This is a genomic window from Moorena sp. SIO3E8 (assembly GCF_010692445.1).
Classification (GTDB): domain Bacteria; phylum Cyanobacteriota; class Cyanobacteriia; order Cyanobacteriales; family Coleofasciculaceae; genus Moorena; species Moorena bouillonii.
On sequence record NZ_JAAHHM010000032.1, the window covers coordinates 1 to 56,440 of the forward strand.

Consider the following 56,440-nt stretch of genomic DNA (forward strand, 5'->3'; position numbering starts at 1 on the left):
CTTTGTATCTTGATGGTATTCCTTTAATGAAACGACTCTTTCAAGCTTGTTGCTCTACTAATGCTCCTCCTACTCTTGCTATACCTGTCTAAACCTTATTCTTTGTCTTTTTAAAAGAGCCGCACCCATATTAAATTATGGACAACAAAGGGCAAATTGCTCGACACCTTGAGTGGCCATCAGTATCATGTCTATCATCTCACCTTCAGCCCAGATGGGAAATACCTCGCTTCTGCTAGTGGTGACCAGACCGTGAAATTGTGGACAGCACAGGGCAAATTGCTCGACACCTTAACTGACCATCACTCTGATGTCTATCATGTCACCTTCAGCCCAGATGGGAAATACCTTGCTTCTGCTAGTGGTGACCAGACCGTGAAATTGTGGACAGCACAGGGCAAATTGCTCGACACCTTAACTGACCATCACTTTGATGTCTATCATCTCACCTTCAGCCCAGATGGGAAATACCTCGCTTCTGCTAGTTACCATACCGTGAAATTGTGGACAGCACAGGGCAAATTGCTCGACACCTTGAGTGGCCATCAGAAACAGCTCAATCATTTCACCTTCAGCCGAGATGGTAAATATCTCGCTTCCGCAAGTTTGGACCATACCGTGAAATTGTGGACAACAGAGGGCAAATTGCTCGACACCTTGACTGACCATCAGAGTTGGGTCTATCATGTCACTTTCAGCCCGGATGGTAAATACCTCGCTTCTGCTAGTCGTGACCAGACCGTGAAATTGTGGACAGCACAGGGCAAATTGCTCGACACCTTGACTGGCCATCAGGATGATGTCAATCATGTCACCTTCAGCCCAGATGGGAAATACCTCGCTTCCGCTAGTCATGACAATACAGTGAAATTGTGGACAACACAAGGGAAATTGGTGGACACCTTAACTGGTCATCAGAGTGGGGTCTATCATGTTACCTTCAGCCGAGATGGTAAATACCTTGCTACTGCTAGTGGTGACCAGACCGTGAAATTGTGGACAGCACAAGGGAAATTACTGGATACCTTGACTGGCCATCAGAATTCGGTGATGCATGTCACCTTCAGCCCGGATGGTAAATACCTCGCTTCCGCAAGTTTGGACCATACCGTGAAATTGTGGACCTTTAACCGAGATGAACTCCTCAAACAGGCTTGCCATGAGCTGAGTGACTACCTAAAAAATAACCCCAATGTCAGTGATAAGGAGCGTTCTCTTTGTGGGGTGGAATCTTCTGCAACAGCTCTTATTGTAGAAGGGAATAGATTAGCAAATAATGGTAAGATAGATCAGGCGATTACTAAGTTTAAAAAAGCCTTAGAACTTGACCCCACTTTAGACTTTGACCCTCAAACTAAAGCCAGCAAAATTTCAACACCATTTTTTCTTAGTCAAGGGAATAAATTAGCAAATAATGGTAAGATAGATCAGGCGATTGCTAAATTTAAAAAAGCCTTAGAACTTGACCCCACTTTAGACTTTGACCCTCAAGCCACAGCCAGCAGAATTGCAGCACTTACTTTTGTTAGTGAAGGGAATAAATTAGCAAATAATGGTAAGATAGATCAGGCGATTGCTAAATTTAAAAAAGCTCAAGAACTATATCCTAATTTAGAAATTGATGCTTATGATTGGGATATACTCTGTCGGTATAGTAGCCTGTATAACCAAGCTGAAAAAGTAATGTTTGCCTGTGAAAAAGCAGTTGAACTCGCACCTGATGATGAAGATTATATCGATAGTCGGGGTTTAGCTAGGGCGTTAACGGGTAATATTAAAGGTGCGATTGAAGACTTTGAGGTGTTTATCGCCTGGACAGATAATGAGAAGAAGAAAGCACAACGACAGGGTTGGGTTGACGCTCTCAAGAAAGGTGAAAATCCTTTTACAAAAGAGGTGTTAGAAAGTCTGCGATAATAGGAAGCTTTCAGCGGTCAGTGGTCAGTTGTTAGCGGTCAGCCGTCAGCTATCAGCGGTCAGCTTATGGGCTACAGATGGTGCTACTGTTCGGGCATCTTGGTGGAATGGGCATCTTGGTGGAATGGGCATCTTGGTGGAATGGGCATCTTGGTGGAATGGGCATCTTGGTGGAACTGGCATCTTGGTGGAACTGGCATCTTGGTGGAATGGGCATCTTGCGTGGAACTGGCATCTTGCCAGTTTCAATCTATTTTCGGGCGGGCAGGATGCCCACTCTACTGGTATTGATCCGGCGGGCAGGATGCCCACTCTACTGCTATTCATTCTTTTCCCGATTCCCGACTCCCGACTCCCGACTCCCAAAAATCACAAAACCCTGCAAAGACATAACCTTGCAGGGATTCATGATATTCTATTAAGTGGCGGGAGGCGGATTTGAACCACCGACCTTCGGGTTATGCGTACCAACTACAACTTTCGTTGCCTGGATCTTCCAGTTTGTGGTCTGGACTGTCCCTTCACCCTCGCCTTAAACGTTAGGGTGCCTGCCTAACCAGTCTCTACACCTTCTCCCTTTGGGAGCTTGGCTCGGGATTACCTCGCTACAGGCTTCCCCGAATTTGACAGGTAAACACACGGAGATTTATCTTCGTGCCGCCCATGCTCAAGCTCGCTATTAAGCGTCTAGCTAACTTGATTGTTGAGCCCGACGAGCTACCAGGCTGCTCTATCCCGCGTCGTCTTTTTCACTATAACACCTAATTTCCAAAAGTGGCAAGGGGAAATGGGAAATTTCTCAAATTAATTCTATCAGCGCTCTGGGAATAGGGTGTGGGGTGTGGGGTGTGGGGTGTAGGGAGTCGGGAGTCGGGAATCGGGAATCGGGAATCGGGAATTGGGAATCGGGAATCGGGAGTAGGGTGTGGGGTGTAGGGTGTGGAGTGATTGGAAAACTTTTTTGGAACTAAGGCAATCATTTCTGGATGTATGTATATAGCTACTCCATACTCCCAGTGCCCGAGCTCCACACTCCCTGACAGGGGAATGATAATTTTTAACAAGAAATTAGGTACATGTTCTAATACCCCAAACCCTATACCCCACACCCCACACCCTATTCCCATACCCCACACCCTACACCCTATTCCCATACCCCACACCCCACACCCTACACCCTATTTCCAACTAAGGCATAGATAACTCACCAACCACTTCTAAACGCTTGTATTTACTGAGGTTAATAAACATCGACTCCAAGGTATCTGCCACCGAAGGAGTAATCCAAGCCATTTGCTTAAGTAGGGCAATGGCTGCAGCATACTTAGCAGATTTTGCGCCATCGAGGACTTTAATGGCTAGACCCATATTCTGCCCAACGCGACCGATACATTGAACCCCTTGTGCTCCCGATTTACTGACCAGTTCCCCTTCGGATAATCGCATCAGTTCTGTATCAAATCCCCCATCCCCGGACACCATCTGGGGATGACTGATCATGGCGCGCACAATACGCTCCATGGCCAGATTATTACCAGAAGAGAGCAGAGCGTACAATAATGCCATTTGCCGTAGCTGTAAAAAATAAGTCGGAGCGCCACAGTCGTCGTGAGCCAGAATTAACTCTTGCTCCGGCATCTGTAGCAGCTCCGCTACTTGGCTTAAGATTAACATTTGCACGGGATGATTATACTCCAAATAGCTCTTGATTAGCCACTGCCTTTGTTGACAAACAGCCAACATTCCAGCATGTTTACCGGAACAGGTATGTTGCAGTGAACTTTCCTGGCCTGGGGGAATGGGACACTGTAGTGCTGAGGGGTCAACATCACAGCGCCAAAGAATATTAAAGACCTGCCTTACCTGCTCCATCGTGCTGTGATGGGAACTACAGATAATTGCCAAATCTCGGTCAGTGAGATTGTAACGCTCAAGGGTACCTGTGGTAGTGACCGCTAAGGCTTGGAAAGGTTTGAGTGCAGAGCGAACGAATGTCGAGGTTTCTGGGTTACCCGCAACATATAACATCCGTCCCCGGTTATCACACACAACCGCTTGAGCTGAATGAACTGATTCGATAATGCCTTCCCGTAGTAAACGGACTTCTAAGGCTCGTGTTTGAGTACGTTTTCCCCTGGTCATGGATTAGACTTAAAGCTACCCTATAGCTTAGTTGGAGCAATCGAGCTAGGTGGCTGATAACACACGCCAAATGATGTTGCCACCAATCACGACTATAATCAAAAATCCGAACGTCCAGTGTAAACGTCGCAAAATTGGTTGGAGTTCATAAGAAACAATTAAGCGATCGCGAGCCAAAATTTCTGGAGTTTTTGTCCAGGTTTGACCGTCATACCAGCCTGACTCCTCGTAGACTATGGTTTCTCTGATCAAGCGATCGCGTACATAGAACCAACCTAGGTATAGCCGCAGCAAACTTAAAATCAAGAAGATACTTGCTCCTGCCCCGCCACAGAGCAGAAACTTGATTATCGCTTTTTGCGGTGGAAAACTGACTGCTGCTATCGGCCCTGAAACCAGCCAGCTCAACCCCCAAACCCAAGTCAGCTTGATCACATAATTTGGTAGTTTCAGCCTTACCCAGTTAAAAAACCAAGATTCTTTTAGTTCTTGGTATTCATTTATGGGTTGCTGCTCTTCTGGAACAGGACATACATAAACGGGAGATTTCATGATTATTCTTTTGTGAGTGCTGCAATTAGGATGCCTGAAACTCAATCTGCTCCGCATGGCCCCAGAATGCTTCGAGATTATAGAATTTCCGTTCTTCAGGCAGCAAGATATGGACAATCACGTCACCGTAATCTTGAAGTATCCAGATTCCCTCTGCTTTTCCTGCTGTTCGCACAGGTAAACGGTTCCATGCCTCTTCTACTTGCTGTTCAATCGACTGAGAGATTGCCCTGACCTGTACCCTAGAAAACCCGGTCACAATTACAAAGTAATCTGTGATGTACGATACCTCTGACACCGACAGAATCACAATATCTGCACCCTTGCGGTCATCTGCTGCTTGAGCAACGGTTAGTGCTAACCCATAGCTAGCATCCTGGTGTTCGGTATCAGGGGTTACTAAGGTGGAGGGCTTATTATTTTGATCTCTCATTAAGCGTTTAATTCCTCGCTTTACAAAACAATCTGTTCTAATAGTAATTAAGTTTTCTTGTGCTTAATCACTTGCTGTACAATTCTTTTCATTTCTTTTCTTTGCTTCTTCATTTGACACTCACACTGCTATTGACGAAACGTTCCTGAAAGCTAGGCACATGGGACTTTAGGCATTTACACAATCTGTCTTACAGTCTCTTTTAGCTGTTGTCTTCCTGGACATCTGTTGCGCCCAGTTTCGAGTCAATATCATACGTTTGTGAATGGGACGAGGACTCTCTAGCAGGAATTTTAACGAGTAGTCACAGGCTAACCAAACAGTTTTGTATAGATCTTGCTTAGAGAGATTTCGTAAGGCTTGTAAATCCGGTGTATCACCACGACCTGGCTCAATAGTATCAGCAATAAACACCACACAACTGAGGGGGGTCATACCCTCACGCCCTAACGTATGGAGAGCGATCGCTTCCAATACTGCTTCATCTTTGACTCCAAACTGCTCTTGGGCAACAATAGCACTGACATCTGCATGCAATAAGTGAGGCGCGGCTTCACAGACTGGATCGACTTCTATGCCGTTATCTCTAGCCATTTGCAACAAGCGCTCAGGCTTAAAGCATTTGGCTAGGTCGTGCAACAACCCTGCTTGACCTGCCTGCTGAGCATTGAGATGATGAAGCTCAGCGAGTTCAACAGACATCTGTTCAACCCGCAATATATGCTGTAGCCGAGAAGACGGTACATTATCTGCTAACCAGGTCAACACCTGATCACGCATCACCTTAAAAAGCTCCTAAGACATGTAATTGGTAACACTCGCTAATTCTTTTTTTAAGAAAATCTTAACATTTTTTCTTGATATAGCGGATAATACCTGATAGGTCTATTAAAACATTTTCTCAAGACTTTAGCAAGAAAAAGTTATGGCAAAGGGAGTCGGGAGTCGGGAGTCGGGAGCGGTGCGACCCGTGGCGAATTTAATTCGCCTACGGAAAGCGCACCGAGGGAGTCGGGAATCGGGAGTCGGGAACTTTAGAAGAAAAATTCTCACAATTCCTGCAGGTATTACTATATAGGGGAATGAGTTACACAGGATTTTTTCCCTGTTTCCTGTTATCCGTTATCCGTTATCTGTTATCCGTTATCCGTTATCTGTTATCTGTTATCTGTTCCCTATTCCCTGTTCCCTATTCCCTGTTCCCTAAACCCCAATTTGTAGGTTACTTAATTGAAAATTGCTATAGCAATCATTTAGGATTGCTATAGAAAAAAAACCTTAGCCATCAGCTAAATCGGGAAACACTTCTCGGACTGCTGGATGAACCAACTGGTGATTCTGGACATTAACGCCCTTGGCTAGAGCGGGATTATTTTCCAGAGTGCTCAACCCCTGATTGGCCAGACTGAGTACGTAGGGGAAAGTACTATTGTTTAGAGCCACAGCTGATGTACAGGGAACAGCTCCAGGCATATTAGGCACCCCATAGTGAACCACACCCTCCTCGATATAAATGGGATTGGTATGGGATGTGGGTCGTAATGTCTCAATACAGCCTCCCTGATCCACAGCAACATCTACAATCACTGAGCCAGTAACCATTTGTTTGACCAGAGAGCGCGGGACTAAAATGGGAGCACGACGACCAGGGACTAACACTGCCCCAATCAACAGGTCAGCATCAGTAACAGCCGCTTCAATTTCTGCTGAATTGCTGTAGAGGAGTTCAATTCTTGAGCCAAAGATAGTTTCTAAATAACTCAACCGTTGAACATTAATATCAAAAATCTGTACTCTCGCTCCCATCCCCACAGCGATTTTGGCGGCTTCTGTACCGACAACTCCCCCACCAAGAATTACCACCTTACCTGGTTTAACTCCGGGAATACCGCCTAACAGCACCCCTCTTCCCCCCTGCTGACGCTCCAGAAATCTGGCTCCAAATTGTACGGAAAGACGACCAGCAATAATGCTCATCGGGGTTAGCAGCGGTAGGGTGTGGTCTGGGAGTTCTACGGTTTCATATGCGATCGCAATCACCCCCGATTGCAGCAACTGCTCAGTTAAAGCACGGTCAGCGGCTAAGTGTAGATAAGTAAACAACAGCTGTCCTTTTTGAAGCAAGGGATACTCTGGCGCTATGGTTTCTTTGACTTTGACTACTAGTTCCCGATTCCAAGCCTCAGCCGCGTCTAAGACAATTTTGGCTCCCTGACGCTGATAGTCTTCATCGGTAAAGCCAGCACCAGTGCCAGCATTAGTTTCAACGAAAACTGTATGACCCGCTTCTTGTAAAACCCTGACACTACTGGGGGTTAATCCCACACGAAATTCCTGATCTTTCGTTTCTTTGGGAACACCTATTTCCATGCTTTTACCTCTTTGGCTGACTGGTGCTGTATCTAAATGTGATCTAAATGTTAAAATTAGTGAAGTTAAGTAACTCTACTATAGCTTGGCAACTTTTATCACTATGACGCAACCCCAACCCTCTAAAGTCCCTCAAGTCCAGTCACCTAAGTTTGGGTTTAATGATTACGCAGAACGCTTGAATGGTAGAGCTGCCATGATTGGTTTTATTTTGACTCTGGCAATTGAATACTTTACTGGTCAAGACTTATTAACCTGGTTAGGCTTACATTAAAACTACTCCCAGAGTCGGTCAGTGGGACAGTCGGTCAGTAGGAGAGTCGCTGAAGCTACTGGCCTGCTCCTGTAAGCGCTTTCAAGAATAACTGCTGCCATAGTTCCCAGGATTGGCAAAAGTGATCTTAAACTTCCCGGTTGCTCTGGGCATCTCGAAGAATGATAACTATCAGTAATATCTCAGTAACAGTAAAGTACCCCAAGTAAGTTAGTGCTCTAGTTGGGCACTTCTGGCCTATTCTGTTACAAAAGAAGTACATCTGTGAAATAGAGTAATTAGTAAGCCGTGATAAATGCTTTATGGCATCGAGTGTTGAAGTCAGCTTACCGTAAAGAGCCAATCTCAGGCTTCATCGTGATTATCGGAGCGGTGGATGCTGTGATTGGTGGTGTGGGCGGACGCTGGTCATTATTCAGTTTTGGACTGATGATGGTGGGAATAGCAGTGGTAGTCCGTTGGTGGCAAAGCCAAAGTCAGCAAACTGAACTGGCTGAGCAACCTGTGGAGCGGTATCTTCCCCCCAGTTCTTCCCGTCCACCATTACCGATGTTGAGTGCTGTCAAGGGTCAATCACATCGACGTCAACCACCTCGATAGGTCAAGCTGTTTTAAGATCACACTGTTCATCCCTAAGGGAATAGGGGCAACAGAGGGGAGAGGATAGTCAACAGTGGTCAGTTACCAATTACCAATTACCAATGATCTTGTCACCAATTCATCAGAGGACTGGCTCAAAATTGGTCAGGTAGCTAGTCATAGCGGGTTGCCCGTGAAGACCATTCGCTATTACGAAGAAATTGGTCTGCTTACGCCAGTCACAACCCGCTCCCCTTCTGGCTATCGCCTGTTTACGAGGCAGGTGTTGAATCGACTGGCTTTTATCAAACGCGCCCAATCCCTAGGACTTAGTCTTAGCGAGATTCAAGACATCCTCAAAATTCATGACTTTGGTGAGTTACCTTGTGGAGCGGTTAAGCAGCATCTACTGCTCAAGATTGAGGCAATCACCGAACAAATAGAAGCATTGGAACTACTAAAGTCCGAGTTGTTGGGTATAATTTCCGGTTGGCAAGAACATCCCCCTGACGCGGTGAAAAGTAAGACGATTTGCCCTAACCTTGGCCAAAAGGCCACGCTACGCGAACAACCAGAATGAAAAAAACACCGTTGGCGATTTTGGGAACTGTGCTCGGGATCATGGCAGTGGTCACCAGTACCACCTACGCTAAGGAATCAAGACTGGGGCTAATGGTTGCAGCTATACCGGAAATAGCTTCATCCCAGGCTCAATCTTGGAGAACTCCTCAATTGGTGCGTACCATTGAAGCCCATTCTACCGCTGTGGATGCTCTGTCATTTAGTCCTAGTGGGCGAGTGCTACTCAGTGGGGGTAGCAGGAGTGATGCCCATCTAAAATTATGGTGGCTGAAAAACGGTCGTGAAATTGATAGCCTGCGAGTACACCAAACCTCCGTGGCTGACATGGCTTTTAGTGCTGATGGAACAATTCTGGCTAGTGTCGGGGAGGATGGTCGAATCAATTTGTGGCAATGGAATCAGGAAGAATACACAGGAGACTATACCCGTACTTTTCTAGGGCATACTAGCAATTTACTTTCCCTAGCTATCACCTCAGATAGTAAGGTATTAGTGACTGGGGGATTGGATGGTATTCGGGTGTGGGACATCAGAAACCAACGTCCCCTTTACACTCTGGCAGATTTTGATCATCCAACCTATTCCCTAGCGCTTCATCCCAAGGCCGAAACCCTAGTCAGTGGACTCAAAAATGGCACGATTAAAATTTGGAATCTGAACACAGGACAACCCCTTTACATTATTCGAGCTCATCAAGGTATCACTAGTGCTCTAGCCTTTACCCCTAATGGTAGAACCCTAGTCAGCAGTGGTTATGACGGTAAGATTAGGGTCTGGGATACAAAGACTTGGCAGCTTAAGTATACCTTGAGCAAACATACTGGAAAGATTCGTGCGATCGCAATTAATCCAGTTAATGGCACAATTCTCGCTAGTGCTAGTCGTGATGGGGTTCGGTTGTGGAATTTGAACACTGGTAAGCAGATTGCTTGGTTGACTGGACATCAAGATTGGGTACAATCCGTTGCCTTTAGTCGGGATGGACGTTTTCTGGCTACTGGGGGATTTGATCGGACGATCAACATTTGGCAGGCCAATACAACAGAGGTAGCTCGACAGTAAAAAAATACCAATTAAAGTAGGGTTGGAACAGGTAAGCGATCAGCTATCAGCGATCAGCTATCAGCTATAACAAAGGGAACAGGGAACAGGGAACAGGGAACAGGGAGTAGAGAGTAGGGAAAAGGGAACAGGGAACAAAAATTCTCACAAGTCATTTAGGATTGCTATATCAGCTATCAGCTATCAGCTATCAGCTATCAGCTATGAGTTATCAGCTAAAGGCTGACCACTGACCGCTGACCGCTGACCACTGACCACTGACCACTGACCGCTGACCACTGACCGCTGACCGCTGACCGCTGACCGCTAAATGCTTACAACCAAACTCCCTACAAGCTAAAGAATATTATGACAGATAAATCGAATAATCTTGCTATTATTCATTTCGATGGTGTCAGCAAAAGACGAACTAATCAATCCGCCTGTGGTGCTATAATTCAGTACCAAGGTGAGGTTTATCCAGTCTCTCAATACTTAGGATTTACTACTCAGAATCAAACTGAGTATATGGGGCTAATCCTTGGACTACAGAAGAGTCTAAAGCTTGGAGCAAAAGAAGCCAAAATCTATGGGGATTGCGAACTAGTAATTAACCAGCTCCATGGGGATTATATGCTTAAAAACAACAATTTGGTTAGCTTTCACACCCGAGCCAAAACCCTTCTTGATAAACTGGATTTCTACGAATTAATCTGGATTAACAAAACCCAAAACCTTGAAGCTGACCAGTTAGCAAATGACTGTATTGATTTGGAAAAGTCCCAGAAGTAAAGAATGCGTGGGCTTTGCAGTAATATCAATAGGAAAGGGAATAGGGAACAGGGAATAGGGAGTAGGGACTAGGGACTAGGGACTAGGCAAGAGGCAAAAGGTAAAAGGCAAAAGGCAAAAGGCAAAAGGCAAAAGGCAAAAGGCAAAAGGCAAAAGGCAAGAGGCAAGAGGAATCCCCCCGGGAGCAGGTCTTGCAATGCTTAAACATTAGTACTACGTACCATTAGAGCAAGCAATTACCCATGAGGGGGCTATAGATAATGTACAAATATTCATCCAGGACTAGCTCCCCTTCAGACCTATTACCTATTACCTTCCCCTCCTGGGAGGGGTTAGGGGTGGGTTCCTATTACCTATTACCTATTACCTATTACCTTAGTACAAATGTTCTGCATAAGTGACATGCTCCCAATCCCCCCTCTCCCCACACTCTTGGCTCTTGCCAATCCCAATGGAAATGGAAGATCAGTTCTCTTTTGATGCCTGCTCCTCTTGCAACAGTTGCTCTTTGGAATCTCCCCAGTAGGCTGCGTAAGTCCAAACTTCGTGCTTATCATTTTCTTTGCTTTCTACTGACCATCGATAAATAGCTGATTTCGGCTCAACCCCAATTTCGATAAGCTTGGCACCCATATAGTACTCCATCTGGTTTTTGGTCATGTACTTGACCCCAGTAGGCTCATTCTTTTTTACGCTTCGGGACATGAAAGCCTTAGTATGTTTTGCCATTTTGTTTCTGTTTTGGATTTGAATATATAGAATTGCTGATGTCTTGCATGGGTTCGTGACTAAGTATCTAGAAACACTTAGACACAATTCTTAATATTCTAATGCTTGAAGGGAGAACAGAGTTAGCTAAACTACCCCTCTTCCGGTATTTTCGGGCTGAGCAACGGCTGAGCATCTAGTGATGGGTAGCGAATGATCATTGCCAGACTTTGCTGCTGCTGCACCATGGGAACGCGCCCCGCGTGACCATTCGCGTAGCGTGGCCGTTCGCGTAGCGTGGCCAAAAGGCCAAAAGGCCAAGGTCAATCACAAATGCGATCGCATTAGTATGAAAAAAAGGATGAAGGTCAGCAGTTGCATCTAGACCAGTCTACCAAAGGCACTGCCAACAGCAATTGTGGCTTATCATCCACTGGCGAGATCCCTCAGTGTTGAGGAACTAATCAAGCCCAATTATCATCACGAGTGAGGTGCACAGGATTTTTTTCTACTCCCCCCTCCTCGTGCGGTAAAACCACTATTACTAAAACTCTTCCCCCTACTCCCTACTCCCTACTCCCTACTCCCTAAAACCAATGTATCTGGGAAAATTGAACCTTAAGCCGGTCTACTGGCTCTTAGGGCTAATCTTGGCAGTCATCCTCCTCTGGGCACTACCCAAGCCCTGGCACGCAGCCAGTTTATCCACTGATCCGAAAGTATTACATGTCCTCAATCGCGTTAGTTTTGGTCCTCGCCCAGGGGACATCGAACGGGTGAAATCCATGGGAGTTGATGCTTATATTCAGTCCCAGCTTTCCCCAGAATCTATTCCTGAACCGCCACAACTGAGGAAACAACTCAAGAATTTGGATACCCTGGAACTGAATCCAGTGGAGCTATGGAAAGGGTATGCACCACCACAAGGTAAAAAGAAACGGCAGCTGAGTCAGCAACAGCGCAAGCAGGCTCAAAAGCGATCGCAAATACCTAGGCAGCAGGGATTGGAAGCCCGTTTAATCAGAGCGATCGCTAGTCCTCAACAGCTTCAGGAAGTAATGGTAGACTTCTGGTTCAACCACTTCAATGTTTTTGATAGCAAGGGATTGAATCGGATCTGGGTTAGTTCCTTTGAACAAGATGCCATTAGACCCCATGCCCTTGGTCGTTTTCGGGATTTGTTAGGTGCTACAGCTCACCATCCCGCCATGCTCTTCTATTTAGACAACCACCAAAACACCGCACCAGGAAGTCCAGGAGCTCGTGGTCGATACAAAGGGCTGAATGAAAACTATGCTCGGGAACTGATGGAACTCCACACCCTAGGAGTAGATGGTGGATACACCCAAGAGGATGTAATTACTTTAGCGCGGATCTTGACTGGCTGGACTACTGACCGTGAGGGTAAGCACGGTGACAGTAGAGGATTTTATTTCCACCCTAAGCGCCATGATTACAGTGATAAAGTTTTCCTGGGTAGACCGATTCCAGGTAGCGGCAGCCTAGAGGGAGAGCAAGCCCTAGATCTGCTGGCTCGTCATCCCTCCACCGCCCATTACATTAGCTACAAATTAGCCCAGTACTTTGTAGCTGATCAGCCACCAGCAAAGCTAGTAGACACTCTAGCCCAACGCTTTTTGAAGACCGATGGGGATATTCGTAAGGTTCTAGAAACCCTATTTCAAAGCCCTGAATTTTGGGACACTCAGTATTACAACAGTAAATTTAAATCCCCCTATCACTACATCATCTCAGCAGTGCGAGCTACAGGCAGTAAAAAGCCCAAATGGAAAACCCTCTCTGGTATTATCCGTCAGCTAGGAATGCCCATCTACGGCTGCCCAACTCCCAATGGTTACAAAAACACTGAGAAGGCTTGGCTCAGTCCAGATGGGATGATTCGCCGGGTCAGCTTTGCCACCGCATTAGCCAATGGTAATTTCGAGCAGCGTCAACCTAAACAAAAGCGTAAACCTGTGGATGCTGTCCAACTCAGGAAAACCCTAGCCAATCACTTTTCTGACCAAACTAAAGAAGTCATCCACACTAGTCCAGCTAAGCTACGAGCCGCCCTGATTCTGGGCAGTCCAGAAATGATGTATCGATAATACATTAGGGAGTAGGGAGTAGGGAGTAGGGAGTCGGGAGTAGGGAGTCGGGAGTTGGGGGAATAAAATTGATTGCACCATACTTTTTGAAGTATGAAGTATGACTGATTAATTATAATTTTTGATGTTTAAATAGCCATTTAAAAAATATGCTTTTAAATCAACTTTTAATAAATTTGCTATTTTTATAAAAGCAAATTATATAATATTAATTTATTATAATCCCAAAAACTCCTCGAAGCTCTTTCCTACGATTCCCGATTCCCGATTCCCGATTCCCGATTCCCGATTCCCGATTCCCGATTCCCGATTCCCGATTCCCGATTCCCTGTTCCCGATTCCCGATTCCCGATTCCCGATTCCCGATTCCCTGTTCCCTATGCTATAAAAACCAACCATGAAAAGACGCAAATTATTACAACAAGCTAGCCTTCTAACTGCTGGGGGAATTATCTCTATGGGAAGTTGGGTAGCGAGAGGATTAGCAAATACGGCAAATACTAATCACCGTAAGCGACTGATTGTTATTTTCCTTCGGGGTGGGATAGATGGACTGAATGTAGTTGTGCCATACCAAGAGGCTGATTACTACCAAGCGCGACCCAGAATTGCGATTCCTCGCACCGGGGAAAAAGGGGGAGTCTTGGATTTAGATGGTTACTTTGGCTTACATCCAGCTCTAGCTGATCTGATGCCTCTTTGGAAACAGAAAAGTTTAGCCTTTGTTCACGCCAGTGGTTCACCAGACTCCACTCGCTCCCATTTCGATGCTCAGGATTACATGGAAAGTGGCACCCCAGGCATTAAGAGTACAGATGATGGCTGGATGAATCGACTATTAGGGACGATTCCCAAAGAAATACCAACTCAAGCGGTGAATATGGGCACAACAACCCCACGGATTCTATCCGGTCAGATGCCAGTGGCTAATTTACCGATGGGCAGAAATTATAATCACAAGCTGCCTGTAGACCGTCCCCAAATTGATGCTGCTTTTGATCAGCTCTATCGTGGTAATAATGCGATTAATCTGGCTTATCAGGAAGGAAGTGAAGCACGGAAGATACTCCTGGCTGAGCTAAAGGAAGAAATGATGGCAGCTAACCGGGGAGCACCACCTTCCTCTAAATTTGTTGGTGATAGCCGCAAATTAGCCAAGCTGATGGTGGGGGATGCTAAGACCCAACTGGCATTTTTGGCCTTAGGTGGCTGGGATACCCATGTTAACCAGGGCGGTAGTCAAGGACAGCTGGCTCGAAAACTTAAGCCTATTGGACAAGGCTTGGCTACTCTAGTCAAAGCGTTAGAACCGATTTATGCCAATACTGTAATTGTGGTCATGTCAGAATTTGGTCGTACCCTGGCAGAGAATGGTAATAAGGGTACTGACCATGGACACGGGAATGTGATGTGGGTCTTGGGTGGAGGAGTTCGCGGTGGTAAGGTCTATGGAGAGTGGCCCGGTTTGGCGGAATCCCAGTTGTATGAAAAACGTGATTTAGCAGTAACTACGGATTTTCGTGAGGTGCTGATGCCTGTGCTAAGGGAACATATGGAGATTGGAGACTCGAATTTAGCCCAAATCTTTCCTGGTTTTACGTCTAATCAGAGTTTGGGGCTTTTGTAGGGAAAGAGAAGTGTCGGGGGAGGGGAGTGCGATCGCGTTTGGCCGTAGGCCACGCTTCGCGAACGCGCAGCGTCGGCAAAGCCTAAAGCGTGACATGCAGGTCAATCGCTGTTCTTGAAATCCGCGATCGCACTCAACAAGCAAATTCTTAAAAGCCATAATTAGCAAGGTATTCGCTATCTATTTGGCTCAGGCTTGTTGATCAAACGAGGTGGAGTAGAAAAAAAGTAATATAATACACACGATTATCCCTTGTTGTCTGTATGGTTTGACTTGGCAAAATTATTTTAGGCTTGGTATGATTTGTTCAGCTTCTTTGAAGTCCATAACTTAAGACCGTCTATTCCTGTAAAAATGTCTAAAATTCTTATCTCTCATCCCATTGACCCAGAGACAGCTGACGATTTAGGATTGCGTGAGGTATATTACCCACTGAATAAAGAACTTGCAGGTGTAGACGAGCCTATATTCTATGCACCAAATTCTGGCGAAGAGTGCCTGTATATTCCTACCATTGCTACCAAACAACAGCCTGATGAAGAACACGATCCTAGCCTTGAAGTTTTACGTCAGGTACTGGTCACGTTTCAACCCGATGTCCTGATTGCAGGGAACAACGCCGTGCCCGGCACCGCACTCTATGCCTGGCGACAAGCTGTTGGTCATACTCGTAGTTTGCGAGTCATTCGACGGGGGGTGGATACGCGAGCGATCGATCGGCAAGCAGCAAATGAGCAATCTGTCAGTGTTGGTAACTTACCTGGGATCAATTCACCTTATGTGGCCAGGCACCAAGTTCAACAGCTTAAGTTAAATGAGGCTCAACCCAATAGTAAAATAGCGGTGATTGGGGTTGGAAACATTGGGAAAAATATCGCCCTTAACGCATTAATATTGGGTCTAGATGTTCATCTTTTCAGTCCTTCTTTGCAAAATCCTGCGCGACGAAACATAACGTTGCTGGAACGATCGATACCCCCTGAAAGGGTCACCTGTGCTCCTTCTCTGGAGGCCGCTTTTCAAGACGCTGCCTATGTCTCAGTTGCTGTACCTTGGGTCAACAGTCAGGGCAAGCCGAATATCGACATGTTTAGTCAACAACATCTTGAAAGTGTTCGGAAGAATGCGAGGATTAGTTCCGCGTCCCCACCCCGAATGTTTTCAAGCCAAGCTCTAGCCTGGATGAATGACCAAGTAATGCGGGGAGAACTTTACGTTCGCATTGATACAGCCAAGCGTTTGGCTGAGGAAATTAAGCAAGATTATCCCTATCTAGATCTAGCTCACGATGTAGCGTTTGCCGCTAGTGATTGCCAACAGGCATTGGATCAAGCTATGCTCAAGCAAGCTAGAAATTTTATCGCTCAAAGCCAAAACCGCTACGCTTCTGTAGGGGCCTAAGCCAATATTTTTGGGTTGTTCTAGAAATATTCTGGTGGAGAGGCAATTCAGTTAGTCGAGTAAGTTAGTCGAGTAACCCATATTCATAAGCTAGTCGCTTCGGAGCTGTAATTTAAATATAGTAGGTTATAGAGTAGATTAAGTAGGTTTACATCAGGTGATCGTTGTTGAGAATTATAAGTTTGGTTCAGGGTCTTTTATTATAGCTGTTTTGGAATTGGTTACGGATGGAAAAACAGTTCAACACTTGCTTGTAAACCTACCTACTGACTCGAAAACTTAAACTTAACCATTAGAGAACATAATGCTTCTATTGCTTTTAGCGTTAACTAGCGTTCTGGGCTGGTTTGTCAGTATCATTGTTGGGGGAGGAAGTTCCTTAATTCTTATGCCCATAGTGGGTATTTTTTTGGGGGCGCAGGCTATTCCACCAATAATTACGATTGGGGGAATCTTTGGTAACGCTGAGCGAATTTATGTTTACTGGAGTAACGTCAATTGGAAAATCTTAAAGTGGGAGATTCCAGCTGCAGTGGTGGGAGCATTATTAGGCGCTTTTACCCTGAGCAAGCTAGATCTAGAATGGCTGACTATTATTGTGGCAGCATTCTTAATTATTTCAGCTATTAGTTCTTTCTTGAAAAAGAATGAGCAATCTTTCACCGTAAAGATGTGGTACTTTATTCCCGGTGGATTTATCCATGCTTTTCTATCAGGTTTAATTGGCAGTATGGGGCCTATACTTGCCCCTTTTTATATCAATTACGGTCTTAAGAAGGAGGAGCTTTTAGCAACTCAAGCAATTGATAGATTAGTTGTTCACTGCATTAAGCTGATAGCTTACGGAGTGTTTGGAATGTTACAACTTCCTTACATCGGTTATGGGCTTGTGATCGGCCTGGCATCTTTTCCAGGGAATTGGTTGGGAGGATTGGTTCTGGAAAAGATTAGTGAAAGATTATTCCGTCAATTAGTTTTTTCTTTCGTTATGTTCAGTGGTTTCTTCATCTTTTGGGAACATCGACAAGTAGTAGGCTTTTAGGTAGAGTTACGGAGTAGGATGGGCAAAAAGCGTTTGGTTCTTTTGAGTAATCTAATCTAGATTACTTTGCCCACCCTACTTTAATTGGTATTTTTTTTCACTGAAGTCCCTGGCTGAAGGTATTGGGATCCTGTTGGTTGATCAGGCTCAGAGGCTCAACGGTGAGGTTCAGAGGCTCAACGGTGAGGTTCAGAGGTTCAACGTTGAGGTTCAGAGGTTCAACGGTGAGGTTCAGAGGTTCAACGGTGAGGTTCAGAGGTTCAACGGTGAGTTTCACAGACTCAACGGAGAGGTTCAGAGGTTCAACGGTGAGTTTCACAGACTCAACGGAGAGGTTCAGAGGTTCAACGGTGAGTTTCAGATATTCAACGGTGAGTTTCACAGACTCAACGGAGAGGTTCAGAGTCTCAACCGCGAGGCTCAGAGGTTCATGCGTTCGCGTTCGCGCAGCGTCGGCTTTGCCGAAAGCGTGACCAAAGGTCAATCGCCTTTTAGTTGATACCTCGACAAAGACTGCGATCGCTTTTTAGTTGATGTCTTCACAAAGAGTGCGATCGCGTTCACTGACATTCCGGTTATTCCTTAGATAATCCCCAGCCCAATCGCAACCACGTCGCAGTAGCTCATCTAGATTATTTAGAGCTAGATCGATATTCCACAAGATTACAGTTTTATCCTGACTAGCCGTAGCAAGAGTCTTGCCGTCAGGGCTGAAGCTAACACTATTGATGGCAGCACCACTACTCTGGAGGGTTTGGAGTAGTTTACCGTCTCTATACCAGAGTTTAACTGTTCCGTCACTACTACCACTGGCAAGTATGGTGATACTGTTGGGTTTGAAACTGACGCTATTGACTGGACCACTATGTCCCTTGAGAGTTGCCAGTTCATGACCTTGCAAATTCCAGAGTTTAATAGTTTTGTCCAGACTGGCAGTGGCAAGGGTCTGACCGTCAGAGCTAAAGCTGAGGCTAATCACCGCAGCACTATGCCCCTTGATAGTTTTAGGTTTTTCACCTCTCAAATTCCAGAGTTGTACGGTTCCATCCTTACTAGCAGTAGCGAGGATTTTGCCATTAGGGCTGAACTTGACACTGTAAACATCATCTTCATGCCCCTGGAGAGTGCGCATTTCTTCTCCCGTCTCTAAATTCCAGAGTTTTACGGTTCCATCCTTACTAGCAGCAGCAAGAGTTTTTCCATCAGGGCTAAAACTAAAACTATTAAACCACTCCTTACCACTTCGCAAGCTTACTATTAGTTGACCCGTTACCAAATCCCAGAGCCGAACATTTCCATCCAAACCAGCACTGGCAAGTGATTTCCGATTAGGGCTGAAACTAAGACTTGTGACTGCACCTTGATGTCCTACCAAGGTCATGAGTAGTCTACCGTCTCGTCTCCAAAGCTTAACAGTTCCATCGAAGCTAGCAGTGGCAATTGTGCGACCATCGGGACTAAAGCTGACGCTATCAACCGCAGCCTTATGCCCAAATAGGGTTTGGGTTTTGAGATCATAGTCCTCAACGCTCCAGAGTCTGACGGTCAAGTCTCTGCTGGCGGTGGCTAAAATTTTGCCATCGGGACTAAAGCTCATAATTGCAATCCCTCTCTTATGACCCCGCAAGATTTGGAGTTCCTGACCGTCCCGACTCCATATTTCAACAGTTCCGTCTAAACTGCCAGTGGCAATTGTCTGACCATCAAGACTGAAGCTAACGCTGTTGATTGTGGCACCAGAACTCTGGAAAGTAAGAATTTCCTTTCCTTGAAGATTCCAAAGTCTAACAGCTCCATCCAGACTAGCAGTGGCAAGGGTCTGACCATCAGGGCTAAAACTGATACTTGTAACATCAGCTTTATGCCCCTTAAAGGTTTGCCCAATTCGGTTGCCTTGTTTGTCCCACAATCTTACTATTCCGTTGCTACTACCACTGGCAATCACCTTACCGTCAGGACTGAAACTGAGACTCGTAATACTAGCGTTCTGTATTGCAAAGGGTTGCCCAATTCGGTTGCCTTGTTTGTCCCACAATCTTACTATTCCGCCGCGACTACCACTGACAATCACCTGACCGTCCCGGCTGAAACCGATACTTGTAACCTCAGTTTCATGCCCCTGGAGGGTGTGTCGTAATTGACCGTCTATACTCCAGAGTTTGACGGTGCCATCAGCACTGCCAGTGGCAAGGATTTCACCATCAGGACTAACACTGACGCTATTGACTGTATCTGTATGCCCTGGGAGAACGGTTAGTATTTCATCATCTCCCCTCCAAAGTTTGACCGTACTATCAGCAATGCTAGTGGCAAGGATTTCACCATCAGGACTGAAAGTGATGCTATTAACCCAACTGTCATAACCTTCCAAACGATTGCGCTCTCTGACTCCATAAAGGGCTTGCTGTAATGCAGCTAAAGTCTGAGTGCGGGTATTGGTTCCTACTGCGATTGCTGACTTAAGTTGTGTTCCTGCCTTTAAAGCTAATATGAGTGGATCAAGTGACTCCCTATGTCTGTTAAATAGGGCTTCTGAGGATTGAGCAAGAGCAAGAGTCTTTAGTATTTTAACTTGTCTCGCAAATAGTAGTCCGGTCAATAGTATTAATACTACCATAATAATCATTTTTTTGACAACTGATGCTCTAAATCGGCTTTTGAAAAACGCCTCTTCTAGTCTTAATTTACTTCGTTCCGCCTCTTTTCTTGCTAGTCTCTCCTGTTCCAATTCAGTGATTATTAAAGCTCCTGTCGATTGACGAATAATAGGAACAAGATAGTCGTGTACTAATTGATAGTGCGCAGTCGAAAATTCTGGCAAAAGTAAAACCAATCCTGAGTTTACGAAGATCTCTAATATTAAATCTAGGTTTTCTGTCTCTCCTACTCCTAGATCCAATAAACCCGATCCTAACTCTGCCCTAGACTTGAGTGGTCGAGTGTTATTTTTATCTGTTAGGAGGTATAAAACTAGTCTGGCGTCACTTTCATTCCAATAACCACAGTCTTTAACAACTCCAGCTAAAAATCGCTCCAATAGCTTCTGTTTAGAACCGATTTTTTCATACTCAACCAGTTTATAAATTTTATCTTCTTGCAATTGTAATCCCACAATCTGTAACTCAATGGGACGAACTTCACCCAGCTCTACCGCTAAATCATTAACAAGTTTATTAATCAAAGCAGTTTCTAAATAAAACTGAGGTTTATTTGTTAGTTTTTTTATAAAGTTAACACTATCTTTTCTAGAAAAATTTTCTAAATAATAAAGAATATCTTGGCTTAATATGTAATTGATAGTATCTATTTTGTGTGAACGTTGAAATTTTAATAGATAGTGTAGATAGTCTTCCCTTAATGACAGAATAACTTGAGTATAAGGAATAGAGTCAATTGCTGTTTTTAAAAATTCCAATAAAAGATTACGCTCGACTAGATCTGGGACAGCAAAAAATAATTCTTCAAACTGATCAAAAATTAAAACTGTTAGTAAGTTTCGGTCACCATTTTCTTGCAACTGTTCCAAGATGGTAGTTACTGAATCTGCTTCAACAGAAAGACTAAGCCCTCTTGTTTTTAGTGAATTAACCAATAACTTGCCCAACTGCCTAACCCAGTCAGTATAGACTCGTATGGGAATTGGCAGCACATCTCGTTGACCAATGGCTCGTTGCTTGAGAATTGGAACTAATCCTGCATAGATTAAGGAACTTTTACCAACCCCAGATGCTCCATGAATAACAGTTAATTTACAACTAGTATTGCCAATTCTTTCGACCAAATTATTGATATCTTTTTGTCGGCCAGAAGCGATGATTTCGTCTGCAACCATTTCAGGCTGCTCAAGGGCTGGAAGTTGAGACTTAGTTCTCCTTCGTTTTGGCTGTAATCTCCCTGTACCGATAAAGGCTCGCAAGCCAAACTGTTGCTCAATGGATATTCGTTCTTGTTTAACTCCAAAAGCAGCTAGATAGTCACCCTTTTCAAGATATAATTCTCGCCAGCTTGCCAAAATCCTAATATAAAGCTCTGGAGCATAATGGGCTTGAGTTTCTGCTTTAGCTTTTTCCAGATAATTGATACTGTATTGATACTTACAAAGACCTTTTTCTGCTCTTGCTAATAATAATAAATACCAAGCTTTATCAACAGATGGCATCCCATCTAATTTTGCCTTATGCTCCGATGAAATTGCTGTTGATTCATCCGACAAACTAGTTTTCAGGATTGAGAGTGCTTGCTCTGCTAATTCCTTAGCTTCATTCCAAGCTAATTTATCTAAAGCCACCTCGGCCAGAAAACCATAATCTTTAGCTAACTCAATCGAATTATCACTGGCTCTATGGAGTTTTAGAGACCTTTGGGCTAAGGTTTCTAAGTCTTCCCATCGTTGCAAGCGTTGCAATACTCTGGCAACTTGAGTAATCAATCGGTTAGCTAAATCCTGATCAGATATCTGAGCTAAACTATCAACACATTGCTCAAATATTTTTTTTCCTTCAGGTTTTACATAAGGACATAAACCGATATGAAATAAAACCATCCCTTGCCAATCGCAGCGGGTTAGCCTTTGCCATATATCTAAGCTTTTTTGAAAGTAAAGTAATGATTGTTCAAACTGTTGTTTAACATAGTAATTTCGACCTGCCATAAAGTAAAAAAAAGCGTCTAAATCTGGTTCTATTTCCTGGTTGTGATGGTGTAAATCTTGCCAAGCTAAACCAAATTCCGATAGATCATCTATCCCCCGATTCAGCTCATACAAAAATTTGTCGGGATCAGAGTCTGGAAAGGTAGCCAATATCTCCTTAGCTTGTTGAGAGAGAGTATAGATTAATTCATAAGATAAGGAATCAGGAGGGGTTTGAAACTCCCTAGTTGTGCCCCAACTCTCGAAATCAGGAGCAACCCGAACCAATTTGGTTTGAACGTCATCATTAATCCACAGCACTAGGGGGAAATGGAAATTTTTCCGAAACTCTTCCCGCACTTGGTTAGTGGCAGTCAGCAAGCTATCAATATCATCAACGGCCTCTAAGCCAAAGACCATCATAGCCCCTGGTTGCTGATCTCCTAAATCCTGCCGAATATTGCTATAAAGTTTGCGATCAGACTTTTTCAGCACAACCTCGCGGATTGGAACAGGACAGCTTTCTCGGAGCCGCTCAGTCATTTGCTGCTGTACATAGGTATAGTTACAGTGTGCAAAAATCAGTGAAAATTGCCCCTGAGAAGCTTCCATTGCCCAAGCCAATCTTTGCAACGCACGCTCGTTGTAGGCAGTAACCTCTTTGGTTTTATCGGAGGCACTCATAGCTGTAGTTCCTTAGCTTCTGCCAAAATCGGATTAACATCAAACCAAGGTTCTTCTTGATCATAATACTCATAAACAAAGCGACTGCGGATTAAGATTTGATATCCATCATCTCCAGTCACTTTCTTATCCTTAGCTACTTTACGCAGTAAATCCCACTCATCATCAGTGATCGCTAACACAAGTTTATGATGCTGAGCCTTAATCATACGTTCTAGACCATTACGGGACAGGGGTAGTTTTCCTTCTTCCATGATCCAATCATTGAGAAACCGAAGCAAATTCCGCACATGACCGCCACTAGCACTACATAAACGGTCTAAGGTTTCAGCACTGTCAAAAATTGCTGTAATTTTAGTCAGACGCTGGTTTGGCTCTAAATCTGGGAATGCTCTTGCTAGTACCATCTGTCGCAGCAGTGCCATTCCCTGTTCATGTTTACTACCGTCCCGTAACTGTACAGGTACCATTGGCAGGACTTTGGGGTCGGTCATAAACCGTTCAGTCACCATCCCAAAGTCATTGGAAAACCGCAGTGACAATGGAATCGTGTAAACCACGTGACAGCCCAGTCCCCGCAACTGTGCCCCTCGATCCGCAAACAAATATTCTGGCTGAAGACGACCAAAGGGCTTTTGTATAGAGTCCACGCGGTCAAGGTTATCGACAATTACTACTAGTCCCTTTTTCCCCGTCTGTTTCAATTTCTTGATAGCAGGCTCCAGCACCTCCTGATTAATTGCCTCAATAAGTCCATTGGTTCGAGGCTCTAGATATCCTCTCAACTTATCCCGCTGCTTAGGGCTAGCTTTGGCTTGACTGGTAATGGTGGCAATTCCTACAGAGAATTCTACATCCGATAGCTCCATCGGTGTTTTTAAGATATCTGTGACTTCACCAAATAACCTCTGGAAGTACCCTGGTTGAAGGCTAATGCCAGCGCCTTTGAGACTTTCACTGACTCGACGGGCGATCGCCAGTAAAATATCGCTAATATCAACATCGCTCATTTCCAAGTCTCGGTCGGACTCAAAGTAAACCACATGAAATCCTGACCGTTCTAAATCCAGCTTTAACCTGAGCAACTCCGTAGACTTGCCGCAGCCAATATGCCCAGTAAACAGTTCACAGGTAGGTTGATTTGGTGAAAATATAGCAATCTTTTTTCTAAGTTTTTCAATAATCTGACCGCCCCGTACTGAAGAGAAATCAATGTAATACTTGCGATCCTCCTCATTGTCCACCGCTAAGGTTTTACTGGGGTTGGTAGCTCGGTAAAACGTTTGTAAATCGGTCATCTTACTTTTCTATTAGTAGTTTTTACCCTATTCTGTACCAAGCTGCGGTTGGAACATAGAACGGTTCATCCGAGCTGGCATTATGCACCCACTCTATTTTATCTCATTTTCGGTTGAATACTTATAAATAGTAGGTCATAGGGAACAGGGAGCAGGGAACAGGAAGGAAGAGTAGGAAATAAATCCGATAACTTTTTGGGGTGATGCTAAAGAAGCCTTGATTTTTATGGTCAGTTTTTAAAAACTGACCACCGTTTTTTTGATTAATTTTTTTATTAAAAAAAATGACTAATTATCAGCTATAATAATTATGAGTTATAGATAATTTTATCCTACTCCCTACTCCCTACTCCCTACTCCCTACTCCCTACTCCCTTTCCTATAGTTTTTAGGCTGTTCCATGACCAGAAACGTCCATGACCAATTTGCCAAACAATGTCTGAAAGAACTCCTCGACCCCCTGGGGAAGGTAGAAACGAGCTGGAAAGTGCCTGGGGAAGTTCAAGAAATTGATGTTTACTTTTTGCCATCCCAGCCACTAACCACCAATGGACAAAGCCTAGGATTACTCGGACAACTGGCCACAACTCCTGCTATTTTTGAACCGTTCCGCAACCCAGTTACTAAATTTGAGGTGCTAAGTTGTATCGGTAAACTTATTCAGGTTCATGGTCAAGTTTTCCGTCAGGCTAAGCGCACTAATGCCCAAGTTAGGGTGACAGAACTGCCTCGTTTATGGATTCTTTCCCCAACCGCTTCGGAAGAGTTTTTAGAAAGCTTTAATTTTCAACCAGATCTAGTTAATTATCCCAAGGGGATGTACTTTCTGGGGAAATCCTTGTATACGGCGATTGTGGCGATTCACCAACTACCAGTGACCCCGGAAACCTTATGGTTGAGAATTCTCGGTAGAGGTAGAGTGCAACAGCAAGCAATTGAGGAGTTGAAATCCCTACCGAACGGGAGTCAGCACAAAGACAATATCCTAGAATTAGTATATGACATGCTGGCGATATTAGACGCACGTATCAAACAAAATCAAAACCTTGAGGAAGATGACCGGGAGTTAATCATGCAATTATCTCAGATATATCAACAACGACTGGAATTGGCTACCGAGCTTGGCAAACAAGAGGGACTAGTCCAGGGACTAGTCCAGGGCAAAGAAGAGGGACTAGTGCAGGGCAAACAAGAAGGACTAGTCCAAGGTAGGCAAAACGAACGCCGTAGTATGGTCACCTACTTATTGCGTAGCCGTTTTGGTGAACTAGACCAGGAACTGCTCGACATTATTGAGCCATTGATGGCACTCTCTCCAGAAGAATTTATCCCCCTACTCTTACAATTGTCTCGACTAGAATTATTGACTCGATTTGGAGAGCAAACATAGTCGCGCTTGGGTCTTGGCAAGAGGCAAGAGGCAAGAGGCAAGAGGCAAGAAAATAGATAGGAATTTTGGCTAATGGCAAGAACGGTCATGCTTGTCTTGAGTCAGCGCGGCACTGCATCGCTTTTTCTAATTCATTCGGAAATGCTATTTTAATTTTAAAACGTCATGTCAACAAAGTATCGCAGCGTAGTTTATGCTTGGAAGGGAAGAGGCTGGACTCAAGAAATTAAATGGCTTCGTATAGAAGGTGAAGAACGTCCTGAATGGAAGGACCAACTGTGGGTAAATTTCTTAACCCACATGGCTCAAGAGAAATGGGAACTTGTTTCAACAGCACCCCTAGGAGGTGGTGAAGGTTCAGTTTATGGAATTGTTGCCTACTTTCGGCAGTAAAATTGGGTTGAACAGACTAAAAAATCCCAGTTTAACTAAAAACTATAGCCGTTTAAGTTGAGAGTTAATCTAGAAGCGCTATAGCTTTAATAACTTGTAGTAATTTAATCGATGACTCCGATTCCATCAGGTTTAATACTGGCATCAACTGATAAATCGGAGGATTGCCAGCTTGGATATAAATAAACTGATAAATGTATCCGTTAGTCGATAGTCCCCAAACTGAGTCTTGATGGTCTAAACTCTTATAGGCATAGGTCAGTAATTGAGGTAACCCAACGGATACGTCAGCACTACTGTTTTTGGTTTCGATAACTAAGACCCAAAACGATACTTTATCTACTGTCTGTTGAGCTTTGTTAATTGCTAGAATATCTAGTCTGCCAGTAATTTTGGTATCCTGGTCTTGAATATCAATATCAGAAATCCCTTCTTCCAAGGAAATCTTTATTGGAGAGCGATAGAAGCCAGCTAATCGCAGTAAGGGAAAAACAGTTAGGGCTTTTACCAGTCCTTCAGATACTTTACCGGCGATTAAGTAATTATCAAAATCAGTCCGAATTTGTTCCAACTCCCGTTGCTCAAATTCAGTGATAGTGTCTAGGGATAACCGGGAAGTTAATGAACTATTGTATTGCCGTTGAAAGCCAAAGGTATGATGCACATCTTCTAGAGATAGGTGACTAGCTTGTATAATTGTCATAAGTTTATAGGATTATGATAGGTTGATAGGGATCCGTGTAGGAATTGTAAAAATTATTGATCCCATATTCCCTACTCCCTACTCCCTACTCCCTATTCCCTGTTCCCTGTTCCCTACTCCCTTTCCTATAGTTATATCAGTTATCAATACTAACGGCGTTGCCACCATACCAACCCAGCTGTGGTAAACCCGACTAAGGGCATAAGTAACAGGGCAGTCCAACCCAGTAACTCAGCCTGGATTGCTGTTAGGTTAATCCGTCGATTGTTTTGTTCTTTAGGGCGGATAGATAGGACTTGATCATCTTGCTTGCTTAACCAGCTAATGGTGTTGAGAAAAACATCACCATTTAATTGCTGATCAAACCAACCATTGGTGGCAAAAGTAGAGTTACCATAGACTACTAGACGAGATGAAGAGGTCTTTTTGTTACCATCCTCTTGAGGAGTAGCTTGATCAATCCCTTCCGCTTGGCGGCTTAAGGCTACACCTAGGATTAACGGACCAGGGCGATCGCTTTCTGGATTCAATTCCAGTGGCTGCTGTTTAGGATTGCTCTCAGCCCAAGTTCTGTCATTGGTAATTAGCAGAGGAGTCTCCTGGATACCATCTACTGGGGTAATTAAGAGCGATCGCGCCCAGGGATAAAAGGAAAATCCGTCGGCAAATTCCGTGGTAATGGGATGATTCCCATAGCTGGTGACCATGGGAGTTGCTGCACCAAGCACTAAGGAACGTTCTGGAGCAGACGGGTCAATCACTAACCTACTGTCTAGCTTAATTCCCCAGTCTTTGAGAAAGCTATCCAATTCAGGATTAGTATCAGGGTCGAGCATCAATAGTAAGCTACCACCCTTGGATAGATAGTTACGTAACCCTTTGACTTCTTTTTCTAATAATGGTCGCATCGGACCTGCACTAACCACGATTGATGCATCGGCTGGAACCTCTGAGCGTTCAGCTAGGTTAAGGGGTTGAACCGTAAAATTTTTATCCTCTAGAACACGTACTGCCTCAGATAATCCCCCTTCTACTTCTGCTAAGGATTTTTCTCCGTGACCTTGGAGGAAGTAAACCCTAACCGAAATTTCCCGAGTCAGGGTTTCGATACCACTAGTAAGACTAGCTTCTGACAGAGGTTGGGTATCATTAACAGCTTGCAATAATTGTTGCTTGTCTTTATATTGTAGATAAACTTCTCCGATAGACTGAACACCAAATTTCTGAGCTAGTGCTGGTTTTAGCTGAGGGTCAACAAACTGAAATTCAAAGTTTGACCCATACCGACGAAAGTTCTCTAACAACTCTCGGTCATCTGGATTGGGTTGTGGATTAAAGATCCAAACCTTAAGGGGCTGTCGTAAATTTTGCACCACTTGCTGGGACTGGGGTGACAGAGTATATAACTTATTTTCTGTGAAATCGATCCGTTGGGTATAGCGCACCCCTAAAAAGTTAATCAGCCCCAAAATCACTAACATAGCTACGGTAGAAATAATAGCATTGGTTCCGACTTGGGTAGAACGGCTTTGCCAGAATTTCGGAGCCAACTGGGCTAAAAATACTAGCCCCACAAGACTAATGACAATACCAGCAATCAGTAACCCTAATGCGTCTGGGGACCATTTTTCAGTCATAATCCTGACAGTGATTCCCGCCATGGTCAGTAGTGGCCCGAGCCAGAAAAGGTAAAGGAGATACTTCTTGGTTTTGCTTGTCTTCATCTCAAACCTCACGGCAGCTGCAACTATCATTACTGATTGTAAGCATTCAGCTTAACCTGCTAGGTATTACCCATTAGGCTTAGGCGTTAGGCTAATGGGGGTTTGACAGGGTAATCCTGGGTTCCCGTAGCGGCTCTTTGAGAGCATCCCTTTGAGAGCATCCCATCGAACTTCACCGGCTAATCCTGGGTTCCCGTAGCGGCTCTTTAAGAGCATCCCATGGAAATTAAGACGGTAGTAATGTGATCCCGTAGCGGCTCTTTGAGAGCATCCCATGGAACTTAAGAGGGTAATCATAGAACATCTATAGAGTGGAAAAATAAAATAACTAATTTTCATCAGTCATAATTATTTAGCTATCAAATAATTATTTAGCTATCAGGTATCAGCACTCAGCACTCAGTAATCAGCACTCAGTATCGGGAGCCCTGTAGGAATTGTGATAATTTTTGATGCCATATTCCTTACTCCCTGTTCCCTATTCCCTATTCCCTTTGCTATAGTCATTCCACACATCCAGCCACATAGTTGGGTGAATAAATTTGTGAATAAATTGGTGGATAAGTTTACACTATTTTTATCCATAAAAAGATTATCCTTCATAGTTTTTTTGTAAACTTTGTATAAAGGCTTTGGTTGAATATAAAGTTTGTATAAACTTCCTGGGGGCCACAAGTGATCCACAATACTTACCAGCTCTAGCTTTCAGGTCACTATCAACCCAAACTCTACATAGACTTGGGCTTTCAATTACTTAAAACTCAATCCGTTATTCTTTTGTTGAAGTTGGAGTAATATAAAGCGTATACATTTTGTAACTGATGCACAAACCTACATTCGATGAGTGAATTTCCTGATTTTTATAACTATGGCTACCAAGTCAAAAAACAATTAGGTCACAACTATCACAGTGGTCGAGTAACTTATCAAGCCATCCATCTTAAAACTAAGCAAAAAGTTGTAATCAAGCTGTTTCAATTTGCTCAATATAACAGTAGCTGGCATGGTTACCAATCCATTGAAAGTGAGATTAAGGTACTAAAACAGTTACACCATCCTAGGATTCCTCGCTATCTTGACTCCTTTGCTCCTGAGGGTGGTGTTTGTTTGGTACAGGAGTACAAAAACGCTCAACCTTTGTCTGCATACCCAAGCTTTACACCAGAGCAAATCCAGCAAATTGCCGTTCAAATGCTCGAAATTTTGGATTATATACAACATTTTTATAATCCGATAATTCACCGAGACATTAAACCAGAAAATGTTTTGTTAGATTACAAAATGCGGGTTTACTTAATTGATTTTGGGTTAGCAAAACTTGCCTATGGTTCAATTAATGGAAGTACTACGATGGCTGGCACAGCTGGATTTATGCCACCAGAACAATTATATAATCACACCCTCAATAAAGCATCAGATATTTATAGTTTAGGAGTGACACTTGTTTGTTTGGTTACCGGAATTAAAACGGCAGAAATTAGTAATTTAATTGATTTAAGCAATCATCGTATAAAATTCAAGCATTTAGCTTCAGGTTATAGCAAAGAATTTCTTAACTACCTAGACAAAATGGTAGAACCGGACCCTAAAAAGCGTCTTGCCAATCTAGAACGTATTTTTAAATCGGTTCCATCACCAGAGCCAATTCAAAGAAAACTACTAGCAGAGTTTAGCAATAAACTCAAAGTAAATAACCTGAATAAACGACTAAAGTATGCTATAGTTACTGTAATCATTTTAGGATTAGGTGTTACCTATGGATTAAACCAAGTTGAGCAACTATTAGTAAGTAAAATCCAACAGCACTTGAGCGATGGAGACTATGAAAAATGTATTAACTTAGCTCAAGATGTTCCAGATTTTTTGAGCATCAATGAAAAATCGATATGCCTCTTAAATGACTGTTCTGTCGCACAACTAAATAAAGCAACTAAACTAGTAGACAATCCCCAACTTATCTATAAAGCAATTACTGAAGCTAAAAAAATACCGACTGAGAGTAATAGTTACCAAGAAGCACAAACGTTAATTACTCAATGGAAAGAATGGCAAAGTGATCAAAATTTAATTCAAAAAGCTCAACAAGACCTAAAGAAACATAAATGGCAACAAGCCAAAGCAATGGCAGCACAGGTTAACGCTGAACGTTTCCAGCAGCAAGCAATCCAAATTATTAATGCTGCTGAAACCAAACTAAAAGCTGCTGAATTAGAAAGACTAGCTGCTGAATTAGAAATACAAGGAGAAAACCTGATCCTCAAGGCAAATCACTATGCTAATCAGCGACAGTATAGTCAAGCAATATCCATCGCCAAACGGATTCATAACGCTACGCCATCTTATCAAGAAGCACAACGATTAATTGCTGAATGGAAAAGCCAAATTCCTCAAGTTTTTAGAAATTATTGGTCATCCCCACAAGTTAATGGCGCTCGCTTCGTCGTCGATAAAATAGAAAAGTGGAAAAATGGCCAATTAAAAATTTATTTTAAAGCTTATAATTACACTAATAAAGATAGCCGATTTTCCGATTTTATCGCCGTTGATAATTTAGGAAATAATTATAGAGGTTATTCAGGTTCTAGTTGGGATGGAACAGTGATGCCTTCTAGGATACCAACTAAAGGTTCTATCACCTTAAAACAACCACTAGATCCTAATGCCTCAGTGATTACACTTAGTTTTCGACGTGTTTATACTTATAATCCACTAATTAGACTAATCACTCTCAAAACAAAAGGAATAAGAGTTAAGTAGTAAGACTCTCCTTCTTAACAGCAGGATTAGCGGGAGAATACTCTCCAAAGCGCCAGCGTATAGGGCTAGCATTAGTTGTATCTAAGACCTGCTCAATATGAAACTCCACTAACCGTTGTGCTCCTGGAACGGTAGTGAATCGTGACTGATCCCAAATCACCTCAGCTATTCCTGTTAGTTGTAAGGTATTACCTCGCTCAAAATCGATGAACAGCAGACCAGCATGGGGATTCACTGTCAGGTTACCTAGGGTTTGAAACATATTATTGCCAGCATAATCAGGAAACACTAGCTGATTATCACTGATCACCTGGATAAATCCTGGATATCCACCCCGATGAGAGGCATCTGCCCCAGTTTCTGGATTAAAACTGGCAATGAAAAAGGTATCAGATTGGGTAATCCAGTCTTGCTCGGTTGTGGTCAAAGCCTCAAAGCTGCGAATTTCAGGCTCCCTTGACTCAGGGGTATCAGTCTCTAGATGACGCAGCTGGATGTATTTGGGACAGTTGAAAAATACCTCAGTGGTCTGCATCACAATCTGCCCTTTGCCTTCTACTCTAGCCAAGCCATTCATCCGCAAGCGTTTACGGGTAGTCAGGTCAATCACCAGAAGTCCCAGTACTCCATTTTGCACCAAGTTTTCGTACAAGGGATCCCCATCGATAGGGATACAGTTAATCTCGACAGTTTGATTATCGAAAACTTGGACAAAACCAGGTTGACCAGTCAGCAATGATGCCCAAACTAAGCCATTGGTATCCACACTACTAGCGATCGCTAATTGTTGAGTTGTCAGGAGCATCTGAGCAGCAGGTTTGATCACGGGAGTAATCATCGAGCTGAGTTTCTCAGCTTCTTCGGTTACCCCAGCCCGAGTTTGAACAGCAATCTCTCCAGTGTGAAAGCTCATAATCTACTCCTTTGGGGATAGTGACACAGAACACAGCAGTTTTCTTATACACAGAATTTCTGTATATGTCTGTATCTAATCTGTCTGTCTCTAAACTAGAAAACTGTCCAGATTTGGGCTAAAGAAGACTATCACCCAGCACCGGACAGGATACAACCAGTCAGGGGTGTTAGGTCAATAGCTACATATCCCTGAACTTTCTCTAATCTCAGACTACTGGGAAGACAAGAGCAAAATGTCTCAGTTTTTGTCTCAGTTTTGTCTGGTGTTGTTTAACTGACCATGACTGACCTCAGTTCGATGTCAGAAATTGCTTTAAGAAATTGCCAGGTTTTGAGGAAAGCTATCAGCTATCAGCTATCAGCTATCAGTTATCAGTTATCAGCATATGCTTACATACTAAGAACGCTGAAATCTCAATGCATCAATAGACTGAGCAGTTAGAAAAATACCGATAAAGATATAACTCAAAAACAGAATTATACTACTAGTATCCAAAACACCCTGAATCAGATTTTTATAATTTTCCAACAACGATAAATGACCTAAGGCTTCTCCAAGGGGTCCACTAACATTTTTAGCAATCAAATCAATCACCCAAAGTCCCAAAACCAGAGCAAAGGTGAGGATTGCTGACAAAATTGAGCTATCAGTTAGGGAAGAAATGAACATCCCCAGAGAAAGCACCGATGCTGCCAGTAAAATTAATCCGGCGTGGGCGAGTAACGGTAGGACAGGTTGAACCGGGGGATCTGTAGCACTAAATGCGATCGCTTCATAGGCAAGTAAGGGTAGCACCATAAAGCTATAAAATGTCACCACTCCCAAGAGTTTACCCACGGCTACAGCCCAATTCGTTAGTGGAGAAGTTGCCAAAAGCTCCAAAGTCCTGCGTTTGCGTTCCTCAGCATAGAGTCCCATGGACAGAATTGGCAACACAAATAACGACAGTGAACCCATCACTTCCAAGAATTGACGCAAAAATACATAAGCAACATCCACTGGTGGTATCGGTAAACCCAATTGTTCTGCCGTTGCAACTTGGTTAATAATACCCTCTTGATCCAAAAGAATTTCTACAAAAAAGGAGCCAGACAGCCACCAAAATACACCGGCGATAACATAAGCGAATGGTGAAGCAAAATATCCCTGTAATTCTTTCCTAAAAATTGCTAATATATTGCCAATAATTATCATTATTCGTTTAATTATAGAGGGTATTTTTTTTGATTGAAGGTTGAAAGTTAGTTAGTTTAAGGTTGAAAGTTAGTTAGTTTAAGGTTGAAAGTTAGTTAGGTAAGGATTAGTTATTTTAAGGTTACTTAGTTAAGCAGGTAAACAAAATTGATTACACATTATTTCAGAAACCTCAAAGTATGACAATCGTAAGCTATCAGCTATCAGCTATCAGCTATCAGCTATCAGCTATCAGCTTTTGAATAAAACAGGTAACCATTTGTTTAATAGTCACGAAAGTCCCAGGGTCGTTCGCACAGCGTGGCCAAACGCGCCCCGCGTGGCCTTTTGGCCAAGGCCAAAGCCTGTGCCACAAAGCTGACCGCTGACCGCTGACCACTGACCGCTGACGGCTGACGGCTGATGGCTGAATGCTTACTGACAATGCTCTTGGTCGTAGGTAATTAATTATGTGTAGGTGATTAAAGGTTTTCAAAATAACTTTCATCCTTGATGCTTAATCCTTAATCGTTAATCCTTCATCAGATTCCTCAGACTCGTCTAAATCAGACTCCTGTAAATCAGGATCGGGTTGAGGCAGTGGTTTTTCGGTTGTAGTCAGTTTTAAAAACACATCTTCCAGGGTAGCGCGAGTCCGTCGCATTTCGTATATCCCTACACCAGCTCCCACGGTCACAGCTGCAATATCCCGTGCGGGTTCTGCTCCCGGTGCTGATACGATGTGGAATAAAGATCGTCCGCCAGGTAAATTGTGATCATTAACCAGTTCCACCAGGCAAACTCCTGGTATTACTTGTAATAATTTCTGTAACTCCTGTGCATCACCATCTATTTCTAACTCATAACCTGATCCCCCGGTTAACTCCGCCAGTAACTTGTCTGGACTATCTGTTGCTACAATTTTGCCTTCATTGATAATGGCTACCCGGCTACAGGTCATACTCACTTCTGGTAGAATGTGGGTAGATAGGATAATAGTATGGTCACCAGCAAGGCTCTTAATTAAGTTACGGACATCAATAATTTGCCGAGGATCAAGACCGACTGTCGGTTCATCTAGAATGATGGCCGGTGGGTCATGTACAATCGCCTGAGCGATACCCACCCGTTGACGGAAGCCCTTAGAAAGCTTACGGATCAGTAGCTTGGCCTTGCTCGTTATGTTACAGCGCTCCATGGCAGTTTTGACCTTAGTAGTGCGATCGCCTGCAGCAACACCTTTAATACGGGCAACAAAGTGCAAAAATCCTTCAACGGTCATGTCCGGATACAGTGGCGGAAATTCCGGTAAATAACCAATTCGGCGTCGTACTGCCATAGAATTTTCATGAACATCATAATTAGCAATTCGGGCAGTACCATGGGTTGCTGGTAAATAGCCTGCCAAAATTCGCATGGTAGTGGTTTTCCCTGCACCATTCGGTCCAAGGAAGCCTAGGATTTCTCCTGGTTCAACCCTGAAAGTAACATTCTCTATCGCTGGGGTGGTGCCATAGATTTTGCTTAGATGCTCTACTTCTATCATAGTCTTAAGTATTACGTGTTAAGTATTAGGTATTAAATATTACCTGTTAAGTATCACTTGTTATAGGTAAAGTTTTAATTTTTAAGTGTTAATTCTTAAATATTAAGTAGTAATTATTAATTACTAGGTGTTAAAAATTACCTGTTAATTGCCATTTACTGACTAATATGGTTAAATCTATTATTCACGTTAACCCAGTCACTGGTAAGGATAGCGATACTGGTGATACTGTTCCGTTTAAAACCTTGACTAAGGCACTTTCTATGGCTACTGCTGGAACTACCATTCACTTAGCCGCTGGTACCTATAATGCTGCTAGGGTCGAAGTTTTTCCCCTAGTGATTCCTAAAGTAGTGATGGTTGTCGGCAATAAACCGACCAAGGGTAAGGATATTGTGATTTCGGGCAGTGGGAACTATGTCAGCCCTACGTTTAATCGTCAAAATATTACCATCCGTGACTCGGCAGCACCGTTAATAGCAGATAATAAAATACTCGGTAACCCAGCTGGAATCGTTTTGATGCGTCAGGTGCAACCGGTATTGCGTCGTAATTTGATTGAGAACAATACTCATGGTGGTTTAGTGGTTAATGGTAGGGCTAGACCAGAGAATGGTAATTCTCAAGACCCAGCGGGTAATATCCTGCGGAATAATGGTAAGGCTGATATCCAAAATAGCAGCTGTGTCAGGTTAGTTTCCCTGGGCAATCAGCTCAATCGATCTAGAATTGAGGGTCCGGTAGAGTTGCGTTCATCTCAAGTTCCAGTCCGGCAGACTGGTTCATTTTAATTCAGTGATTTGACAGGTCATTGGGCAAGCCAGTTTATTGGAGAATTAGTGATCACAGGCCTAGTTAGTGGCTTTGGAGATGGCACATTCAAGCCAGAAGCCAACCTCACGCTTAGCACAGTATGCAGCAATTATTGCCAAAACATTTGAAAGCCCACGGCAGGTGGGTAAAGGTAGAGGGGAGTTTGTGGATTCGAGCTCCAAATTTTGGGCATCACAAGTAATTCGGAAAGCAGCAGTTATGGGTTTTATTTCCGGATTCCCCGATCGCACATTTCGCCCCCAGCAAAATCTGACCAGAGTGCAAGGTCTGGTATCCCTAGTCAAGGGTTTGGGGTTAACAGGTGGTGAGTCTAGCGAACTCGGGTTTTATCGCGATCGCGTTCAGATTCCCAGCTATGCTACCCAAGCGGTAGCCACAGCAACTCAAAGACAAATGGTAGTAATTATCCCGAACCCCATCAGCTCAATCCCATGAGGCCGATTACTCGTGCTGAGGTGGTAGCATTAATTTACCAGGCATTGGTAGCAAAAGGCTCTGCAGATGCGATTGGCCGTAGGCCACACTACGCGATCGCATCTCCTTATATTGTTAACCCTAACCCTGACATTACCTCATTTACCGATATACCTGGACACTGGGCAGAAGGTTTTATTCGCCGCCTCGGTAGTCTAAACCTGATTAGTGGCTTTGCGGATGGCAGCTTTCAACCAGATGCCCCTCTAACTCGGGCTGAGTGCGCTGCCCTACTGGTAAAAGTGTTTGACCCCAATCCAATCGGTCCAGCTACCCAATTTATTGATGTCCCCCTGAATTTCACCGGCATTACCAGCTATCAACCAATCCTATCGTGGTGGTTTTCTCTCTGGATACCCCGACCAAACCTTCCATCCTCAGCAGACCTTGCGCCGTGTTGATTTGATTGCCTCTCTAGTCAATGGGCTGTCTTTAGCCAAAACTCTAGGGAAGTCAGTTAAAGACTCTTCTGAGATTTCTAAAATCTATGAAGATTGGAAGGATATTCCTGCTTATGCTACCGAAGCAGTTGCATACGCTACCATCGCGAAAATTGTCGTTAACCACCCCAACCCAACCCTGTTGCATCCCAAGCGGGAAGCAAAGCGAGCTGATGCGATTGCATTTATCTATCAGGCCTTGGTGAAGACAGGACGTGTCACTGAGTTCAACTCACCGTATAGTGTTGTCATGAGTCATGAGTCCTGATTTCAGTGACCAAGCAACTCACTACTAAAACTAGTTGCAAGTTGCAGGTTGTAGGTTACAGGTTGCAGGTTGTAGGTTGCAGGTTGTAGGTTACAGGTTGCAGGTTGCAGGTTGCAGGTTGCAGGTTGCAGGTTGCAGGTTGCAGGTTGCAGGATATAGGTTATATTCCCAAGCGACGTTGCCAGAAGCCTCTGTGGGTCCATAATGTGCCACATGTGCGACCTTTCCACCTGGAATCGTACCACCTTCCCACCTTGAATCCTTTTACCCATGACCAATGACTCAGATTTAGCCATTGCCTATGCCCTTGCCTTGCTCAGTCACTATGGGTTTGAGCTCAGGGGTTACACTGTAGAAGAATTAGTCAATCTATGGCTTGAGAACTATCCTGCCAATTGGGTGCGTCTAGCGGTGATTGAGGCTCTTTATCAAGGGCGTTACAAAGCGATATCTGTAGAGCAAATTTTGACAGTCTGGTTACGACGAGGACAACCTATATATCGCTTTAATCATGAGTTTGAGCGGATGGTTTGTCGTAAATTTCCCCAAAATTTAACCGCTCCCGTCGATAGTACATCCGCAACCGAGAGCTTAGAACTAAGTTTACAGTGGGTAGAGAATGTTGCTGAAACCTCTGTAGGTACTAGTTCTTATGAAACTACACCAGAGCAAGGCATGGTTGAGTCAAAGACACTCCAAGCAGCACCAACAGGGCAACAGGACACTTCCCCTGAAGCCAAGACCATATCATCCAAAATACCTGAAAAATCAGTCAAGCCCAGAGAAAGCTTCCCAAAGCCTCTGAGCAAAGCCCGTGCTAGTCCTATCTACAATGTAGATTGGTCAAGTTATGAGCTTAACAAGAAGCCAATTAACCAATTTCATCCACCACCAGACTCTTCAGATGTTTACCTTAAGCTCAAGGCAGTTGTCCTGCACCAAGACTCTGGTACAGTCACAGCTATGGTAGTCGATCAGCAAGTCAGTGATTCAGCTTCCAGTGCCTTGGAAGATCAGGAGGTCGAAAGTAGGTCAGAGCCAGAGAGTCCTTCCCAGGCCACTGTTAACCTGGATCAAAGTTAACCATCCCACGATTAATCCCCGTGGGATGATTGGCCGTAGGCCACGCTACGCGATTGACCTACGGTCACGCGGGGCGCGATTGACCTACGGTCACGCGGGGCGCGTTTGGCCGTAGGCCACGCGGGGCGCGTTCGGAGCTAATCATACCAAATCCTCGCTGATCCCCCTATGGCATACCCCATTGTGATTAAATTATTTTTTATAAACTTTCATCAAACTATCCAGTAATATTCATTAAAATTTCATATATTAGCTATATATCTAGCACTTAATTGATAGACTTAATTCCCGTCTAAATTACTTTAGCAAAGTCTAGCAACAGGATGCATGAAAAAAGTTTTTGTTTTCCCCTATTTTCTGGTTTAATAGCCGGACTAATTTTTGGAATCCAGCTGACATTATTTGTCCAAATAATTCTTGAAAATTACTCGGCACGAGCCTGTGCTAAGATTCCTGATGGCAAATTTGCTGTTTTTGTACCAACAAGTTATTTATTGAATAAAATAAATCTTAAACGAGTCGTTATATCTAACAAATGGGCTTACAATTACAATTGTAAGCTGTTTAAATCCAAACATGATTATATTAAAAATTCTCAGGTCATTAAGTCGGATTCATTTATAAAAGATAACTATGCCCCAGCCGGTTATATACAGGTGCCATCAGAGAGATATATGCTCAAGAAAGTGTGGCGAGGTACCCTGATTGGATATTTTTCTGAATATGAGGCAAATTTAGTCAGGAACAAAGTCCTAGAAAGTGCTTACAGTAAAGAACCAAAACCTATCGATAAGCCTTTTGTAGTAAATAACATAAATACTAATAATTGAGACTTTAAGCATTCAGCGGTCAGCCCTCAGCGGTCAGTGTTCAGTGGTTAGTAGTGGTCAGCTGACGTAAAAGAGATTAAACCAATGGTTACCTGTTGTCTTGATCCAAAGCGCAAGTGGTGCATCGGTCTGTGTGGGTCACCTGCGTCCGCACCGCTGTTTGCCCCGTGGGAACCCCCCCATGAAGGCACTGCCTCCCCTGTTCCCTTGCTGCATCACTTATTCAAAAGCTGATAGCACCTCAAGTAGCGTGGTCAAACGCGCCCCGCGTGGCCCAAAAGCCAAGGCCAAGGCTGATACGCGACACGCTGATAGCTGATAACTGATAACTGATACGCGACACGCTGATAGCTTACTGAATGCTTAACTTTCACGTAACACCAAGACGAATTTCTGTGGCCAGAGAAGCCATGGTTAATTGCCCCCTCTGCTGGAGAACGTTAGTGCGTAACCGAAAGTTAGGGCTAGCAAACCAAAAACGTTCTTCAGCATATAGAGTTTTCCCCTCTGTAATCATTGTTAAAACATCATCCTGGCCGATACTGTAACGACATTTTAGCGATGCAGCGAGGTAGCGCGGTCTTGGGGGTCCCCCCCATGAGCGACTACCGGTGCGGTCTTGGGGAGGCAGCGCGGTCTTGGGGGTTCCCCCCATGAGCGACTGCCGTTGGTTTCCCCCACTCGCTATTGCATCAAGAAAGGAAGTTTCTTCAACATCACCATTAGTTCGCAATAGCTTGCCAATTTCAGGATTTTCTGGGTTGGGAACAGCTACAACAACAGTGGAACCAGTTTGCTTTTTCTGCTCTCCTACTACTGTACCGTCCCAAATCACTTTTAAGCCAAATATAGCCATACCAGGCTCTATTTGGTATTGTTTACAGAGTTTGATTACCTCTGGAGCATCACCAGATAGCATTTCCATTGTGATGTTGGACTTACCATTTTTAATGGGTTGAGAGGTAATATGATTACTAGTACGTTGAGAAAACCATCTGCCAGCGCTCTGTTCAAAAAACTCTTTAATATCCATTGGCTAAGATTGTAAAAATTTGTGGTAGATCGTGGTATATCACTGATGTTGGTAATTTCAATCAAGTGGTTCACTCTTGATTCTATCGCGCTATGATTAGCCCAATTACCAGGATGCTACACTAGCTTGAGGCTTTAGACAAACGCAATAGAGCCATTTGAGCGGCTTCAGATACTTGAGGATGGCTGTCTTTTGCCAAATAGTTTAATGCCGAGATACTTTTGTCCTGACCAAGTTGACCGAGAGCTTCTGCTAAACGTTGACGCACTATCCAATCCTCTGACTGGGCAAAGCGTAGAATATCGTCTATAGCTTCTGTAGCTTTGATTTCCCCCAAAGCAGCAATAGCAGCTTGTTGGACTAGTACTTCCTGACTATCTAACGCCTTGGTCAGCACATCACGAGCACGGGGATCTTGGAGGTTACCTAGGGACACAGCAGCACTAAAACGTACCAACCATTCAGTATCTTCGTAGAACGCCCTAACTAGAGCTTCAAAGGCTTTGGGGTCACCTAGATATCCCAAAGCCCCAGCAGCAGCAGCACGAATGCCATAATCTGGGTCAGTTGCCATAAATTTGACCAAAATTGGGTAGCATTCTTCCGTAGGCTTGACTCCCAGGGCGAATATAGCCATAGAGCGAACTGGTAAATTGGGATCATCAAGTACCTTTTTAATTAGCGGCACCGCATCACTGGCTTGAACATCTCGTAGTGATGCCAGAGCCATCAAGCGATCGCGCATGTTGGGGCTTTCCAGCTGAGCCGAAAGTTGTTCTAAATTAGGGGGCATCATAGTTTATTGGGGTTTGGTTGACAATTAACCTCAGGGGAGTATGAGCATCAGTTGTGATCGCTTAAGAATCTACCCAGCTGTCTGGTAAAGTAATCGCTCTGTAAGCATATGCGCTACTTGAGGTGCGTGCGCGTTCAGCTATCAGCTATAGCGCGATTAGCGCTACGCCCACCCGTGCGCGTTCAACTTAAGCGCTACGCCCACGCTACTTGAGTGGCTATTGGCCTTGGCCTATGGCCACGCTTGGCCTTGGCCTTTGGGCCACGCGGGGCGCGTTTGGCCACCCTGCTTGAGGTGCGAATGGCCACCCTACAGATGGTGCTTATGGGTTACGTCACAGCCTCGAAGCCTGTGCCACGCTACAGATGGTGCTTTTGAATAAAATAAGCTGAGTGCTGAACGCGCACGCACCTCAAGTAGCGCTTGTGCTGACTGCTTAAATCCCTCTGACCTGCTTGCTATAGCAATCTTTATACACAATTGTCGCTCTGAGTCATAGTTTTGGGAATGCTATGGCTGTATCTATGGAAGTTTTTTAGTCAACTAGCTATGGCAAATCAATTCAACTTTCGGCATCTGAGTACAGGTAAGAATAGACAACAGGCTGATGTGATAAATACAACAACCCAAGTCACTTCTGCCACAGTTGCTGATGGTAACTGTTGAATTGAGAGCTGATCGTTCGATTTTGAGACATCAATGATGAGATTAGAGCAGTTCCAGATTCTACGTGAGCTTACAGTCGATGAGGCAGCCTTTGAGCAGCTTCAAGAAATTTTATTAGCTCAGGAAACCAAATACCAAAAGGCACAAGAGCAAAATCACTTTCAGGCTTATTTGTTAGATCACTTACCTAGTGGGGTTATTGCCATAGATATGGACGGAAAAATTATTCATTGGAATAGTTATGCCTGTCAGCTATATCAATGGCAATCCCAAGATGTTATTGGGTCGCAGCTATCGGAGATCTTGTTTCCCCCTAGAAGTCATGCTCCCATCAAAGAAATTTTTGCTCAATTGTCCCAGTTAGAGGTTTGGCAGGGTGAGTTGCTCATTCAACGCCAAGACGGTAGCCAATTGGCTAGCGATTTTAGGATTAGTGTCCTGCAAGATCAGGTAGGGAAACAGATTGGTTTTGTAGCAACTGTCGTTGATGCTAAAGAGGGCAAACAGGCACAGATTGACCGTAGGTCACGCTACGCGATTGGCCATAGGCCACGCTACGCGAACGCACTGTCTAACCAAGTGGCTCAAGATAAGCTGAGGCAGGCAATGGGTGATTCCCTTCGGGAAAACTTTGCAGCCCGCATTCGTAAGTCTTTAGATGTGGAGACAATTCTAAATACCACAGTTAATGAAGTTCGCCGATTGTTACAAGCAGATCGGGTAGCGGTTTATCGCTTCGAGTCGGATTGGAGAGGTAGATTCACAGTAGAGTCTGTAGAATCACCCTGGCAGCCGATTACAGGTAGGGAAATGTATAATCCCCAGTTCTGGGAAACCCATGCTAATCAGTACCGGTATGGTCCGATCCAAGCGATTGAAGATATCTATTCTGATTCTGGGGGCTTGTCTTCCTATGAAGTTAATTGCCTAGCTCAGTTTCAAGTCGTTGCTAACTTGGTAGTTCCGATCATCTGTCACCCTCAACTAGACCAAAACCAACCATTAGACTCACCTTTGTGGGGACTACTGGTTGCCCATCAGTGTAGTCGACCACGACAGTGGCAGTTTTGGGAAAGAAATTTGTGGAAATCAGTAGCAGACCATGTAGGAATTGCGATTCAGCAGGCTCAAATTTATCAGGAAAACCAACTCAAAGCTCAACGGGAAGCAACGCTCAATCAGTTTACTCAAAAGATTCGTAGCTCTCTTGATTTAGAGCAGATTTTTACCACAGCCACTCAAGGAATTAGTCAGCTGTTGGAGGTTGACCTAGTAGAAATTCAAGAATATCTCCCACAGCAGCAGGTTTGGTTAACCGTATCTCAATGCAGTAAACAAGCTAACTTGAGTAGCCCAATGGGAGCTGAAACTCCCGATGTGGACAATCAGATTAGTCGCAAGATCAAAAATCTCGAAGTGGTGCGTATTAACAATAGCTGCAACTTAAAGCTTCAGGATACTTGCCATGGGTTACTTGTACCACTAAGGTTTCAAAACCGCCTCTGGGGAAAATTGTGCCTGATCAAGATTGATAGTGATTACCAATGGTCTGATGGCGCAGTGACTTTGGTGCAGTCGATGGCTGAGCAACTTGCGATCGCAATTCAGCAAGGCCAGCTTTATCAGCGTTTGGCTAACCTCAACACCGACTTAGAACGGCAAGTACTTGAGCGCACCCAACAACTACGAGAGAGAATCCAGGAACTACAGAAACTAAACATGCTCAAAGATGATTTCTTAAGTACCGTTTCTCATGAACTGCGCACACCTCTATCCAATATGAAAATGGCAATACAGATGCTCAAAATTTCTCCGGAGAGTCAACGACGACAGCGCTATACAGAGATTTTAGAATCTGAGTGTTACAGAGAAATTGAACTAATCAACGATTTACTTGACTTGCAGCGTTTAGAAACCGCCTCTTATCAGGTTTCGAGAACAGTAGTAGACTTGAAAATCTGGTTACACCGAATCATTGATTCCTTTTGCTCCCGTATCCAGGCACAACAGCAAATCCTGAAGTTGACTTTGTCAGATAATTTGCCATCGGTTTTGATTGACAAGACCAGCTTCGGGCGAATTGTGACAGAACTGTTCAACAATGCTTGTAAATATACTCCAGCCAACAGGCAGATTATTCTTGAGTTTTTTTACCAAAACAATCTGGATATGATCCCATCAGATACCGTACCCAAGGTAATATTTAAAATCAGCAATCAAGCTGAGATTGCTGATACGGAATTACCCCACATCTTCGATAAGTTCTATCGCATTCCTAATGCTGATCCTTGGAAGCGAGGTGGTACAGGATTAGGTCTAGCTTTGGTCAAGGAGCTAGTCAAACAGCTCGATGGCATCATTCAGGTAGAAAGCTCTCAGAGATGGACTACATTTACCGTTCAAATTCCGGCTCCTCAAGGCTCCGAACTCAATGAACACGACAACAGTTTAACGATCAAGTTTTAATCTACCTTCAATGCTTAAGGGATTGCTTGGTCTGTTGCCCAAGGCTATGTTTTGCCCAAGGATAGGGGTTAACTGATAGTTGAGTTGTTAGTTGAGTTGTGATACCCTAATGACTTTTGACTTTCCCCGTTTGAATGGAAAACTATTATATTAGTCTTCATGTTCTTCAAACTGATCGACTAATTCCGCTGAAGGGGGTCCAAAAGCGGTATAAATCGATATACCAGTGATACCGATTACAAAAACAAGGATAACAATGCTAAGGACTATTGCGGGTTCCATGGCTCAAATCAAATATAAGTGTGTCTGTTGATGCAGTGGCTTGCGGGGGAAACCCCAGTGAGGCTACTGCATCGTTATATGAGTCTGTTTTCTTTTTGACATTCTGCTGTCTAAAATCCAGACGAACCTATACATTTAGATCACTCTGGATCGAGAGCATGGCAAGGTATCACCCGAGCTGTGCTTGAACGATCACGGCCAAGGGGAGCTAAACGATATCTATTGTCAGGAGTAGAACCAGAGTCAATTCTAGCTTTTTTTGATGTTGTGTTAACAAATTTTAGTTTTATTGCTTTTTTTTAAGAATACCACATAATTTTAACACTGTTAAGATACATTTCCAAAACTATAACTACTATACAAACTTAGACAGTAGTTGACAAAATGTAGTTTTTTGTCAACTACTGTCTAAGTTTGTAAACAAAAAATCGTCAAAAAGATTAGTTGTTGTGAACGGCAGGCTTGAAAAATATCAGGTACTGTGTTAACAGTGTGTTAATTGTCTTAGGAAAAGGTGAATTGGTGTGTGATCACGGGGTATGTAGCCCAACATCCGGAAAATTTGCACGACCTTTACCTTCCTCCGCTCTTATGCCCCACAACGAACATGCGCAGCATGAGTGTTTAAAGTTACCGTAAGGTACTGGTCGCCTTTATGGTTAGTCGGTTATGGGTAAAACGGTTAAAACTTTGCCGATTTTGGCGACCCTATCTATCGGTTTCGTCTCCAGGGATGAATCGCGGAGCTGGAACTCTGATAAACAGGCTGAAAAACGTTATACTAAAAATAGTAGGGAAAATAAATTAAGAGCTAACCGCCACCTACGTGCTTAAAAATAGAACTTATTGTATTGTTCCGGCGGGTCGGGGCATCCCGGAGACGAAACCTTAGAAGAGCGATGCAGCGCGGTCTTGGGGGTTTCCCCCATGAGCGACTGCATCAAGACAGGGTCGCCTTAATCATAAAGTTTTAACCAAAGGTGCGCTTTCCGTTGGCGAATTAAATTCGCCACGGGTCGCACCTCTTTTATGCATAGCCGACTAACCATTTTGGCTCCACTCTTTAAGCGGTAACTTCTGACCGTGTCGTTAATAAAGCAAGCCTACGTATCCGTTCGCGCAGCGTCGGCGAAAGCCGATACCGTTGGGTGGAGTTGGCTTGAAGCCTACACGCTCACTCGTTCGCGAAGCGGCTCTGTAAGAGCAGAGTCAGTGTAGGAGTATGTCACGCAATGATCTAACCAAGGTGGGTAGGGGAGCTTTGACACTCCCGCAGTGGTATGATCTGTTTAAATCTCTAAGTAGATCCTATCGGACTTGAAGGGAAGTGGCACGGTTTCAACTTGGTACTTCGCCACCTTGTAGAATCCCCCGTGCGAGCAATCCCTCGCACGGGGGCTAGCCACTGTTGACGATTTTCTCCAAATATCTGGCAGTATCTACAAAAATATGTTATACTTTGATGAGGAATCTAGTGTCATTGAAAACATTCTGTAACTTGAATTGAAGCCGAAAACCAAAGCTTTAATGATAGTGGTTGCGTTTTCTATTAAACACAGATAATTGCGCCAAGAGCGGAACAAAACCGATCTTGGCCTTGGGAGATACCCCCTGGCTGCGAGAGCAGCTTGCATTAGTGGGCTAAAATCTGCAAAGTAGATTTTGGTAGCTAAAAAGTATCGGAGATGTCAATAACATAAATCTCAATTAACATAAATCTCAATTTACCCATGGCACAAAGAACTCGGCTAGGAGATATTCTCAAACCCCTTAACTCGGAATATGGTAAAGTTGCCCCAGGTTGGGGCACTACCCCTGTAATGGGAGTCTTTATGGGGCTATTTTTCGTCTTTTTGCTGATTATTTTGCAGATTTACAACAAATCAATCATCATTCAAGGTTTCAATGTTGATTGGACAAGCCTAGGGCAGTAGTCTACTCCATGGCTTAACTGCTAATCATTAACATTTCAAATATTTCAGCTCCCTCCCGGCTTGTCCGGGTTTTTTAATGCTGTTGACAGCAATGGATAGGCTAGGAAGTCCCTGGGATTACTACCTAACTTAGTTAAACTGGCTGAGTTCAACTGGCTGAGTTCAACTGGCTGAGTTCAACGGAACAGCGGTCAATTTGGGTCAAATGTGGAATACTAAGAACAGCAAACTAGTAACAGCAAACCAGTAAAAGCAAACCAGCACTTGACAAATCCCAGGAGGTTATATAATGAACGTTTTTGGTATGGGTTTACCGGAAATGGTGTTGATTATGGTCATTGCCCTATTAGTATTTGGCCCTAAGAAGTTGCCAGAAATTGGTCGTAGTTTGGGTAAAGCCATTAGAGGCTTTCAAGATGCTTCCAAGGAGTTTGAAAATCAGTTTAAGCTAGAGGCACAACAAATAGAGCAAGGGCTGAACACCCCTACCCCAAGTGAATCTGAGAAAACTGCCACCAAAGAAGTTGCTACAGCAGAAGTTGCTACAGCAGAATCAAACAATCATGCTACGACGTCTTCTCAACAAAGCTAATCCCAGGGAAGTCGAGCCACTTCAGCAAGAGGCTAGACCAAAGCAGGCATGATCACTAGTACTGCTGCGCGGAATTAAAAATTATGGTATTAACAATTCTTGCATGCTTATTACATAAGCGTTTTGCTATTTTTGAATCGTATCTTTATTTCCGCCGTGCTGTGCTAGACGACTCTTGAACTCTAGTCCGGTAGCTCAGTAGTCGATTGCCTTGGCAACCATTGACCCTCCACGAGCAAGGGGTTTGAGTAGTCGTGGAGTGTCAACAATGAGTTAGCTACTGGATTTACCATTTTTCTCATTCTTCTTACTAGAAGGTGCCTCAAACTTGTAGCCAACACCTCGAACTGTCTGAATTAAGGAAGGGTCACTGGAATTAACCTCAATTTTACGGCGAATTTGACCGATATGGACATCAACTACTCGCTGATCTCCCACATAATCGTACTCCCAGACTTCCTGGATTAACTCAGAACGGCGCAAGACTCGACCTGGATGACAGGCCAGAAAATGGAGTAGATCAAATTCCAGAGCAGTTAGAGGGATAAGTATTTCGTTGATAGTTACCTCCCTGCGCCCTGGATCGATCACTAAATGGTCGAAGACGAGGCGTTCTGCTTCAGTAGCAGTAACAGCCCGCTTCCGTTTCAAAATTGCTCTAACTCGATTTTCCAGCTCTTGTAAATCAAAGGGCTTGGTGATGTAGTCATCAGCACCTTGTTGAAATCCTTGATTTTTGTCAGCAGCATCCGACCGACTGGTGAGCAAGAGGACAAAGACATCAGTGCGGGTCTGCATTTGCTGACACAGGTTGTAGCCAAGGGCGTCAGGCAAATTCACATCTAGAATGACTAAATCTGGATTAAATTGCTCAAATGTGGCAAGAGCCGTCTTGCCATCTTGAGCAGCCTGCATTTGAAAATTCTTTTGACTTAAGAAGCGTAGAATTAAATTTCGGATTGCCGGATCGTCATCTACGACAAGAATCTTGGCGGCGGTCATAACTTTCCACGGAAAACGGGATCACAAATTTAAGACGCAGAGTGTTTTGACACCAACGGTGCTGTTGGGCATTGTAGACAATTATCGTCAGATTATTACGTAATGCCAATAGTTGGTAAATTGCATAGGCAAATCAGTTATTTTCAAAATTCCCCCACAGTAGGACTTCCAGAACCACGGCAAAAAGTCTTTTTTTCTTCTTCTAAAGAGCAAAAAACCCATAGCCTTGATGGGTCTATATGGATTTACTAACGGTTCTAACATTATTCAGGAATTCTCCGGTGATTTGGCAACAAAACTGAGATGCACCGGCATTGTGTTGACTTCACTGCGGCACTGCTGTTTGAAGATCAAGCTACACTAGCACCCAGGGGCATTGACACCACCCTCAACCAAGACGACTCTGTGACCAGTGGTTACCCAGAGCAAGGTTGAGAGTTTCTCGTGCCTAACCTTAACATATACATAACTAGTTTAAAGTTGCTGTCATACTAATGAAAAGAAGGGATGTGAAAACAAGGGATGTCTCGGAGGTCTTGAATGAGTGATAACAATCCCTATGATCAGCTTGGGGTTACGGAAGAAGCGTCCTTTGATGAAATTCAGGATGCCAAAGGTCGCCTGATGCAAAAGCATCGTGGTAACCAAAAGCTTTTAGATACCGTAGAGGCGGCCTACGATGCCATTATCATGGATCGACTTAGGATGCGCCAGGAAGGAAAGATTAAAGTTCCTGATCGTATTCGTTTCCCAGAGAAGGCTTCTCAAGCTCCACCGAGTTTTCCCCAAACACCAGTTAATAACTCTCCTGAGTGGCTGAAACGGTTGTGGGATACTCCGACAAGAGAAGACATGATCTGGCCGAGTGCCGTGTTCTTAATCTTAAGCAGTGCTACGGTGCTTTACACCTCATCGGCAGACTCGATTTTGCCCTTGGTGATGGCTATAGGCTTCGGATTCACGATCTATTTCCTCAATCGGAAAGAACAACAATTTGGTCGTGCAGTATTGCTAACCCTGGCAGGTCTGTTTTTGGGTGTGGGATTAGGGAGTTTGCTGGGGAATTCTCTGGGAAGCCAATTCACCACCCTAGACTTGACAACAGAAAAACTGGCTACATTGGTGACATTTGTATTGCTGTGGCTGATTAGTTGCTTCTTACGTTGAACATGGGAATGGGGGATTGGGGATGAGGATGTGCCTCCAATAGCACGTTCCTTGTCTAGTAGTGGTGCTTTTCCCCTTGATGGGATATATCCCAAACGTCTCTACCCTTGCCTGGGTTTGCCCGGTGGAAACCACGCCAGTCGCTCATGGGGAGCGACTGCATCATGGCCATGAAAAGCAATTTTCATGAAAATTGCTTTTTTAAATAACCACAAGCCTTGTCAGCCAAGACTTTAACGCGATTTTTTTATAAAAATTATTATTTTATAAAAATTTATCATAGCCACAGGCTAGAGATCCAATTTTTTTTAACTGTGTTAAGAAACTTAAAGTTTATCAAACCCTTTCTGTTCCCTGATCCGAAGTTACCTTGTCTGCACAGCTAGTTAGTGATCTAATTACCTGAATTTTGAGACAATCTCACCACCATAGCCATAGCTTTTTTAAAATAAAAAATGACTTGAACTTTTACAGTTAATTTCATCCCACCCTGACCGAAGGTCAGGCGTAGGGCTCGCTCTAGCCGGATTAGCTAAAATCGCCAATTATACGGCTTGTAGCACTGCTGTGTCTAGAACTAAATCTACCGCTTCAGCGAGATTATTGACGGTAAAATCTGGTTCGTAGAGATTGAGCTGAGTGCGATCGCGTATTCCAGATAAAACTCCAATTGCTTTAATACCGTGGGTTTTGGCAGCCACTATATCCGCTTCTGTATCGCCAATCATCCAGACATCAGAGGCAGCTGGGAGTTCTTTGAGGGCTTTTGCCATTAGCAAAGGTTTATCCTTAGTGTCACCGGTCTTCACATAGTCGTTACTCAGGCAATACCGTCGGTTACGGGGAAAAAATTTCTCCAGGTCTAAGCGAGTGAATGCTTCATCAAGCTCTCGCACCCGACGCATGGTCATGACGACTAAATCTACTCCTGCTTGTTGTAATTTTTCCAGGGCATCTATAGCTCCGGGAACCGGTTGATCATGAACCAAGTAGGGCAGAGTGTGTACAGTTTGACGGCGCAGCTGAGCAAATGCTTCAGCTTGGCTGGGATCGAGACCTGAACGAATTCCAATAATTATCTCGGGAACACGCCCCCTCTTACACTGCCAAAACTCCGCCTTGGACATGGGCAGGATGGGCTGGTTAGGGCGTTGGATTTCTTTGAGACAAAACTGGTAAACCCGATAGTAACGCTCCGACACATTCATGATCGGACCGTCAAAGTCTGTAAATACTCTAATCATTATCTAACAAAATGTAATATTTATTTACATTATTATCTCATCCCGTGAGTATTTATCACTAAAATTACGAATTTGTAACATTGCCAATCTCTCAGGACTTAGCCATTACTCCTGACAGGGGTAGGTTTTTGAGATTTGGGTCGGGAGTCGGGAGTGGGGAGTCGGGAGTGGGGAGTCGGGAGTCGGGAGTGGGGAGTCGGGAGTCGGGAAATGGGGAGATGGGGAAATGGGGAAATGGGGAGATGGGGAAATGGGGAGATGGGGAGATGGGGAAATGGGGAGATGGTGAGAATTCTCTGTCTCTTGCACCTTATGCCGTCACGAATCGGGGAAACGCCCTCAGCTGGGCGCACCCGTCCAATAAATTCTTGTAGATTTGGAGATTTATTTATTGGACAGGACTTACGCGGTTAAGTTGATTTCGCCCCCCTAGCCCCCCAATTCTGGGGGGTAAAGATGTCAAAGTCCCCCGAGCGAGGGATTGCTCGCTCGGGGGATTTAGGGGGCAAATGCGTAAGTCCTGTTGGAGTTTTTAGGCAATGAAAGTACGTACTCCCACCAAAGTTAAAAACCTACCCGGGCATCAGCCGTGGAACGGGCATCAGGTGTGGAACCGGCATCTTGCCGGTTATAAATATTCCCAGGCAGGCAGGATGCCCACCCCACTTATTCATATTGATCCGAAGATACTGATCTTGTGGGGCAGGCAGGATGCCCACCCCACTCATTCATATTGATCCAAAGATTCAGCAATGCCAGATTTTTTACCGATTCCCGATTCCCGACTCCCGATTCCCGACTCCCGATTCCCGATTCCCGATTCCCGATTCCCTGACAACTGCCGCGAAGTCTACTGCTCAATCACGACTGCATTCAACCCGTCTAACCGTAAAGCAACTTGATAAGCTTTACCAACCTTCTTGAGTTTAAACGCTCCCAAGGATTGCAAAAATTTGGGGAATGTACCCTTTAAATTTAAGTCTCTCATCAACTGAGTAATTGGTCGAGAGTATTGTTTTTTAAATTCAGTAGCTATATGAGCGATCGGAACATAAGGATCTTTATAGTTTGTCTTCAAATCCTTGAGGAGTTTAACTAGTATCTCTTCCAAATCTGATTTAGATTCAATTTTAGATACAGGCTTAACAGTAGGTTTTAACTGAATAGTCTTCAAAGAAGAAGTCTTTTTAATGAAAGAAATTGGCTTTTCAAATAGAGTTATATAAAAATTTGAAGTACCCGGTATGTGATGAGTCACAAACTCTTTGGGGTAATCAGTAAAAATATCGGTTGTTAGTTTTCCAGGCAAGCGCAGGGAGACAACTTGATTGAGGCTAAGCTGATACTTTGATTCAAATAGATATGATAGTCTAGACAGGTTTACCCAAGCATTCGAAGTGCGTTTTTGTTCAGCTTTGAGGAGGTCTTTGAGCTGATTAATAAATTCTTCGAGGGTGGGGATTTCTGGTACAGAGACCAGAGAATGGGCTTGAGTTTCACGAGTCTTGTTATTTAAAACAATAATCTTATCATTTTGCTTACGCACTAAATAGACTGTTAGTCCATGGGTTTGTAGGGTGGTGCAAAGATGAGTCATCACCCCATCAGAGGAACAGACTAAGACTTCCTTGGCGGTTGGATAATGGATAAAGATAGAAGACCCAACGGTAGCCATCTTAAAATCAGCGCTGTCCTTTCCTGGTGGTACGTGAATTAGCTCATAGCCACGAGTATGCAGTTCAGTGTCATACTTACCCATAGCACGCCAATTGGCAACAGCAATTTTGATTTGGATCGGGTAGGAACAAATTTGAGCTAGGAACTTTTCGGTTTCAGTATTGAGCCGTAAATTTTCGGCATCTAGCAGTAAGATGGCAATTCCTGTGCCTAGCTTTGGCGAAGGGGAAACCGATGTTGGGGTTTTATTATTAGTAGAGACAGCTAAGTTATGGGAATTATTCCCTGGCTTGGGTCGGATAGAGTGACGAAGTTTTTGGGTCAGTTCTCTAAAGCTGGGGGAGTTGAAATAACTAGGAATGAACAGAACTTGCAGTAATTTCCTGACTTTGATAATTCGTCGGGGCCAATCTTGCTCTTGGCTGAGTTCTGATTTCAAATTGGCCAGGAAAGCAGATTGATGACGGGGCTTATCCCAAGGGATTTTTCGGTATTTTTCCTTGAGTAATTCGGACTGCTGCTGCTGAAGCTCAAGGATGGCTTGGTAGAGGTAAAGGCTAATTTCGTTGATCGCGGCAGAGTCATTCACGAATGGTTTCTGGTAGATTTGGTGAGTAATTTTGGGCAGAATACAAAAGCAGATCTATAGAACCCACTATATCTGAAATAGCAAAGGGAATAGGGAGTCGGGAGTCGGGAGTCGGGAGTCGGGAGTCGGGAGTGGGGAATATCGCATCAAAAATTATCACAATTCATTTAGGTACCCTAAATATTTGGAAAAACGCGAGTTCCATAAAACTCAGGTGCTGGTAGATTGAAGGAGCTTCCAGCCAGAAGCCAGGAGTCGGTTAGGGTTAAATCTGTAATTATAGCGCTGATCAGAGTAATGAGGTATACAGAATGTTTCCCCTACTCCCGATTCCCGATTCCCGATTCCCGATTCCCGATTCCCGATTCCCGACTCCCCTTAACCCAAGACTAAACTCCCTCAGCCAATTGAGAACTGGTATAGTAAGAGTAACTCAGCTTTACAAATTGTAATCATGGCCAGAGACCTAAGGGGATTTATCCAAGAGCTAGAACAGAAGGGACAATTACGGCGGATTAAGGCTTTAGTTGACCCAGATTTGGAAATTGCTGAGATATCAAACCGGATGCTACAAGCGGGTGGACCTGGCTTGCTGTTTGAGAATGTAAAAGGGTCATCCTTTCCGGTTGCGATTAATTTAATGGGAACAGAAGAACGGGTTTGCTGGGCGATGAATCGGTCAACCCCGGAAGATTTGGAAACTCTGGGCAAGAAGCTAGGGATGCTGCAACAACCAAAGCCACCTAAGAAAATTTCCCAGGCGGTGGAATTTGGCAAAATTTTGTTTGATGTGGTGAAAGCTAAACCAGGTCGAGACTTTTTCCCTCCTTGTCACCAGGAGGTGGTGCAGGAAAATGATTTGGATTTGAATACATTACCCCTGATTCGCCCTTATCCCGGTGATGCTGGCAAGATTATTACCTTAGGATTGGTGATTACTAAAGATTGTGAGACTGGTATTCCTAATGTGGGGGTTTATCGGCTACAACTGCAGTCTAAGACTACGATGACCGTGCATTGGCTCTCGGTCAGGGGTGGAGCACGACATTTGCGCAAGGCGGTGGAGAGAGGACAGAAATTAGAAATTGCGATCGCACTCGGTGTTGACCCCCTGATTATTCTGGCCGCTGCTACTCCCATACCGGTTGACCTGTCGGAATGGCTCTTTGCTGGACTCTATGGTGGGTCTGGGGTTAACCTAGCTAAATGTAAAACCTTAGATTTAGAGGTACCAGCGGATTCTGAGTTTGTCCTGGAAGGCACGATTACTCCAGGGGAAATGTTGCCAGATGGTCCCTTTGGTGACCACATGGGGTATTACGGTGGAGTGGAGGATTCCCCCTTGATTCGCTTCCACTGTATGACTCACCGCAAGGATCCGATTTATTTAACTACCTTTAGTGGGCGTCCACCGAAAGAAGAAGCCATGATGGCGATCGCACTCAATCGGATTTATACCCCGATCCTGCGGCAACAAGTCTCAGAAATTGTGGATTTCTTCTTGCCCATGGAAGCTCTGAGTTATAAAGCGGCCATTATTTCGATTAAGAAAGCCTATCCAGGACAAGCGCGACGGGCTGCTTTGGCGTTTTGGAGTGCGTTGCCTCAATTTACCTACACCAAGTTTGTGATTGTGGTGGATGAGACTATTAATATTCGCGACCCCCGTCAAGTGGTGTGGGCGATTAGTTCTAAAGTTGACCCAGTCCGGGATGTATTTATTTTGCCTAATACTCCCTTTGATAGTTTGGATTTTGCCAGTGAAAAGATTGGCTTAGGGGGACGGATGGGTATTGATGCTACTACTAAGATTCCACCGGAAACCGAACATGAATGGGGCGCAACGTTGGAGTCAGATGGGGATGTAGCAGCGATGGTAGATAGACGTTGGGCTGAGTATGGGTTAGGGGATTTGGATTTGAAGGATGTTGATCCGAATTTGTTTGGGTATGATATGTAATTTATACATCAGCGGTCAGCGGTCAGTGGTCAGCGGTCAGCTTCAAATAGATGACTAGAAAGCGTTGCTGAATCTTCGGATGAATAGCAGTAGAGTGGGCATCCTGCCCGCGCGAAATTATATTGAAACTGGCAAGATGCCAGTTCCACCAAGATGCCAGTTCTACCAAGATGCCAGTTCCACCAAGATGGCCATTCTACCTCACTCTTAAAATCATTCAATTATTAAGCAATGCCTACTAAAGTACCTACACAAAATTAATTTCCTACTCTCAATCTCTGTAACCCTTACAATGTAAGGGTTTTAGTTTTGGTAAATGTGTAATTAATTTTGTGCACCTGCTTAAACAGCGATTGGCCTATGGCCACGCTACGCGATGAAGCGAAGCTTCCGCGCTTATGCGATCGCATAAATCCCCTTAGAGGTTTTATATAGCACTATGCATTAAGGTGTTTGACATTTATAAAAGCAGCACAAGCTATTATAGTCAGCTATTGCCTATTGCCTCTTGCCTCTTGCCTTGCGCGTAGCGCTATACCAACTCATCCCCTGCTATAGGTTCTGTATCTGGCACTGATGCTAATATTTGATCAAAACGGTTGTAATCGGCTTTTTCAGCATAACTCTGCAAGAGTCGTACAACTTTCTGACCTTCAATTTTTTCGGTAACAGCACTCACTAACCACTGCTCGATAGAAACTTGATTTTCTTCAGCAAGACGTTGAATTTCTTTCAACAATGTCTCAGGTAATTGTAAAGGATAATAATTCATTCGCTAACTTGCTCCTGTAAATTGAGAGAGTGAACCAACTCTCCTGGTCGAACAACTTCAATCCCGAAATATTTGGCAGCTGGCAAAAAATCTTGTACATTAAAAGTGACAATAGCTTGGGCTTGAGCATTAATCGCACATTCCAAAACCATTTCATCATCTGGATCACTTAACTGAGGTCGCCACTTCCAATAAATTCGGATGGGTCTGAATACATCGGCAAGCACACCCAAAATCACGTCAACATCTTCTGATGTCGTCCAAAAATTCTGTAGGTTTTCATCTCGCTTTAAAACTTCAGCATATTCTAGAAACAATGCTTCAGAAACTCCACCTACAATTAATCCTTGACGAATGGCTTTCAAGATTAAAAAACTAGCACCTCGTCGAGAACGTAATGCAGCGACAAAAATATTAGTATCAAAGACATACATATCTGTTTTTTGACCACTGCATCAACTGTAGATCTGTATTATACACTTTCCCAACTTCTATATTTAATCCAAGTCAGCTTCAGCTGTTGGCTTTTGGCTGATAGCAGTTCCTAAGCATATGGTTAGGAACTGCTATATTGTTAGTTCAATAGAGTTGGCTTCACCTTGACAAGTCTATTTCGCGTTTGATAGCCAAACTCTGCTGCTGGAAATCATTCGCTTTTGAGTAGTCGCCCAAGGCACGGTAAGTAATGGCGATATTGTTGAGAGAGTTAGCCTCACCGGCGCGATCGCCTATTTCTCGTTTAATAGCCACACTCTGCTCGAAGTGTTCAATGGCCTTTCGGTAGTCTTTGAGGTTTCCGTAAACCATGCCAAGATTGTTCAGAGAGCTAGACTCAGCTGAGCGATCGCGCATTTGTCGTGCAATAGCTAAACTCTGCTGTAAGTTTTCAAGGGCCTTTTGGTACTGCCCCAGGGAATAGTAAATATTACCGAGATTGTAAAAAGAATCAGCCTCACCGCTGCGATCGCGTATTTGTCTATAAAGAACCACACTCTGCTGGTAGCTTTTAATTGCTTTTGGATAGTCCCGCACAATACGGTAAGCATTACCGAGATTGTAAACAGAATTAGCCTCACCAAGGCGATCGCCTATTTCTCGATAAATAATCACACTCTGCTGGAGGTTTTCAATGGCTTTTGGGTAGTTCCGTAGTTTGTTGTAAGCAATACCTAAACCATCGATAGCAGGAAGTTCACCAAGGCGATCGCCTATTGCTTGTGCAATGGTTAAACTCTGCTGGAAGTTTTCAATGGCCTTTTGGTAGTTTCCCAGGAAATAGTAAGAAAAGCCGAGATTGTTCAGAGACTTAGCCTGACTTTTCTGATCGCCTATTTCTCGGTCAATAGCTAAACTCTGCTGGTAGAAATTAATAGCTTTTCGGTAATCCCCCAGATTTTGGTAAGCATTACCGAGATTGCTCAGAGACTTAGCCTGACCGCTGCGATCGCCTATTTCTCGGTCAATAGCTAAACTCTGCTGGTGAAAATCAATGGCTTTTCGGTAGTCCCCCAGATTTTTGTAAGCAATACCGAGATTGGTCAGAGACTTA

The 56,440-nt window shown here is 44.0% G+C and carries 64 protein-coding genes (1 of these 64 cut by a window edge); 33 read left to right on the top strand and 31 right to left on the bottom strand.

Translation table 11 applies throughout. The features are described 5' to 3' along the window. Nucleotides 1–156: 156 nt before the first annotated feature. Together F6K46_RS15955 and F6K46_RS15960 are read left to right on the top strand one after the other, a co-directional pair. Nucleotides 157–1,917 (top strand): tetratricopeptide repeat protein, encoded by a 1,761-nt coding sequence (locus F6K46_RS15955; RefSeq protein ID WP_293066126.1) that lies wholly within the window; start codon nt 157–159, stop codon nt 1,915–1,917. 28 nt (nt 1,918–1,945) lie between these two features. After that, the gene (locus F6K46_RS15960; protein ID WP_293066130.1) at nt 1,946–2,359 is read left to right on the top strand and encodes a hypothetical protein; all 414 of its coding nucleotides are present in this window, start codon (nt 1,946–1,948) and stop codon (nt 2,357–2,359) included. Between the two features lie 319 nt (nt 2,360–2,678). Here F6K46_RS15960 and F6K46_RS15965 read toward each other — a convergent pair whose 3' ends face one another. The 6 genes from F6K46_RS15965 to F6K46_RS15990 all read right to left on the bottom strand — a co-directional run bounded on the left by F6K46_RS15965 (nt 2,679) and on the right by F6K46_RS15990 (nt 6,097). After that, the gene (locus F6K46_RS15965) at nt 2,679–2,981 is read right to left on the bottom strand and encodes a hypothetical protein (protein WP_293066132.1); all 303 of its coding nucleotides are present in this window, start codon (nt 2,979–2,981) and stop codon (nt 2,679–2,681) included. 124 nt (nt 2,982–3,105) lie between these two features. Then, the gene (locus F6K46_RS15970) at nt 3,106–4,059 is read right to left on the bottom strand and encodes an asparaginase (RefSeq protein WP_293066135.1); all 954 of its coding nucleotides are present in this window, start codon (nt 4,057–4,059) and stop codon (nt 3,106–3,108) included. 45 nt (nt 4,060–4,104) lie between these two features. Then, complete coding sequence (locus F6K46_RS15975; protein WP_198954012.1) at nt 4,105–4,611, bottom strand: CGLD27 family protein; 507 nt, start codon at nt 4,609–4,611, stop codon at nt 4,105–4,107. Nucleotides 4,612–4,636: 25 nt separating this feature from the next. Beyond that, entirely contained in the window at nt 4,637–5,044 is a 408-nt protein-coding gene (gene rsfS, locus F6K46_RS15980) for a ribosome silencing factor (protein ID WP_070392641.1), read from the bottom strand. A 168-nt stretch (nt 5,045–5,212) separates the two neighbouring features. Beyond that, on the bottom strand, nt 5,213–5,824 hold the full coding sequence (gene yqeK, locus F6K46_RS15985) for a bis(5'-nucleosyl)-tetraphosphatase (symmetrical) YqeK (RefSeq protein ID WP_293066167.1): 612 nt from the start codon (nt 5,822–5,824) through the stop codon (nt 5,213–5,215). Nucleotides 5,825–5,953: 129 nt separating this feature from the next. After that, nucleotides 5,954–6,097: a hypothetical protein gene (locus tag F6K46_RS15990; protein ID WP_293066139.1), complete on the bottom strand. Its 144-nt coding sequence runs from the start codon at nt 6,095–6,097 to the stop codon at nt 5,954–5,956. A gap of 29 nt (nt 6,098–6,126) precedes the next feature. Between F6K46_RS15990 and F6K46_RS15995 the strand changes: the two genes are divergently transcribed. Next, a complete protein-coding gene (locus F6K46_RS15995) occupies nt 6,127–6,312 on the top strand; it encodes a hypothetical protein (protein ID WP_293066142.1) in 186 nt (61 codons plus the stop codon). A 10-nt stretch (nt 6,313–6,322) separates the two neighbouring features. Here F6K46_RS15995 and ald read toward each other — a convergent pair whose 3' ends face one another. Continuing rightward, nucleotides 6,323–7,414 (bottom strand): alanine dehydrogenase, encoded by a 1,092-nt coding sequence (ald, locus tag F6K46_RS16000; RefSeq protein ID WP_293066146.1) that lies wholly within the window; start codon nt 7,412–7,414, stop codon nt 6,323–6,325. 85 nt (nt 7,415–7,499) lie between these two features. On the opposite strand from ald, the gene F6K46_RS16005 reads away from it, so the two are divergent. The 5 genes from F6K46_RS16005 (at nt 7,500) to F6K46_RS16025 (ending at nt 10,682) form a co-directional block, all read left to right on the top strand. After that, nucleotides 7,500–7,688 carry a hypothetical protein gene (locus F6K46_RS16005; RefSeq protein WP_293066170.1) on the top strand — a complete coding sequence of 63 codons (189 nt, stop codon included), beginning with the start codon at nt 7,500–7,502 and terminating at the stop codon, nt 7,686–7,688. Nucleotides 7,689–7,979: 291 nt separating this feature from the next. Continuing rightward, entirely contained in the window at nt 7,980–8,288 is a 309-nt protein-coding gene (locus F6K46_RS16010; protein WP_293020291.1) for a hypothetical protein, read from the top strand. 73 nt (nt 8,289–8,361) lie between these two features. Continuing rightward, nucleotides 8,362–8,847 (top strand): heavy metal-responsive transcriptional regulator, encoded by a 486-nt coding sequence (locus F6K46_RS16015; RefSeq protein ID WP_293066149.1) that lies wholly within the window; start codon nt 8,362–8,364, stop codon nt 8,845–8,847. Next, entirely contained in the window at nt 8,844–9,911 is a 1,068-nt protein-coding gene (locus tag F6K46_RS16020; RefSeq protein WP_293066151.1) for a WD40 repeat domain-containing protein, read from the top strand. The genes F6K46_RS16015 and F6K46_RS16020 overlap by 4 nt, the downstream gene beginning before the upstream one ends. Nucleotides 9,912–10,259: 348 nt before the next feature. Further along, the gene (locus tag F6K46_RS16025) at nt 10,260–10,682 is read left to right on the top strand and encodes a ribonuclease HI family protein (RefSeq protein WP_293066154.1); all 423 of its coding nucleotides are present in this window, start codon (nt 10,260–10,262) and stop codon (nt 10,680–10,682) included. Nucleotides 10,683–11,147: 465 nt separating this feature from the next. Here the strand turns inward: F6K46_RS16025 and F6K46_RS16030 are convergent, their stop codons facing one another. Together F6K46_RS16030 and F6K46_RS16035 are read right to left on the bottom strand one after the other, a co-directional pair. After that, the gene (locus F6K46_RS16030; protein WP_070392648.1) at nt 11,148–11,411 is read right to left on the bottom strand and encodes a hypothetical protein; all 264 of its coding nucleotides are present in this window, start codon (nt 11,409–11,411) and stop codon (nt 11,148–11,150) included. Between the two features lie 126 nt (nt 11,412–11,537). Continuing rightward, nucleotides 11,538–11,711 carry a hypothetical protein gene (locus F6K46_RS16035; protein ID WP_293066158.1) on the bottom strand — a complete coding sequence of 58 codons (174 nt, stop codon included), beginning with the start codon at nt 11,709–11,711 and terminating at the stop codon, nt 11,538–11,540. A gap of 275 nt (nt 11,712–11,986) precedes the next feature. Between F6K46_RS16035 and F6K46_RS16040 the strand changes: the two genes are divergently transcribed. Next, on the top strand, nt 11,987–13,498 hold the full coding sequence (locus F6K46_RS16040) for a DUF1800 domain-containing protein (RefSeq protein ID WP_293066161.1): 1,512 nt from the start codon (nt 11,987–11,989) through the stop codon (nt 13,496–13,498). On the opposite strand, the gene F6K46_RS16045 is transcribed toward F6K46_RS16040, so the two are convergent. Both F6K46_RS16045 and F6K46_RS16050 read right to left on the bottom strand, forming a co-directional pair. Continuing rightward, entirely contained in the window at nt 13,451–13,579 is a 129-nt protein-coding gene (locus F6K46_RS16045) for a hypothetical protein (protein WP_293066164.1), read from the bottom strand. The two genes, F6K46_RS16040 and F6K46_RS16045, sit on opposite strands and share 48 nt — an antisense overlap. A 135-nt stretch (nt 13,580–13,714) precedes the next feature. Further along, on the bottom strand, nt 13,715–13,897 hold the full coding sequence (locus F6K46_RS16050) for a hypothetical protein (protein WP_293117159.1): 183 nt from the start codon (nt 13,895–13,897) through the stop codon (nt 13,715–13,717). On the opposite strand from F6K46_RS16050, the gene F6K46_RS16055 reads away from it, so the two are divergent. The 3 genes from F6K46_RS16055 (at nt 13,896) to F6K46_RS16065 (ending at nt 17,568) form a co-directional block, all read left to right on the top strand. Then, the gene (locus tag F6K46_RS16055; protein ID WP_293053484.1) at nt 13,896–15,125 is read left to right on the top strand and encodes a DUF1501 domain-containing protein; all 1,230 of its coding nucleotides are present in this window, start codon (nt 13,896–13,898) and stop codon (nt 15,123–15,125) included. The genes F6K46_RS16050 and F6K46_RS16055 overlap by 2 nt on opposite strands. 354 nt (nt 15,126–15,479) lie before the next feature. Next, on the top strand, nt 15,480–16,526 hold the full coding sequence (locus F6K46_RS16060) for a hypothetical protein (RefSeq protein ID WP_293053487.1): 1,047 nt from the start codon (nt 15,480–15,482) through the stop codon (nt 16,524–16,526). Nucleotides 16,527–16,830: 304 nt separating this feature from the next. Continuing rightward, a complete protein-coding gene (locus F6K46_RS16065) occupies nt 16,831–17,568 on the top strand; it encodes a sulfite exporter TauE/SafE family protein (RefSeq protein ID WP_293053490.1) in 738 nt (245 codons plus the stop codon). A gap of 97 nt (nt 17,569–17,665) precedes the next feature. Here the strand turns inward: F6K46_RS16065 and F6K46_RS16070 are convergent, their stop codons facing one another. From F6K46_RS16070 to F6K46_RS16080, 3 genes are read right to left on the bottom strand one after another with little or no spacing between them, the layout of a single operon-like run. Further along, nucleotides 17,666–18,052 carry a hypothetical protein gene (locus tag F6K46_RS16070; protein WP_293053493.1) on the bottom strand — a complete coding sequence of 129 codons (387 nt, stop codon included), beginning with the start codon at nt 18,050–18,052 and terminating at the stop codon, nt 17,666–17,668. A 42-nt stretch (nt 18,053–18,094) separates the two neighbouring features. Beyond that, nucleotides 18,095–22,882: a hypothetical protein gene (locus F6K46_RS16075; protein ID WP_293053496.1), complete on the bottom strand. Its 4,788-nt coding sequence runs from the start codon at nt 22,880–22,882 to the stop codon at nt 18,095–18,097. Continuing rightward, the gene (locus F6K46_RS16080; RefSeq protein ID WP_293047293.1) at nt 22,879–24,180 is read right to left on the bottom strand and encodes an AAA family ATPase; all 1,302 of its coding nucleotides are present in this window, start codon (nt 24,178–24,180) and stop codon (nt 22,879–22,881) included. The genes F6K46_RS16075 and F6K46_RS16080 overlap by 4 nt, the downstream gene beginning before the upstream one ends. Nucleotides 24,181–24,580: 400 nt before the next feature. Between F6K46_RS16080 and F6K46_RS16085 the strand changes: the two genes are divergently transcribed. Together F6K46_RS16085 and F6K46_RS16090 are read left to right on the top strand one after the other, a co-directional pair. Further along, a complete protein-coding gene (locus tag F6K46_RS16085; RefSeq protein WP_293053499.1) occupies nt 24,581–25,570 on the top strand; it encodes a hypothetical protein in 990 nt (329 codons plus the stop codon). Between the two features lie 165 nt (nt 25,571–25,735). Further along, nucleotides 25,736–25,963 (top strand): hypothetical protein, encoded by a 228-nt coding sequence (locus F6K46_RS16090; protein WP_070392656.1) that lies wholly within the window; start codon nt 25,736–25,738, stop codon nt 25,961–25,963. Between the two features lie 64 nt (nt 25,964–26,027). Here F6K46_RS16090 and F6K46_RS16095 read toward each other — a convergent pair whose 3' ends face one another. Further along, on the bottom strand, nt 26,028–26,666 hold the full coding sequence (locus F6K46_RS16095) for a restriction endonuclease subunit R (protein WP_293047157.1): 639 nt from the start codon (nt 26,664–26,666) through the stop codon (nt 26,028–26,030). Nucleotides 26,667–26,688: 22 nt separating this feature from the next. Here F6K46_RS16095 and F6K46_RS16100 point away from each other — a divergent pair, with 22 nt between their 5' ends. Next, nucleotides 26,689–26,853 carry a hypothetical protein gene (locus F6K46_RS16100; RefSeq protein WP_293047159.1) on the top strand — a complete coding sequence of 55 codons (165 nt, stop codon included), beginning with the start codon at nt 26,689–26,691 and terminating at the stop codon, nt 26,851–26,853. On the opposite strand, the gene F6K46_RS16105 is transcribed toward F6K46_RS16100, so the two are convergent. Continuing rightward, a complete protein-coding gene (locus F6K46_RS16105; RefSeq protein ID WP_366664707.1) occupies nt 26,816–28,303 on the bottom strand; it encodes a Gldg family protein in 1,488 nt (495 codons plus the stop codon). The two genes, F6K46_RS16100 and F6K46_RS16105, sit on opposite strands and share 38 nt — an antisense overlap. 927 nt (nt 28,304–29,230) lie before the next feature. Here F6K46_RS16105 and F6K46_RS16110 point away from each other — a divergent pair. After that, entirely contained in the window at nt 29,231–31,147 is a 1,917-nt protein-coding gene (locus tag F6K46_RS16110; protein WP_293053505.1) for a serine/threonine-protein kinase, read from the top strand. On the opposite strand, the gene F6K46_RS16115 is transcribed toward F6K46_RS16110, so the two are convergent. From F6K46_RS16115 to F6K46_RS16130, 4 genes are all read right to left on the bottom strand, one after another. Further along, a complete protein-coding gene (locus F6K46_RS16115) occupies nt 31,140–32,060 on the bottom strand; it encodes a pyridoxamine 5'-phosphate oxidase family protein (RefSeq protein ID WP_293053508.1) in 921 nt (306 codons plus the stop codon). The two genes, F6K46_RS16110 and F6K46_RS16115, sit on opposite strands and share 8 nt — an antisense overlap. Nucleotides 32,061–32,459: 399 nt before the next feature. Then, nucleotides 32,460–33,260: an ABC transporter permease gene (locus tag F6K46_RS16120; protein ID WP_293053605.1), complete on the bottom strand. Its 801-nt coding sequence runs from the start codon at nt 33,258–33,260 to the stop codon at nt 32,460–32,462. 214 nt (nt 33,261–33,474) lie between these two features. Continuing rightward, on the bottom strand, nt 33,475–33,744 hold the full coding sequence (locus F6K46_RS16125; protein ID WP_293053511.1) for a hypothetical protein: 270 nt from the start codon (nt 33,742–33,744) through the stop codon (nt 33,475–33,477). A 9-nt stretch (nt 33,745–33,753) separates the two neighbouring features. Further along, nucleotides 33,754–34,782, bottom strand: a complete 1,029-nt coding sequence (locus tag F6K46_RS16130; protein ID WP_070392662.1) for an ABC transporter ATP-binding protein — start codon at nt 34,780–34,782, stop codon at nt 33,754–33,756. A 167-nt stretch (nt 34,783–34,949) separates the two neighbouring features. Between F6K46_RS16130 and F6K46_RS16135 the strand changes: the two genes are divergently transcribed. The 6 genes from F6K46_RS16135 (at nt 34,950) to F6K46_RS16160 (ending at nt 38,711) form a co-directional block, all read left to right on the top strand. After that, nucleotides 34,950–35,573, top strand: coding sequence for a DUF1565 domain-containing protein (locus F6K46_RS16135; protein WP_293053514.1), 624 nt, complete (start codon nt 34,950–34,952; stop codon nt 35,571–35,573). Between the two features lie 79 nt (nt 35,574–35,652). Beyond that, nucleotides 35,653–36,051 (top strand): S-layer homology domain-containing protein, encoded by a 399-nt coding sequence (locus F6K46_RS16140; RefSeq protein ID WP_293053517.1) that lies wholly within the window; start codon nt 35,653–35,655, stop codon nt 36,049–36,051. Further along, complete coding sequence (locus F6K46_RS16145; protein ID WP_293053520.1) at nt 36,048–36,491, top strand: S-layer homology domain-containing protein; 444 nt, start codon at nt 36,048–36,050, stop codon at nt 36,489–36,491. Before F6K46_RS16140 ends, F6K46_RS16145 begins: the two co-directional genes overlap by 4 nt. Further along, nucleotides 36,409–36,798: an S-layer homology domain-containing protein gene (locus F6K46_RS16150; protein WP_293053607.1), complete on the top strand. Its 390-nt coding sequence runs from the start codon at nt 36,409–36,411 to the stop codon at nt 36,796–36,798. Before F6K46_RS16145 ends, F6K46_RS16150 begins: the two co-directional genes overlap by 83 nt. A 270-nt stretch (nt 36,799–37,068) precedes the next feature. Beyond that, a complete protein-coding gene (locus F6K46_RS16155; protein WP_293053523.1) occupies nt 37,069–37,881 on the top strand; it encodes a hypothetical protein in 813 nt (270 codons plus the stop codon). Nucleotides 37,882–38,204: 323 nt separating this feature from the next. After that, entirely contained in the window at nt 38,205–38,711 is a 507-nt protein-coding gene (locus F6K46_RS16160; protein ID WP_293053527.1) for a hypothetical protein, read from the top strand. Nucleotides 38,712–39,081: 370 nt separating this feature from the next. On the opposite strand, the gene F6K46_RS16165 is transcribed toward F6K46_RS16160, so the two are convergent. Both F6K46_RS16165 and F6K46_RS16170 read right to left on the bottom strand, forming a co-directional pair. Next, nucleotides 39,082–39,744 carry a phycobiliprotein lyase gene (locus tag F6K46_RS16165; RefSeq protein WP_293053530.1) on the bottom strand — a complete coding sequence of 221 codons (663 nt, stop codon included), beginning with the start codon at nt 39,742–39,744 and terminating at the stop codon, nt 39,082–39,084. 121 nt (nt 39,745–39,865) lie between these two features. Continuing rightward, entirely contained in the window at nt 39,866–40,540 is a 675-nt protein-coding gene (locus F6K46_RS16170; protein WP_075899156.1) for a HEAT repeat domain-containing protein, read from the bottom strand. Between the two features lie 213 nt (nt 40,541–40,753). Between F6K46_RS16170 and F6K46_RS16175 the strand changes: the two genes are divergently transcribed. Together F6K46_RS16175 and F6K46_RS16180 are read left to right on the top strand one after the other, a co-directional pair. Continuing rightward, nucleotides 40,754–40,918, top strand: coding sequence for a hypothetical protein (locus F6K46_RS16175; RefSeq protein WP_158069554.1), 165 nt, complete (start codon nt 40,754–40,756; stop codon nt 40,916–40,918). Nucleotides 40,919–41,239: 321 nt separating this feature from the next. After that, complete coding sequence (locus tag F6K46_RS16180) at nt 41,240–43,672, top strand: GAF domain-containing protein (protein WP_293053538.1); 2,433 nt, start codon at nt 41,240–41,242, stop codon at nt 43,670–43,672. 150 nt (nt 43,673–43,822) lie between these two features. Here the strand turns inward: F6K46_RS16180 and psbN are convergent, their stop codons facing one another. After that, nucleotides 43,823–43,954, bottom strand: a complete 132-nt coding sequence (gene psbN, locus F6K46_RS16185) for a photosystem II reaction center protein PsbN (protein WP_008180512.1) — start codon at nt 43,952–43,954, stop codon at nt 43,823–43,825. A 1,730-nt stretch (nt 43,955–45,684) separates the two neighbouring features. Between psbN and psbH the strand changes: the two genes are divergently transcribed. Both psbH and F6K46_RS16195 read left to right on the top strand, forming a co-directional pair. After that, nucleotides 45,685–45,888, top strand: a complete 204-nt coding sequence (gene psbH / locus F6K46_RS16190) for a photosystem II reaction center protein PsbH (protein ID WP_070392668.1) — start codon at nt 45,685–45,687, stop codon at nt 45,886–45,888. A 289-nt stretch (nt 45,889–46,177) separates the two neighbouring features. After that, nucleotides 46,178–46,480 carry a TatA/E family twin arginine-targeting protein translocase gene (locus F6K46_RS16195; RefSeq protein WP_075899160.1) on the top strand — a complete coding sequence of 101 codons (303 nt, stop codon included), beginning with the start codon at nt 46,178–46,180 and terminating at the stop codon, nt 46,478–46,480. A gap of 273 nt (nt 46,481–46,753) precedes the next feature. Here the strand turns inward: F6K46_RS16195 and F6K46_RS16200 are convergent, their stop codons facing one another. Further along, nucleotides 46,754–47,482, bottom strand: coding sequence for a response regulator transcription factor (locus F6K46_RS16200; RefSeq protein ID WP_075899162.1), 729 nt, complete (start codon nt 47,480–47,482; stop codon nt 46,754–46,756). Between the two features lie 303 nt (nt 47,483–47,785). Between F6K46_RS16200 and F6K46_RS16205 the strand changes: the two genes are divergently transcribed. From F6K46_RS16205 to F6K46_RS16215, 3 genes are all read left to right on the top strand, one after another. After that, entirely contained in the window at nt 47,786–47,917 is a 132-nt protein-coding gene (locus F6K46_RS16205) for a hypothetical protein (protein WP_269086994.1), read from the top strand. A 105-nt stretch (nt 47,918–48,022) separates the two neighbouring features. Then, nucleotides 48,023–48,649, top strand: a complete 627-nt coding sequence (locus F6K46_RS16210) for a CPP1-like family protein (protein WP_293053545.1) — start codon at nt 48,023–48,025, stop codon at nt 48,647–48,649. A 30-nt stretch (nt 48,650–48,679) separates the two neighbouring features. Further along, the gene (locus F6K46_RS16215) at nt 48,680–48,823 is read left to right on the top strand and encodes a hypothetical protein (RefSeq protein WP_293053548.1); all 144 of its coding nucleotides are present in this window, start codon (nt 48,680–48,682) and stop codon (nt 48,821–48,823) included. 371 nt (nt 48,824–49,194) lie between these two features. On the opposite strand, the gene F6K46_RS16220 is transcribed toward F6K46_RS16215, so the two are convergent. Continuing rightward, nucleotides 49,195–49,893: an HAD family hydrolase gene (locus tag F6K46_RS16220; protein ID WP_293053551.1), complete on the bottom strand. Its 699-nt coding sequence runs from the start codon at nt 49,891–49,893 to the stop codon at nt 49,195–49,197. A gap of 80 nt (nt 49,894–49,973) precedes the next feature. Here F6K46_RS16220 and F6K46_RS16225 point away from each other — a divergent pair, with 80 nt between their 5' ends. Continuing rightward, nucleotides 49,974–50,267 (top strand): hypothetical protein, encoded by a 294-nt coding sequence (locus F6K46_RS16225; RefSeq protein ID WP_293053554.1) that lies wholly within the window; start codon nt 49,974–49,976, stop codon nt 50,265–50,267. Between the two features lie 378 nt (nt 50,268–50,645). After that, a complete protein-coding gene (locus tag F6K46_RS16230) occupies nt 50,646–50,795 on the top strand; it encodes a hypothetical protein (protein ID WP_293053557.1) in 150 nt (49 codons plus the stop codon). On the opposite strand, the gene F6K46_RS16235 is transcribed toward F6K46_RS16230, so the two are convergent. Both F6K46_RS16235 and F6K46_RS16240 read right to left on the bottom strand, forming a co-directional pair. Next, a complete protein-coding gene (locus tag F6K46_RS16235; RefSeq protein WP_293053559.1) occupies nt 50,744–52,159 on the bottom strand; it encodes an NYN domain-containing protein in 1,416 nt (471 codons plus the stop codon). The two genes, F6K46_RS16230 and F6K46_RS16235, sit on opposite strands and share 52 nt — an antisense overlap. Next, nucleotides 52,152–52,319 (bottom strand): hypothetical protein, encoded by a 168-nt coding sequence (locus F6K46_RS16240; RefSeq protein WP_293053562.1) that lies wholly within the window; start codon nt 52,317–52,319, stop codon nt 52,152–52,154. Before F6K46_RS16240 ends, F6K46_RS16235 begins: the two co-directional genes overlap by 8 nt. A gap of 151 nt (nt 52,320–52,470) precedes the next feature. Here F6K46_RS16240 and F6K46_RS16245 point away from each other — a divergent pair, with 151 nt between their 5' ends. Together F6K46_RS16245 and F6K46_RS16250 are read left to right on the top strand one after the other, a co-directional pair. Further along, on the top strand, nt 52,471–52,611 hold the full coding sequence (locus F6K46_RS16245) for a hypothetical protein (protein WP_293053565.1): 141 nt from the start codon (nt 52,471–52,473) through the stop codon (nt 52,609–52,611). Nucleotides 52,612–52,613: 2 nt separating this feature from the next. Beyond that, nucleotides 52,614–54,119, top strand: coding sequence for a UbiD family decarboxylase (locus F6K46_RS16250; RefSeq protein ID WP_293053568.1), 1,506 nt, complete (start codon nt 52,614–52,616; stop codon nt 54,117–54,119). 29 nt (nt 54,120–54,148) lie between these two features. Here the strand turns inward: F6K46_RS16250 and F6K46_RS16255 are convergent, their stop codons facing one another. The 4 genes from F6K46_RS16255 to F6K46_RS16270 form a co-directional block, all read right to left on the bottom strand. Beyond that, the gene (locus F6K46_RS16255; RefSeq protein WP_293053571.1) at nt 54,149–54,340 is read right to left on the bottom strand and encodes a hypothetical protein; all 192 of its coding nucleotides are present in this window, start codon (nt 54,338–54,340) and stop codon (nt 54,149–54,151) included. A gap of 311 nt (nt 54,341–54,651) precedes the next feature. Next, nucleotides 54,652–54,891, bottom strand: a complete 240-nt coding sequence (locus tag F6K46_RS16260) for a CopG family transcriptional regulator (protein ID WP_293053574.1) — start codon at nt 54,889–54,891, stop codon at nt 54,652–54,654. After that, complete coding sequence (locus F6K46_RS16265; RefSeq protein WP_293053577.1) at nt 54,888–55,325, bottom strand: putative toxin-antitoxin system toxin component, PIN family; 438 nt, start codon at nt 55,323–55,325, stop codon at nt 54,888–54,890. The genes F6K46_RS16260 and F6K46_RS16265 overlap by 4 nt, the downstream gene beginning before the upstream one ends. Before the next feature lie 160 nt (nt 55,326–55,485). Beyond that, nucleotides 55,486–56,440: the 3' portion of a tetratricopeptide repeat protein gene (locus F6K46_RS16270; RefSeq protein ID WP_293053580.1), read on the bottom strand. Its footprint extends 620 nt past the window's final position; the window shows 955 of its 1,575 coding nt (coding positions 621–1,575); the start codon falls outside the window, past its right edge — the gene reads right to left on this strand; the stop codon is at nt 55,486–55,488.

Bases quoted from the DNA above. Each gene is read 5' to 3' on its own strand.
- F6K46_RS16145 (WP_293053520.1), top strand. From the start codon at position 36,048: ATGAGGCCGATTACTCGTGCTGAGGTGGTAGCATTAATTTACCAGGCA.
- F6K46_RS16260 (WP_293053574.1), bottom strand. From the start codon at position 54,891: ATGAATTATTATCCTTTACAATTACCTGAGACATTGTTGAAAGAAATT.
- F6K46_RS16130 (WP_070392662.1), bottom strand. From the start codon at position 34,782: ATGATAGAAGTAGAGCATCTAAGCAAAATCTATGGCACCACCCCAGCG.
- F6K46_RS16115 (WP_293053508.1), bottom strand. From the start codon at position 32,060: ATGAGCTTTCACACTGGAGAGATTGCTGTTCAAACTCGGGCTGGGGTA.
- F6K46_RS16095 (WP_293047157.1), bottom strand. From the start codon at position 26,666: ATGACAATTATACAAGCTAGTCACCTATCTCTAGAAGATGTGCATCAT.
- F6K46_RS16075 (WP_293053496.1), bottom strand. From the start codon at position 22,882: ATGAGTGCCTCCGATAAAACCAAAGAGGTTACTGCCTACAACGAGCGT.
- F6K46_RS16230 (WP_293053557.1), top strand. From the start codon at position 50,646: ATGCCAGATTTTTTACCGATTCCCGATTCCCGACTCCCGATTCCCGAC.
- F6K46_RS16205 (WP_269086994.1), top strand. From the start codon at position 47,786: ATGCACCGGCATTGTGTTGACTTCACTGCGGCACTGCTGTTTGAAGAT.
- F6K46_RS15975 (WP_198954012.1), bottom strand. From the start codon at position 4,611: ATGAAATCTCCCGTTTATGTATGTCCTGTTCCAGAAGAGCAGCAACCC.
- F6K46_RS16170 (WP_075899156.1), bottom strand. From the start codon at position 40,540: ATGATGCCCCCTAATTTAGAACAACTTTCGGCTCAGCTGGAAAGCCCC.
- F6K46_RS16110 (WP_293053505.1), top strand. From the start codon at position 29,231: ATGAGTGAATTTCCTGATTTTTATAACTATGGCTACCAAGTCAAAAAA.
- F6K46_RS16250 (WP_293053568.1), top strand. From the start codon at position 52,614: ATGGCCAGAGACCTAAGGGGATTTATCCAAGAGCTAGAACAGAAGGGA.
- F6K46_RS16180 (WP_293053538.1), top strand. From the start codon at position 41,240: ATGATGAGATTAGAGCAGTTCCAGATTCTACGTGAGCTTACAGTCGAT.
- F6K46_RS16080 (WP_293047293.1), bottom strand. From the start codon at position 24,180: ATGACCGATTTACAAACGTTTTACCGAGCTACCAACCCCAGTAAAACC.
- F6K46_RS16020 (WP_293066151.1), top strand. From the start codon at position 8,844: ATGAAAAAAACACCGTTGGCGATTTTGGGAACTGTGCTCGGGATCATG.
- F6K46_RS16090 (WP_070392656.1), top strand. From the start codon at position 25,736: ATGTCAACAAAGTATCGCAGCGTAGTTTATGCTTGGAAGGGAAGAGGC.
- F6K46_RS16050 (WP_293117159.1), bottom strand. From the start codon at position 13,897: ATGGTTGGTTTTTATAGCATAGGGAACAGGGAATCGGGAATCGGGAAT.
- F6K46_RS16165 (WP_293053530.1), bottom strand. From the start codon at position 39,744: ATGGATATTAAAGAGTTTTTTGAACAGAGCGCTGGCAGATGGTTTTCT.
- F6K46_RS16060 (WP_293053487.1), top strand. From the start codon at position 15,480: ATGTCTAAAATTCTTATCTCTCATCCCATTGACCCAGAGACAGCTGAC.
- F6K46_RS16040 (WP_293066161.1), top strand. From the start codon at position 11,987: ATGTATCTGGGAAAATTGAACCTTAAGCCGGTCTACTGGCTCTTAGGG.
- F6K46_RS15970 (WP_293066135.1), bottom strand. From the start codon at position 4,059: ATGACCAGGGGAAAACGTACTCAAACACGAGCCTTAGAAGTCCGTTTA.
- F6K46_RS15995 (WP_293066142.1), top strand. From the start codon at position 6,127: ATGAGTTACACAGGATTTTTTCCCTGTTTCCTGTTATCCGTTATCCGT.
- psbH (WP_070392668.1), top strand. From the start codon at position 45,685: ATGGCACAAAGAACTCGGCTAGGAGATATTCTCAAACCCCTTAACTCG.
- rsfS (WP_070392641.1), bottom strand. From the start codon at position 5,044: ATGAGAGATCAAAATAATAAGCCCTCCACCTTAGTAACCCCTGATACC.
- F6K46_RS16085 (WP_293053499.1), top strand. From the start codon at position 24,581: ATGACCAGAAACGTCCATGACCAATTTGCCAAACAATGTCTGAAAGAA.
- F6K46_RS16245 (WP_293053565.1), top strand. From the start codon at position 52,471: ATGTTTCCCCTACTCCCGATTCCCGATTCCCGATTCCCGATTCCCGAT.
- yqeK (WP_293066167.1), bottom strand. From the start codon at position 5,824: ATGCGTGATCAGGTGTTGACCTGGTTAGCAGATAATGTACCGTCTTCT.
- F6K46_RS16065 (WP_293053490.1), top strand. From the start codon at position 16,831: ATGCTTCTATTGCTTTTAGCGTTAACTAGCGTTCTGGGCTGGTTTGTC.
- F6K46_RS16220 (WP_293053551.1), bottom strand. From the start codon at position 49,893: ATGATTAGAGTATTTACAGACTTTGACGGTCCGATCATGAATGTGTCG.
- F6K46_RS16195 (WP_075899160.1), top strand. From the start codon at position 46,178: ATGAACGTTTTTGGTATGGGTTTACCGGAAATGGTGTTGATTATGGTC.
- F6K46_RS16055 (WP_293053484.1), top strand. From the start codon at position 13,896: ATGAAAAGACGCAAATTATTACAACAAGCTAGCCTTCTAACTGCTGGG.
- F6K46_RS16210 (WP_293053545.1), top strand. From the start codon at position 48,023: ATGAGTGATAACAATCCCTATGATCAGCTTGGGGTTACGGAAGAAGCG.
- F6K46_RS16200 (WP_075899162.1), bottom strand. From the start codon at position 47,482: ATGACCGCCGCCAAGATTCTTGTCGTAGATGACGATCCGGCAATCCGA.
- psbN (WP_008180512.1), bottom strand. From the start codon at position 43,954: ATGGAACCCGCAATAGTCCTTAGCATTGTTATCCTTGTTTTTGTAATC.
- F6K46_RS16125 (WP_293053511.1), bottom strand. From the start codon at position 33,744: ATGAAAGTTATTTTGAAAACCTTTAATCACCTACACATAATTAATTAC.
- F6K46_RS16160 (WP_293053527.1), top strand. From the start codon at position 38,205: ATGCATGAAAAAAGTTTTTGTTTTCCCCTATTTTCTGGTTTAATAGCC.
- F6K46_RS16030 (WP_070392648.1), bottom strand. From the start codon at position 11,411: ATGGCAAAACATACTAAGGCTTTCATGTCCCGAAGCGTAAAAAAGAAT.
- ald (WP_293066146.1), bottom strand. From the start codon at position 7,414: ATGGAAATAGGTGTTCCCAAAGAAACGAAAGATCAGGAATTTCGTGTG.
- F6K46_RS16025 (WP_293066154.1), top strand. From the start codon at position 10,260: ATGACAGATAAATCGAATAATCTTGCTATTATTCATTTCGATGGTGTC.
- F6K46_RS16135 (WP_293053514.1), top strand. From the start codon at position 34,950: ATGGTTAAATCTATTATTCACGTTAACCCAGTCACTGGTAAGGATAGC.
- F6K46_RS16140 (WP_293053517.1), top strand. From the start codon at position 35,653: ATGGCACATTCAAGCCAGAAGCCAACCTCACGCTTAGCACAGTATGCA.
- F6K46_RS16105 (WP_366664707.1), bottom strand. From the start codon at position 28,303: ATGACTGAAAAATGGTCCCCAGACGCATTAGGGTTACTGATTGCTGGT.
- F6K46_RS16155 (WP_293053523.1), top strand. From the start codon at position 37,069: ATGACCAATGACTCAGATTTAGCCATTGCCTATGCCCTTGCCTTGCTC.
- F6K46_RS16045 (WP_293066164.1), bottom strand. From the start codon at position 13,579: ATGGTGCAATCAATTTTATTCCCCCAACTCCCGACTCCCTACTCCCGA.
- F6K46_RS16265 (WP_293053577.1), bottom strand. From the start codon at position 55,325: ATGTATGTCTTTGATACTAATATTTTTGTCGCTGCATTACGTTCTCGA.